The 57,250-nt window shown below is 72.9% G+C and carries 50 protein-coding genes and 1 pseudogene (1 of these 51 cut by a window edge); 16 read left to right on the top strand and 35 right to left on the bottom strand.

Going from position 1 to position 57,250, the window contains the following annotated elements; all coding sequences use genetic code 11:
- Positions 1-241: 241 nt before the first annotated feature.
- Together E1262_RS01395 and E1262_RS01390 are read right to left on the bottom strand one after the other, a co-directional pair.
- Complete coding sequence (locus tag E1262_RS01395; protein ID WP_132101274.1) at positions 242-799, bottom strand: YqgE/AlgH family protein; 558 nt, start codon at positions 797-799, stop codon at positions 242-244.
- Positions 800-854: 55 nt separating this feature from the next.
- Positions 855-2,288, bottom strand: a complete 1,434-nt coding sequence (locus tag E1262_RS01390) for an NAD-dependent malic enzyme (RefSeq protein WP_132101228.1) — start codon at positions 2,286-2,288, stop codon at positions 855-857.
- A gap of 213 nt (positions 2,289-2,501) precedes the next feature.
- Here E1262_RS01390 and E1262_RS01385 point away from each other — a divergent pair, with 213 nt between their 5' ends.
- Together E1262_RS01385 and E1262_RS01380 are read left to right on the top strand one after the other, a co-directional pair.
- Positions 2,502-2,762 carry a hypothetical protein gene (locus tag E1262_RS01385; RefSeq protein ID WP_132101227.1) on the top strand — a complete coding sequence of 87 codons (261 nt, stop codon included), beginning with the start codon at positions 2,502-2,504 and terminating at the stop codon, positions 2,760-2,762.
- Between the two features lie 53 nt (positions 2,763-2,815).
- Entirely contained in the window at positions 2,816-5,755 is a 2,940-nt protein-coding gene (locus E1262_RS01380; RefSeq protein ID WP_203453425.1) for a helix-turn-helix transcriptional regulator, read from the top strand.
- A 191-nt stretch (positions 5,756-5,946) separates the two neighbouring features.
- Here the strand turns inward: E1262_RS01380 and E1262_RS01375 are convergent, their stop codons facing one another.
- The 4 genes from E1262_RS01375 to E1262_RS01360 are packed head-to-tail and all read right to left on the bottom strand — an operon-like array spanning position 5,947 to position 10,277.
- Complete coding sequence (locus tag E1262_RS01375; RefSeq protein ID WP_132101226.1) at positions 5,947-6,876, bottom strand: carbohydrate ABC transporter permease; 930 nt, start codon at positions 6,874-6,876, stop codon at positions 5,947-5,949.
- A complete protein-coding gene (locus tag E1262_RS01370; RefSeq protein WP_203453424.1) occupies positions 6,873-7,949 on the bottom strand; it encodes a carbohydrate ABC transporter permease in 1,077 nt (358 codons plus the stop codon). The genes E1262_RS01375 and E1262_RS01370 overlap by 4 nt, the downstream gene beginning before the upstream one ends.
- Before the next feature lies 1 nt (position 7,950).
- Complete coding sequence (locus E1262_RS01365) at positions 7,951-9,219, bottom strand: sugar ABC transporter substrate-binding protein (protein WP_132101225.1); 1,269 nt, start codon at positions 9,217-9,219, stop codon at positions 7,951-7,953.
- Positions 9,216-10,277 (bottom strand): LacI family DNA-binding transcriptional regulator, encoded by a 1,062-nt coding sequence (locus E1262_RS01360; RefSeq protein WP_132101224.1) that lies wholly within the window; start codon positions 10,275-10,277, stop codon positions 9,216-9,218. Before E1262_RS01360 ends, E1262_RS01365 begins: the two co-directional genes overlap by 4 nt.
- A gap of 129 nt (positions 10,278-10,406) precedes the next feature.
- On the opposite strand from E1262_RS01360, the gene E1262_RS01355 reads away from it, so the two are divergent.
- The 4 genes from E1262_RS01355 to srmL all read left to right on the top strand — a co-directional run bounded on the left by E1262_RS01355 (position 10,407) and on the right by srmL (position 15,658).
- On the top strand, positions 10,407-12,479 hold the full coding sequence (locus E1262_RS01355; protein WP_203453423.1) for an amylo-alpha-1,6-glucosidase: 2,073 nt from the start codon (positions 10,407-10,409) through the stop codon (positions 12,477-12,479).
- Positions 12,476-13,888, top strand: a complete 1,413-nt coding sequence (locus E1262_RS01350) for a sulfatase family protein (RefSeq protein WP_132101222.1) — start codon at positions 12,476-12,478, stop codon at positions 13,886-13,888. The genes E1262_RS01355 and E1262_RS01350 overlap by 4 nt, the downstream gene beginning before the upstream one ends.
- 22 nt (positions 13,889-13,910) lie before the next feature.
- Entirely contained in the window at positions 13,911-14,363 is a 453-nt protein-coding gene (locus E1262_RS01345; RefSeq protein ID WP_162605713.1) for an SRPBCC family protein, read from the top strand.
- A gap of 164 nt (positions 14,364-14,527) precedes the next feature.
- A complete protein-coding gene (gene srmL / locus E1262_RS01340; RefSeq protein ID WP_132101220.1) occupies positions 14,528-15,658 on the top strand; it encodes a PheS-related mystery ligase SrmL in 1,131 nt (376 codons plus the stop codon).
- Positions 15,659-15,901: 243 nt separating this feature from the next.
- Here the strand turns inward: srmL and E1262_RS01335 are convergent, their stop codons facing one another.
- From E1262_RS01335 to E1262_RS30105, 9 genes and pseudogenes are all read right to left on the bottom strand, one after another.
- Entirely contained in the window at positions 15,902-18,112 is a 2,211-nt protein-coding gene (locus E1262_RS01335) for an MMPL family transporter (RefSeq protein WP_132101219.1), read from the bottom strand.
- A 217-nt stretch (positions 18,113-18,329) separates the two neighbouring features.
- Positions 18,330-18,773: pseudogene (locus tag E1262_RS31960) on the bottom strand (TetR/AcrR family transcriptional regulator); the annotation flags it as partial.
- Between the two features lie 42 nt (positions 18,774-18,815).
- The gene (locus E1262_RS01325; RefSeq protein WP_132101218.1) at positions 18,816-19,145 is read right to left on the bottom strand and encodes a YciI family protein; all 330 of its coding nucleotides are present in this window, start codon (positions 19,143-19,145) and stop codon (positions 18,816-18,818) included.
- Positions 19,146-19,428: 283 nt separating this feature from the next.
- On the bottom strand, positions 19,429-20,232 hold the full coding sequence (locus tag E1262_RS01320) for an SAM hydrolase/SAM-dependent halogenase family protein (RefSeq protein ID WP_132101217.1): 804 nt from the start codon (positions 20,230-20,232) through the stop codon (positions 19,429-19,431).
- On the bottom strand, positions 20,229-21,245 hold the full coding sequence (locus E1262_RS01315; RefSeq protein ID WP_132101216.1) for a CNNM domain-containing protein: 1,017 nt from the start codon (positions 21,243-21,245) through the stop codon (positions 20,229-20,231). Before E1262_RS01315 ends, E1262_RS01320 begins: the two co-directional genes overlap by 4 nt.
- Positions 21,242-22,591 carry a hemolysin family protein gene (locus E1262_RS01310; RefSeq protein ID WP_132101215.1) on the bottom strand — a complete coding sequence of 450 codons (1,350 nt, stop codon included), beginning with the start codon at positions 22,589-22,591 and terminating at the stop codon, positions 21,242-21,244. The genes E1262_RS01315 and E1262_RS01310 overlap by 4 nt, the downstream gene beginning before the upstream one ends.
- 239 nt (positions 22,592-22,830) lie before the next feature.
- Positions 22,831-23,547 carry a response regulator transcription factor gene (locus E1262_RS01305; RefSeq protein ID WP_132101214.1) on the bottom strand — a complete coding sequence of 239 codons (717 nt, stop codon included), beginning with the start codon at positions 23,545-23,547 and terminating at the stop codon, positions 22,831-22,833.
- A complete protein-coding gene (locus E1262_RS01300) occupies positions 23,548-24,987 on the bottom strand; it encodes a sensor histidine kinase (RefSeq protein ID WP_203453421.1) in 1,440 nt (479 codons plus the stop codon). It lies immediately after the preceding gene.
- Positions 24,988-25,022: 35 nt separating this feature from the next.
- Positions 25,023-25,169: a hypothetical protein gene (locus tag E1262_RS30105; RefSeq protein ID WP_162605689.1), complete on the bottom strand. Its 147-nt coding sequence runs from the start codon at positions 25,167-25,169 to the stop codon at positions 25,023-25,025.
- Here E1262_RS30105 and E1262_RS30100 point away from each other — a divergent pair.
- Positions 25,168-25,476: a hypothetical protein gene (locus tag E1262_RS30100; protein ID WP_162605688.1), complete on the top strand. Its 309-nt coding sequence runs from the start codon at positions 25,168-25,170 to the stop codon at positions 25,474-25,476. The two genes, E1262_RS30105 and E1262_RS30100, sit on opposite strands and share 2 nt — an antisense overlap.
- Positions 25,477-25,547: 71 nt before the next feature.
- Here E1262_RS30100 and E1262_RS01290 read toward each other — a convergent pair whose 3' ends face one another.
- From E1262_RS01290 to E1262_RS01255, 8 genes are all read right to left on the bottom strand, one after another.
- Positions 25,548-26,420 carry a transglutaminase family protein gene (locus E1262_RS01290; protein WP_132101212.1) on the bottom strand — a complete coding sequence of 291 codons (873 nt, stop codon included), beginning with the start codon at positions 26,418-26,420 and terminating at the stop codon, positions 25,548-25,550.
- A complete protein-coding gene (locus tag E1262_RS01285; RefSeq protein WP_132101211.1) occupies positions 26,417-27,355 on the bottom strand; it encodes an alpha-E domain-containing protein in 939 nt (312 codons plus the stop codon). Before E1262_RS01285 ends, E1262_RS01290 begins: the two co-directional genes overlap by 4 nt.
- Positions 27,349-29,019, bottom strand: coding sequence for a circularly permuted type 2 ATP-grasp protein (locus E1262_RS01280; protein ID WP_132101210.1), 1,671 nt, complete (start codon positions 29,017-29,019; stop codon positions 27,349-27,351). The genes E1262_RS01285 and E1262_RS01280 overlap by 7 nt, the downstream gene beginning before the upstream one ends.
- Positions 29,020-29,057: 38 nt before the next feature.
- A complete protein-coding gene (locus E1262_RS01275) occupies positions 29,058-30,311 on the bottom strand; it encodes a Kelch repeat-containing protein (RefSeq protein WP_132101209.1) in 1,254 nt (417 codons plus the stop codon).
- Positions 30,312-30,334: 23 nt separating this feature from the next.
- Positions 30,335-30,739, bottom strand: a complete 405-nt coding sequence (locus E1262_RS01270) for a DUF3052 family protein (RefSeq protein WP_132101208.1) — start codon at positions 30,737-30,739, stop codon at positions 30,335-30,337.
- Positions 30,736-31,515 carry a CPBP family intramembrane glutamic endopeptidase gene (locus E1262_RS01265; RefSeq protein WP_203453420.1) on the bottom strand — a complete coding sequence of 260 codons (780 nt, stop codon included), beginning with the start codon at positions 31,513-31,515 and terminating at the stop codon, positions 30,736-30,738. The genes E1262_RS01270 and E1262_RS01265 overlap by 4 nt, the downstream gene beginning before the upstream one ends.
- Positions 31,516-31,894: 379 nt before the next feature.
- Entirely contained in the window at positions 31,895-32,329 is a 435-nt protein-coding gene (locus tag E1262_RS01260) for a hypothetical protein (RefSeq protein ID WP_132101207.1), read from the bottom strand.
- 95 nt (positions 32,330-32,424) lie between these two features.
- Positions 32,425-33,744, bottom strand: a complete 1,320-nt coding sequence (locus E1262_RS01255; protein WP_132101206.1) for a hypothetical protein — start codon at positions 33,742-33,744, stop codon at positions 32,425-32,427.
- A gap of 64 nt (positions 33,745-33,808) precedes the next feature.
- On the opposite strand from E1262_RS01255, the gene E1262_RS01250 reads away from it, so the two are divergent.
- The 3 genes from E1262_RS01250 to E1262_RS01240 all read left to right on the top strand — a co-directional run bounded on the left by E1262_RS01250 (position 33,809) and on the right by E1262_RS01240 (position 38,462).
- The gene (locus E1262_RS01250; RefSeq protein WP_132101205.1) at positions 33,809-35,131 is read left to right on the top strand and encodes a CehA/McbA family metallohydrolase; all 1,323 of its coding nucleotides are present in this window, start codon (positions 33,809-33,811) and stop codon (positions 35,129-35,131) included.
- 50 nt (positions 35,132-35,181) lie between these two features.
- Positions 35,182-36,669: an N-acetylmuramoyl-L-alanine amidase gene (locus tag E1262_RS01245; RefSeq protein WP_238992791.1), complete on the top strand. Its 1,488-nt coding sequence runs from the start codon at positions 35,182-35,184 to the stop codon at positions 36,667-36,669.
- A gap of 212 nt (positions 36,670-36,881) precedes the next feature.
- Positions 36,882-38,462, top strand: coding sequence for an alkaline phosphatase D family protein (locus tag E1262_RS01240; RefSeq protein WP_203453419.1), 1,581 nt, complete (start codon positions 36,882-36,884; stop codon positions 38,460-38,462).
- 12 nt (positions 38,463-38,474) lie between these two features.
- On the opposite strand, the gene E1262_RS01235 is transcribed toward E1262_RS01240, so the two are convergent.
- The 4 genes from E1262_RS01235 to E1262_RS01220 are packed head-to-tail and all read right to left on the bottom strand — an operon-like array spanning position 38,475 to position 42,174.
- Positions 38,475-39,071 carry an energy-coupling factor transporter transmembrane component T family protein gene (locus E1262_RS01235; protein WP_132101269.1) on the bottom strand — a complete coding sequence of 199 codons (597 nt, stop codon included), beginning with the start codon at positions 39,069-39,071 and terminating at the stop codon, positions 38,475-38,477.
- 5 nt (positions 39,072-39,076) lie between these two features.
- A complete protein-coding gene (locus E1262_RS01230; protein ID WP_203453417.1) occupies positions 39,077-40,234 on the bottom strand; it encodes a thiolase family protein in 1,158 nt (385 codons plus the stop codon).
- A complete protein-coding gene (locus tag E1262_RS01225; protein ID WP_132101201.1) occupies positions 40,231-41,529 on the bottom strand; it encodes a class I adenylate-forming enzyme family protein in 1,299 nt (432 codons plus the stop codon). Before E1262_RS01225 ends, E1262_RS01230 begins: the two co-directional genes overlap by 4 nt.
- A gap of 12 nt (positions 41,530-41,541) precedes the next feature.
- Positions 41,542-42,174: a biotin transporter BioY gene (locus E1262_RS01220; RefSeq protein ID WP_132101200.1), complete on the bottom strand. Its 633-nt coding sequence runs from the start codon at positions 42,172-42,174 to the stop codon at positions 41,542-41,544.
- A gap of 165 nt (positions 42,175-42,339) precedes the next feature.
- Here E1262_RS01220 and E1262_RS01215 point away from each other — a divergent pair, with 165 nt between their 5' ends.
- Complete coding sequence (locus tag E1262_RS01215) at positions 42,340-42,885, top strand: methylated-DNA--[protein]-cysteine S-methyltransferase (RefSeq protein WP_132101268.1); 546 nt, start codon at positions 42,340-42,342, stop codon at positions 42,883-42,885.
- Positions 42,886-42,890: 5 nt separating this feature from the next.
- Here the strand turns inward: E1262_RS01215 and E1262_RS01210 are convergent, their stop codons facing one another.
- Entirely contained in the window at positions 42,891-43,742 is an 852-nt protein-coding gene (locus tag E1262_RS01210; RefSeq protein WP_162605712.1) for a helix-turn-helix transcriptional regulator, read from the bottom strand.
- A gap of 87 nt (positions 43,743-43,829) precedes the next feature.
- Here E1262_RS01210 and E1262_RS01205 point away from each other — a divergent pair, with 87 nt between their 5' ends.
- Both E1262_RS01205 and E1262_RS01200 read left to right on the top strand, forming a co-directional pair.
- Positions 43,830-44,852, top strand: coding sequence for an ankyrin repeat domain-containing protein (locus tag E1262_RS01205; protein ID WP_132101198.1), 1,023 nt, complete (start codon positions 43,830-43,832; stop codon positions 44,850-44,852).
- Entirely contained in the window at positions 44,849-45,064 is a 216-nt protein-coding gene (locus E1262_RS01200) for a hypothetical protein (protein WP_132101197.1), read from the top strand. The genes E1262_RS01205 and E1262_RS01200 overlap by 4 nt, the downstream gene beginning before the upstream one ends.
- Positions 45,065-45,216: 152 nt before the next feature.
- Here E1262_RS01200 and E1262_RS01195 read toward each other — a convergent pair whose 3' ends face one another.
- Complete coding sequence (locus E1262_RS01195; RefSeq protein WP_132101196.1) at positions 45,217-46,074, bottom strand: helix-turn-helix transcriptional regulator; 858 nt, start codon at positions 46,072-46,074, stop codon at positions 45,217-45,219.
- A 108-nt stretch (positions 46,075-46,182) separates the two neighbouring features.
- Here E1262_RS01195 and E1262_RS01190 point away from each other — a divergent pair, with 108 nt between their 5' ends.
- Entirely contained in the window at positions 46,183-46,620 is a 438-nt protein-coding gene (locus tag E1262_RS01190; RefSeq protein WP_203453415.1) for a PPOX class F420-dependent oxidoreductase, read from the top strand.
- A 119-nt stretch (positions 46,621-46,739) separates the two neighbouring features.
- On the opposite strand, the gene E1262_RS01185 is transcribed toward E1262_RS01190, so the two are convergent.
- The gene (locus E1262_RS01185; protein ID WP_132101195.1) at positions 46,740-47,234 is read right to left on the bottom strand and encodes a hypothetical protein; all 495 of its coding nucleotides are present in this window, start codon (positions 47,232-47,234) and stop codon (positions 46,740-46,742) included.
- A 273-nt stretch (positions 47,235-47,507) separates the two neighbouring features.
- Between E1262_RS01185 and E1262_RS30095 the strand changes: the two genes are divergently transcribed.
- Both E1262_RS30095 and E1262_RS01170 read left to right on the top strand, forming a co-directional pair.
- Positions 47,508-49,616, top strand: coding sequence for an OmpL47-type beta-barrel domain-containing protein (locus E1262_RS30095; protein WP_162605711.1), 2,109 nt, complete (start codon positions 47,508-47,510; stop codon positions 49,614-49,616).
- Between the two features lie 218 nt (positions 49,617-49,834).
- A complete protein-coding gene (locus tag E1262_RS01170; RefSeq protein WP_162605710.1) occupies positions 49,835-52,120 on the top strand; it encodes a M6 family metalloprotease domain-containing protein in 2,286 nt (761 codons plus the stop codon).
- A 421-nt stretch (positions 52,121-52,541) separates the two neighbouring features.
- Here the strand turns inward: E1262_RS01170 and E1262_RS01165 are convergent, their stop codons facing one another.
- The 5 genes from E1262_RS01165 to E1262_RS01150 all read right to left on the bottom strand — a co-directional run.
- Entirely contained in the window at positions 52,542-53,843 is a 1,302-nt protein-coding gene (locus E1262_RS01165) for a PucR family transcriptional regulator (RefSeq protein WP_132101193.1), read from the bottom strand.
- A gap of 63 nt (positions 53,844-53,906) precedes the next feature.
- Positions 53,907-54,473, bottom strand: coding sequence for a TlpA family protein disulfide reductase (locus E1262_RS30090; RefSeq protein WP_162605709.1), 567 nt, complete (start codon positions 54,471-54,473; stop codon positions 53,907-53,909).
- On the bottom strand, positions 54,470-54,919 hold the full coding sequence (locus E1262_RS30085) for a hypothetical protein (RefSeq protein ID WP_162605708.1): 450 nt from the start codon (positions 54,917-54,919) through the stop codon (positions 54,470-54,472). Before E1262_RS30085 ends, E1262_RS30090 begins: the two co-directional genes overlap by 4 nt.
- Before the next feature lie 31 nt (positions 54,920-54,950).
- Positions 54,951-57,116 carry a metallopeptidase domain-containing protein gene (locus E1262_RS01155; protein WP_132101191.1) on the bottom strand — a complete coding sequence of 722 codons (2,166 nt, stop codon included), beginning with the start codon at positions 57,114-57,116 and terminating at the stop codon, positions 54,951-54,953.
- A gap of 89 nt (positions 57,117-57,205) precedes the next feature.
- On the bottom strand, positions 57,206-57,250 hold the end of the coding sequence (locus E1262_RS01150; protein WP_132101190.1) for a M6 family metalloprotease domain-containing protein. The gene runs 2,046 nt beyond the window's last position; only the last 45 of its 2,091 coding nucleotides appear in the window; its start codon lies beyond the right edge, outside the window; its stop codon occupies positions 57,206-57,208.

Genomic DNA, 57,250 nt, shown 5'->3' with positions numbered 1-57,250 from the left:
CGCCGTGATCCGGGGCACGTCATGACGTTTTCTGGAGCATCACCACGCCTGCAATCGTGTCGAGGGTGCAGGAATCCTGGTGATGTACCCGATCCTTGATGATCATCGTTGTCCACAGGCCGACGCCCGGCCGAAACCGGCCTGCGGACGTTGAGGCGCGCGGTCGCGGTTCACCACGAAATCCCCTGCTCCACCAACCCGCACCGTGACGTTGGTCACGGTCAGGGGGCGCGGCTGCCGGTCAGTTCATCGACGGGTCGACGGGGAAGGTGGCCATGAGGGCCAGTTGGCCGCCCTGCCGCCGCAGCACCATCGGCCACATGTCCTGGGCGTCGGTGCGGAAGGCGTCGCCCGGCTCGGAGTCGACGACGTACCAGGAGCCCTCCTCGATCTCGCCTTCCAGTTGGTCCGGCGCCCAGCCGGCGTACCCGGCGAACACCCGCATCGCCGTCACCGCGGGCTCGATGATCTCGGCCGGCGTGTCCAGGTCGACGACGCCCAGCCGGCCCCGGACGCGTCTGATCCCCAGGGGCTCGTCGTTGCCGCCGACGGCGACCAGCCCCAGCGCGCTGTCCAGGCTCACCGGCCCGCCCTGGAAGACGACTCCGGGCTCCGAAACGACGGACATCCAGCGGGGCAGGACGTCGCCCACCAGCACCTCCGTCGGCCTGTTGACCATGACGCCGAGGGCGCCGTCGCCGTCGTGGGAGAGCATGAGGATGACGGCGCGGTCGAACGTCGAGCCGCGCAGGGACGGTGCCGCGACGAGCAGCTTCCCGGTCAGCGCCGCAGAGTTCATGCCCACGTGTTCCATCGTGCCTGGTCGGTCACGCCCGCGTCACCGTGCCGGCGCATCAGACCGGGATGGCCGGGAACTCGCCGGTCTCCTCGGCGACGCGTCTGATGGTCTCGACGCTGCCGCGCACCGCCTCGGCCACCGTCTCGGCGACGCCGGAGTGGAAGACGCTGGGGACGATGTACGACGGGTTGAGCTCTTCGTCCTTGACGGTGGCGGCCAGCGCCCGCGCGGCGGCGATCATCATCTCCGTCGTGACGGACCGGCTGTGGGCGTCGAGTAGCCCACGGAAGACGCCGGGGAAGGCGAGCACGTTGTTGATCTGGTTCGGGTAGTCCGACCGGCCGGTGGCGACGACGGCGGCGTACTCGCCGGCGGCCCGCGGGTCGATCTCGGGCTCCGGGTTGGCCAGCGCGAACACGATCGCACGGTCCGACATCGTCGCGACGTCGGCGGCCGTCAGCACGTTGGGCGCCGACACCCCGACGAACACGTCGGCGCCGGCGACCGCGTCGCGCAGGTCGCCGGTGACGCCGCGCGGGTTGCAGTGCTCGAGGTACCAGGTGGGCACGCCGGTGAGGTCGGCCCGGCCGGGGTGGATGACGCCGTTGATGTCGGCGGCGACGATGTCGGTGACGCCGGCCGCGACCAGCAGCTGAGCGATGGCGTGCCCGGCCGCGCCGGCGCCGGACATCGCTACTCGAATGGATCCGAGATCCTTACCGACCACCTTGAGCGCGTTGTGCAGCGCCGCGAGCACGACGATGGCGGTGCCGTGCTGGTCGTCGTGGAAGACCGGGATGTCGAGCAGCTCGCGCAGCCGGGCCTCGATCTCGAAGCAGCGCGGCGCGGAGATGTCCTCGAGGTTGATGCCGGCGAACACCGGCGCGATGTGCTGGACGGTGCGGATGATCTCGTCGACATCCTGGGTGTCGAGGCAGATCGGGAACGCGTCGATGCCGCCGAACCGCTTGAACAGCGCCGCCTTGCCCTCCATGACCGGCAGCGCCGCCGTGGGGCCGATGTTGCCCAGCCCCAGCACGGCCGACCCGTCGGTGACGACCGCGACCGTGTTGCGCTTGATGGTCAGCCGCCGGGCGTCGTCGGGGTTGTCGACGAGCGCCTGCGACACGCGCGCGACGCCGGGGGTGTAGATGAGCGAGAGGTCGTCGCGGTTGCGGATCGGGACCTTCGACTTCACCTCGATCTTGCCGCCGAGGTGGACGAGGAACGTCCGGTCGCTGACCTTGCCGATGACGACGCCGGGCACCGAGCGCAGCGCCATGACCAGCTCACCGGCGTGCGCCGACGACGTGGCGGCGCAGGTGACGTCGACCTGGATGCGGTCGGCGCCGGACGCGGTCACGTCGAGCGCGGTGACGAGCCCGCCCGCCTTCTCGACGGCGGCGGTGAGCTGGCCCACGGACGAGCCGCCCGCGGGGACCTCGAGCCGGACGGTGATCGAGTAGGAGACGCTCGGAACGCTGACCACGGTGACCCTTCGTGACGAGATGTGAGCAGGACCACCGTAGATGATTCCGCACCCTCCGGGCACTGGCGGCCGGGTCGGCCGAAGAACCCCTTACTCCCCGCCGTCGACGGGGTAAGGGGTCGCGCCGCGGTGGTGTGCGTGGACGCCCGATGCCGCCGGCCCCGCCTCAGCACGAGTCTCAACGGTACGAGAGACGTCCGAGGGAGGGACATCATGATCGACAGCGTCCGCGCCGAGATCGCCTACCGGCAGGAGCGCGTACGGCGCGACGTCGCCGCTACCCGCAGCGCCACCACGACGGAGCAGGTCGAGCAGGCCGTTCACGCGGCCGAGGACCGACCGGAGACCGCCTGGGACGCATACCGTCGCCCCAGCCGGTCCGCGGCCCGGCGACCGGTGCCGGCCCGGAAGGCCCAGCCGGCCGTGCCGGCCGCACCCCGCGTGCGGCCGCGGCCCGGCAGCGCCGTCCGCTGACCCGCGACGAAATGCTCACCGGATTGTCGGAGGGGTATGCGAGCATCGGTATCGTGCCTCGGCTCGGTACCGGAGTCCCCTTCACCGCACGCAGCACTGAGATCGCCCAGCTGCGCGCGGCGCTCGACCGCGCCCGCACGGGAACCGGCGGCGCGGTGCTCCTCTCGGGCGACGCCGGCGTGGGCAAGAGCCGGCTGCTGACGGAGTTCACCGCCGAGGCCGAGGCGGCCGGCGCCCACGTGCTGCTGGGCCGCTGCGTCAGCGTCGGCGAGGCCGGGCTGCCGTACCTGCCGTTCAAGGAGGTCGTCGAGCAGTTGCGGCGGGTGCGCCCCGACCTGGTCGACGCCCGGCCGGCGCTGTCCGGGCTGATCGGACGCGCCGCCGCCACCGCGTCGCGGTCGGGCGAGGAGAACGACCTCGGGCAGCTGCAGCTCTTCGACGCCATGTTCACGGTGCTGGCGGAGCTGAGCGACGACGCCCCGGTGGTGCTCGCCATCGAGGACCTGCACTGGAGCGACGCGTCCAGCCGCGACCTGCTGTCCTTCCTGGTCTCGCGGCTGGCCGGCCAGCGCCTGCTGGTGGTTCCCACGTACCGGTCCGACGACCTCCACCGGCAGCACCCGTTGCGGCCGCTGCTCGCGGAGCTGGTCCGGCTGCCCGCCGTCGAGCGGCTCGACCTCGCCCCGTTCGATCCCGCCGACGCGCTCGCGTTCGTCGAGGCGCTGGCCGACGGCAGCATCGACGCCGACCTGCTGGCCGACGTCGCCGCGCGTTCGGAGGGCAACGCGTTCTTCGCCGAGGAGCTGGTCGCGGCCAGCGCCACGGGCCCGGCCGGCGGCATCCCCACCGCGCTGGCCGACGTGCTGCTGGCGCGGGTCGAGACCCTCAGTCCCGCCGCGCAACGGGTCGTCGGCGCCATCTCCGTCACCGGCCGGCGGCACGTCCGGCACGCCGCGGTGCGCTCCGTCGTCGACCTCCCCGACGGCGAGCTCGACGCCGCGCTGCGCGAGGCGTTGCAGCACCACGTCCTCGTCACCGACGACCAGGGTGGCTATACGTTCCGGCACGCGCTGCTGCGCGAGGCCGTCTACGCCGACCTGCTGCCGGGCGAGCGGGTCCGGCTGCACGCCGCCTACGCGCGCCGCATCGTCGAGCTGAAGCAGGACGAGCTGGCCGGCGCGCTCGCCTTCCACAGCCTGCGCAGCAACGACCTCCCGACGGCGCTGGCCGCGTCGGTCAAGGCGGCCGAGGACGCCATGCGGGTCGGCGCGCTCGCGGCCGAGTTGCGCCACGTCGAGCAGGCGCTGGAGCTGTGGTCGGCGGTCGAGAACCCCGCCGCGCACGCCGGCATCGACGAGCTCGCGCTCACCCGCAAGGCCGCCTACGTCGCCGGTGCCGCCGGGCACCCGGAGAGGGCCCTCGCCTACGCACAGGCGGCCACCGCGCTGGCCGACCGCGACGCCGACCCCGTCGCCCGCGCCGACGTCCGCCGTCAGCTCACCGAGTCGCTGCTGGCCAACGGCCGCTGGGCCGAGGCCACGAAGGCCATCGCCGAGGCCTGGCAACTGGTCGAGAACGAGCCGCCGAGCCGCACCCGCGCCTGGGTGCTGGCGCTGCGGGCGCGCACCCACTGGTCCAAGGACGACGACCTGTCCCGCATGTATGCCGAGCAGGCCATCGAGGACGCCCGCGCCGCCGGCAGCGTCAGCGCCGAGTCCGACGCACTCATCTCGCTCGCCTTCAACGACCTCCGCACCGGGGCCATCGAGGACGCCTGCGCGCTGTTCGAGCAGGCCCGACAGAACGCCGTCCGGGTCGGCGCGGCCAACGTCGAGCTGCGGGCGTCGTTCAACCTCGTCACCACCCGGTACGAGCAGGGGCTGCTCGACGACGCCGTCGCCATCGCCGACGCCGCGGTCGCCCGCGCCGTCGAGCTCGGCGTCACCTGGAGCATGTACGGCCTCGAGCTGCGCTGGCTGCGGGCGATGGTCCACTACGGGCACGGCAGCTGGGACGAGGCGCTCGCGGCCGCCAGCCCGCCGGGCGAGCAGGTCTCCGACACCATCACGGCGCTGCTCGCGGCGTCGGCGGCCATCATCAAGGTCGGCCGGGGCCGGTTCGACGAAGCTCAGCGCGACCTCACCCGCATCCGGCCCGAGTGGCACCGCGACAGCCAGATCGCCCTGCTGGCCGGCATCGCCGGCATCGAGATGGCCGGCTGGCAGGGCCGGCACGACGAAGCGGTCCGGCTCGCCGACGAGGCCATCGCCTCGATGCGCAAGGGCGACGACGACCGCTGGCCGCTGGGCGGCATCCGGCTGGCCGTGCTGGCGCTCGGCGCACTGGCCGACGTCGCGCGCCGGGCCCGCGTCGAGCACGACGCCGACTCCGAGGCGGCCGCCGTCGCCGAAGGGCTGCGCTTCGCCGAGCTCGCCCGTCGCACCGCCGAGCTCGGCATCCCGCGCGCCGACCGTCTCGGCCCCGAGGGCCAGGCGTGGCTGGCCCGGCTGCGGGCCGAGGAGTCCCGGCTGGCCGGGTCGGCCGACGCCGAGCCGTGGCGTGCGGTCGTCGAGGCATTCGGCTACGGCGAACCGTTCCAGGTCGCGCTTGCGCGGTGGCGGCTCGCTGAGGTGCTGGTCGCGGGCGGCGACCGCGACGCCGCCGCCGTCGAGCTGGCCGCCGCCCTCGAGACCGCCGACCGGCTGGGCGCGCAGCCGCTCGCCGGCGCCGTCCGCGACCTCGCCCGGCGCGCCCATGTCGCGCTGCCCGGCACCGCGCTGCCGGTCGCCGGGCTGCTGACGCCGCGCGAGCTGTCCGTCCTCGAGCTGGTGGCCCGCGGCTACACCAACCGCAAGGTCGGCGAAGAGCTGTTCATCAGCGAGAAGACCGTCAGCGTGCACCTGTCGCGGGTCATGACGAAGCTCGGCGCGGCCAGCCGCACCGAGGCCGTGTCCGTCGCCCACCAGCGCGGACTGCTCGCCGACGCCGGCTGACGGCGCCAGCACGACGACCTGCAACGGCCGGGTGAGCGCCATCTCGACGTACTCGGCCAGCACGTCACCACGACTTCCCGAGCCTCAACACGGTTATAGGCGTGTTGAGGCTCGGGTAATCCTCGTGATGTTCCACCACGTGGACTGCAGGCCCGGCGCACCAGACGCGCCGACCCACGGACCCAGGAGTCTCACTTGAGGCCGGTGGCGGAGCCGGAGCGCATGAAGTACCGCGAGAAGAACACGTAGACGAGCGCGATCGGGATGGTCGAGAGCGTCGCCAGCGCCAGCTTCAGCGGGAACTGCTGCGACCCCTGCAGGTCACCGGCGGTGAGCCGGGCGATGCCGAGGTTCATCGTCGCCAGGTCCGGGTCCGACGTCGCGACCAGGAAGTGGGTGAACTCGTTCCACGACCCCTGGAAGGACAGGATTGTCACCGTCACCAGCGCCGGCCGGACCAGCGGCAGGATCACGCTCCAGAACGTCCGGAACACGCCGGCACCGTCGATCCGGGCCGCCTCGTCCAGCTCCGTCGGCACCGCCTCGAACGCCGTCTTCATCAGCAGGATCCCGACGGCGTCGCAGAACAGCGGCAGGATCATCCCCGCGTAGCTGTCGAACATGCCGAGCTGGTTGAGCACCAGGAACTTCGGGATCAGCAGCACGACGCCGGGCACCGCGAGCACCGCGACGACGGCGGCGAACACCACCGCGCGGCCGCGGAAGCGCAGCCGGGCCAGCGCGTAGCCGGCCAGGCTGTCGATGATCAGGCGCCCCAGCGTCACCGAGATCGTCACGACGAACGAGTTGCCCAGCCAGCGGAACACCGGCACCGAGTACGCCGGGTTGGACCCGGCGACGATCTCCCAGGCGGCCATCGACACCGGCGACGGGATCAGCGAGACGGGGTTCGCGACGGCGTCCGCGTCGGTCTTGAACGACGTCGCCACCTGCACCAGGAACGGCCCGAGATAGAGCAGCGTCCCGAGCGCCAGGAGCCCGTAGCCGATCACCCGCACCAGCACCTTGCGCGGCAGCGGTGAGTACCGGTCGGTCAGGACGACGGGGACGGCCTCGCGCGCGGGCCGGGCCGCCCGCCGTCGTTCCAGCAGCCCGCTCATGTCCGCCGCTCCCTTCCCACCCACCGCTGCACGAGCGTGAGGACGATGATGATCGCGAACAGCACGAACGCGACCGCCGCGCCGACGCCGAACTGGCCGTCGCCGAAGCTGCGCACGTAGGAGATGTAGGCGGGCGTCAGCGTCGTCTTGGCCGGCGCGCCCTGGGACAGGATGAACACCTGGTCGAACACCTGCCAGCTGCTGATCAACGCCAGCGTGACGACCAGCACGATGCTGCGGCGCATCAGCGGCAGCGTCAGGTGCCGGAACCGCTGCCACGCGCCGGCGCCGTCGATGGCCGTCGCCTCCTCCAGCTCGACCGGGATGTCCTGCAGCCCGACGAGGAAGAACAGCATGAACGTGCCCGACGACGCCCAGATGGTCAGCGTGATCAGCGCGCACATCGCCACTGACGGCCCGGAGAACCAGTCCCACAGGCTCAGCCCGCCCAGCGACGTGTCGGCCAGTGCTCCCGGCGCGGCGTCGACGCCGAACCACGAGAACACGATGTGCAGTACGCCGCGCGGGTCGGTGAACCAGGACGGCCCGTCGACGCCGACCCACGAGAGGACGACGTTCACGACGCCGGCCCCCTGGAAGAGGAAGAGGAACAGCACGCTGATAGCGACCGAGCTGGTGATGGCCGGGAAGTAGAAGATGGTCCGGAAGAACGACCGGCCGCGCAGCACGTGCGAGTTCACCGCCAGCGCGAGCGCGAACGACACGACGACCACGCCGGTGACGTTGAACAGCACGTAGTAGATCGTGTTGCGCACGCTGAGCATGAAGTCGCTGCGCAGCAGCCCGGCGTCGAGCAGCAGGCCGCGGTAGTTGTCCAGCCCGACGAACTCGGCGTCGCCGGAGAACGGGCTGGACTGCCCGTTCCAGTCCAGCAGGCTGACCCACGCAGCCATGAGGATCGGCGCGAACAGGAACACCACCAGCACGATCACGGCCGGTGCGACGAACAGCCAGCCGGCCCGTCGTTCCTGGCGCAGATGCCCGGAGATCCCGCGTCGGCGGACCGGCCGCGTGCGGTCCGCCGACGTCTCCCGGGTGACCGTCGCGGTCACGTCACTCCTGCGCGAGGGCGGCTTCGCCGTTGGTCTGCAGCGTCTGCAGCGCCTGCTCCGGCGTGACGGTGCCGGCGGCCATGCCCTCGAGCTGGGTGTTGAAGTCGGCCAGCACGGACTCGAAGCCCGGGACGGCGACCTGCGTCCGCGAGTTCTCCATGCCCTCGGCGAACGCCGCCTTCTCGGGGAACGTCTCGGCGTTCCAGTCGGAAAGGCTGGACCGAGACGGGATCGGGCCGAACGCCTCGGCGAACGTCTGCTGCTCCTCCGGGCTCATCAGGAAGTTGACCAGTTCGACGGCGGCGGTCTGGTTCTCGCTGTCCGCGGCGATGCCCCAGCAGTTGGTGAACGCCGTCGAGGCCTGCCCGCCGGGACCGGCCGGCAGCGGGACGGCGGTCCACCGGCGGTCCGGGAAGTCGTTCTGCAGGGCGCCGACGATCCACGCGCCCTCGACGGTCATGGCCGACTTGCCGCTGCCGAGCGCCTCGCCGCCCCACGCCGCGTCGATGTTGGGCGCGAACGCGAACGTGCCGGCGTCCATGTTCTGCTTCAGGTACTCCAGGGTCGCGAGGTTCTCCGGAGTGTCCGCGGTGACCTCGGTCTGCTCCTCGTTCACGAAGAACCCGCCGCCGGCAAGCATGAACGAGCCGACCGGGTTGTAGTCGCCGGTGAACGCCAGGCCCACCCGGCCGTCGGTGGTGAGCGCCTGCGCCGCGGCGGCGAGGTCGTCCCAGTTCTGCGGGTAGTCGGCCTCGGTCAGTCCGGCCGCGGCCCACGCCTCGGTGTCGATGACCAGCGCGTGCACGCCGCCGTCCTTGGGCGCGCAGTACAGTTCGTCCTCGTAGGTGAAGGCGTCGCGCAGCGGCTGGTAGATGTCGTCGGCGTCCTCGATCTGGTCGCCGTACGGGTACAGCGACCCCGCCTCGGCGAACATGCGGAAGCGGTCGGGGCTGACGTAGAAGACGTCGGGCGGGTTGCCGCCGGCGAACCCCTGCTGCAGCTGCTGCACGAGGTCCTGTGCCGGGATCACCTCGACCTCGGTGCCGGACTCTTCGGCCCACCGGGCGGCGGCGTCCTGGACGGCGACCGTCTCGGCCTCGCCGGACGAGCCGATCATGACGGTGAGCGAGCCGCCGCCGGTGGCGCCGGTGGCCTCGGAGCCGGCGTCGTCACCGTCGTCGTCGAAGCCGCTGCCGCAGGCGGCGAGCAGGGTGGCGGCCGCCACGGCCGTGGCCGCCGGCAGTGGGATACGGGCGAACTGACGCATCATCGAGCCTCCGTGGGGGCGGCCGGAGCGGATCCGGCGGGACGGGAGCTGGCCCGGACGACCAGCGTCGGGCGCAGCAGGCGGTGCTCGGGGCCGGGCGGGAGCTCCACGACACCGAGCAGGCCGAGCAACATCTGGACGACTTCGCGGCCGATCTGCTCGATCGGCTGGGACAGGCTGGTGAGGTCGACGCCGGGCAGCCGGGCGGCGGGGGTGTCGTCGAAGCCGACGACGGCGACGTCCGGGCCCGGGCGCAGGCCGCGGTCGGCGAGCGCACGCAGCGCGCCGTACGCCGACAGGTCGCTGACGCAGACCAGCGCGGTGGGCGGGTCGGCGCCGTCGAGCAGCGCACCGGCCAGTGCCCGCCCGGTGTCGACGGTCCCCTCTGCCCGGACGACCCGCGGATCCAGGCCCAGGCGCAAGCAGGCCGCGGTGTAGCCGGCGACGCGGTCGTCGCCGACGCCGGAGCCCTCCGGCCAGCCGATGAACGCGATGCGGCGGTGGCCGAGCGCGTGCAGGTGCTCGACCGCCTCGGTCATGCCCGCCGCGCCGTCGACGTCGACCCAGCGGCCGCGGTCCGGGCCGGACCAGCTGCGGCCGAACGCGACGAACGGCACGCCCTGCTCCGTCAGCCAGCCGGGCCGCGGGTCGCCGACGACGGTGTCGGTGAGGAGGAAGCCGTCGACGGCGCGCTGGGCCAGCAGCTCGGCGTAGCGGTCCAGCCCTGCGCTGCCCGCCGGGGCGGTGAACAGCAGGAGGTGGAAGCCGTGCTCGGCGGCGTACTCGGTGACGGCGTGCACGAACCGGTCGAGAACGGGGTTGATGTTCCCGGCGAGGGCCGGCTGGACGCAGTAGCCGATGAGGTTGCTCATCCGGGTGCGCAGCGACCGGGCGGACCGGTTGGGGCGGTAGCGCAGCGCCTGGATGGCCTCCTCGACCCGCTGCCGAGTCTCCGGCGCCACCCGCTCGGGCGCGTTGAGGACGTTGGACACCGTCTGCCGCGACACCCCGGCCGCGAAGGCGACGCTTTCGAGCGTGGCGCCACTCTCCGGTGTCGCCATATCCGTCCTCCTCGACGTGTTGAACGATCAAATCCGGATTGATAGCGTGTTTGATCGTTCAAAAATGGGATCTGGTTCAGAGTTAAGAACGCGTCGACTGTTCTGTCAAGTCTCGGAAGGATCACCGTGGTGACCGCTCCACCCGACTCCGGCCCGGTGCCGCAGCCGTTCCTGCACGACCTCGTCAGCTGTGTCAAGGCACCCACGGTGGTGCTGTCCGGCGCCGACGGGCAGATCCGCGCGGCCGGAGCGCAGGGCCTGCTCAGCCACGACCGGCGCGTCCTGTCCGAGCTGCGGGTCGACGTCGACGGCCACGAGCCCGAGCCGGCCGGCCACGGCCTGCGCGGCGCCGGCCACGCGCACTTCACCGGCATCGTCCGGCACCTCGGCGATCCCGGCGCCGACCCGACGGTGCGCCTGGAGCGGCAGCGGTGCGCCCGCGCCGACGGCGTCGCCGACCGGCTGGAGCTGGTGAACAACTCGCGGGGGCCGATCGCCGCCACCGTCCGCGTCCACGTCGCGGCCGACTTCGCCACCGCCGCCGAGATCAAGCACGACGGCGCCCAGCGGGACGGCCGGGCGCCGTCGTCGCCGGCGCCGGGGCGCGTCGAGTGGGACGGCGGCGACCTGCGGACAACGGTGACGGCGCCGGGCTCGGTGGTCGAGACGGATGCCGGTGGCGCCGTCCTCAGCTGGGCCGTCGAGCTGCCGCCGCGGTCGTCGTGGACGGCAGACGTCGAGGTGATCGTCGCGTTCGCCGACGGCCCGCCGGCCAACGCGTTCGGCAGCGCTGACGGCGTCGGCTGGGATGCCGTCGCCGTCGCCGGCCGGTCCGACCTCGCCCGGCTGACCGCGCGGAGCGTCGACGACCTCGCCGCGCTGGCGCTGTCCGACCCGCTCGAACCGTCCGACACGTTCCTCGCCGCCGGTAGCCCGTGGTTCTTCACCCTGTTCGGCCGCGACTCGCTGTGGGCGGCCCGGTTCACGCTGCCGCTGGGCACCTGGCTGGCCCGGGGGACGCTGCGCACGCTGGCTCGCCGGCAGGGCCGCGCACACGACCCGGCGACCGCCGAGGCGCCGGGGAAGATCCTGCACGAGGTGCGTGTCCCGTCCGCCGGTGCGTCGCTGCCCCCGGTCTACTTCGGCACAGTCGACGCCACCGCCCTGTGGGTGTGCCTGCTGCACGACGCCTGGCGCTGGGGACTGCCGGCCGCCGACGTCGCCGAGCTGCTCGACCCGCTCGAGGCGGCGCTGCGCTGGCTGACGACCGACGCCGACTCCGACGGCGACGGCTTCCTCGAGTACGTCGACACCAGCGGCCACGGGCTGGCCAACCAGGGCTGGAAGGACTCCGACGACTCCATCCAGTTCCCCGGCGGCGCCATCGCCGAGCCGCCGATCGCGCTGAGCGAGGCGCAGGCGTACGCGCACGAGGCGGCGCTGGCGGGCGCCGCACTGCTCGACGCGTTCGGCCGGCCCGGGTCCGGCCCGCTGCGCGACTGGGCCGCGGCGCTGCGCAAGCGGTTCGCGGCCACGTTCTGGGTGTCCGACGAGAAGGGCCGGTTCCCCGCCATCGCCCTCGACGGCGCCAAGCGGCCGGTCGACACCGTCACGTCCAACCTCGGCCACCTGCTCGGCACCGGCCTGCTCGGGCCGGACGAGGCCGCCGTCGTCGCCGACCGGCTCGGCCGCCCCGACCTCGACGCCGGCTACGGGCTGCGCACCATGAGCGCCGACGCGGCCGGGTTCAACCCGCTCGGCTACCACGCCGGTAGCATCTGGCCGCACGACACCGCGATCGCGGTCCGCGGCCTGGCCGCCGACGGCTTCGCCGGTGTCGCCGCGTCGCTGGCCGGCGGGGTGCTGCGGGTCGCGCCGGACTTCGCGTACCGGCTGCCGGAGCTGTTCGCCGGCACCGACGCGCGCGCCGGCGAGCCGGTGCTCGCCTACCCGGCGGCGTGCCGGCCGCAGGCGTGGTCGGCGGCGACGGTGGTCGCGCTGCTGCAGGCCGCGCTGGGGCTGACGGCGGACGTGCCGGCCGGGACCCTGCGGGTGGCGCCGGACCCGGCGTTCGCCGACTGGTTCCCGCTGCGGGTCGAGGGCCTGCGGGTGGCCGGTCACCCGCTCGCCGTGGCGGTCGATGCCTCCGCCCGGGCCGACGTCCGCACCTCCGCGCCGCTGACCGTCGAGGTGGCCCGATGACGGCGCCGAACCTGGTCTTCATCCTCAGCGACGACCACGCGGCGCACGCGATCTCGGCGTACGGCAGCCCGCTGATGCCGACGCCGAACCTCGACCGCATCGCGGGCGAGGGCATACGGTTCGACGCGACATTCTGCACGAACGCCCTGTGCGCGCCGAGCCGGGCCTCGATCCTCACCGGCACGTACAGCAACGTCAACGGCGTGCGGACGTTGAGCACGCACTTCGACGCGCGGCAGCCGTCGTTCCCGGAGCTGCTGCGCGACGCCGGCTACCAGACCTGGCTGATCGGCAAGTGGCACCTCGGCCACGGCGGCGAGCACGACCCGCGCGGCTTCGACTCGTGGGAGATCCTCGAGGATCAGGGCGAGTACTGGAACCCGGAGCTGCTGAGCGCCGACGGCCGGCGCACCGTTCCCGGCTACACGACGACAGTGCTCACCGACCTCGCGCTGGAGCGGATCGCGCGGCGGGATCCGGACCGGCCGTTCTGCCTGCTGCTGTGGCACAAGGCGCCGCATCGCAGCTGGGACCCGGACATCGCCCACCTCAAGTTGTTCGACGGCGTCGACGTTCCGGAGCCGCCCACGCTGTTCGACGACTACGCCGGGCGCGGCCGGGCGGCGCACGAGGCACGTATGCGGATCGGCCGCGACCTCAACGAGCGCGACCTCAAGGCCCCCTGGCCGGCCGGCCTGCCCGAGCCGGACCGGACCCGTTGGGCCTACCAGAGCTACATCAAGGACTACCTGCGCTGCGTCGCGTCGATCGACGACAACACCGGCCGACTGCTCGACGCCCTCGATGACCACGGCCTGGCCGCGGACACCGTCGTCGCGTACTCCTCCGACCAGGGCTTCTTCCTCGGCGACCACGGCTGGTACGACAAGCGGTTCATGTACGAGGAGTCGCTGCGGATGCCGCTCATGGTCCGATACCCGCGCGAGGTCGCGTCGGGCACGTCGACCGACGCCATGGCGCTGAACGTCGACTTCGCGCCGACCTTCCTCGACCTCGCCGGGCTGCCCACGCACCCGCGCATGCAGGGCCGCAGCCTGCGCCCGCTGCTGCGCGGCGAGCGGCCGGCCGACTGGCGCACGTCGATGTACTACCGGTACTGGGAGCACCTGGACGGCAGTCACCACGTCCCCGCACACGTCGGCGTGCGCACGGCGACGCACAAGCTGGTGCACTACTACGGCGATGGGCTCGGCGTGCCGGGCGCGTCCGAGGTCCGGACCGAGCCGGAGTGGGAGCTGTTCGATCTGGCCGCCGATCCGGCCGAGCTGACGAACCGGTACGACGACCCTGACTACGGCGACGTGCGCCGCGAGTTGCGCGACGAGCTGGAGCGGCTGCGCCGGGAGGTCGGCGACGAGCCGTGGGCAGCCCCTCGTCAGGATGTATGAAAATGGCCTAAAGTGCGCAACCATGGTCGAGTCATCCACCCCTGATGCCACCACCGCCGTCGTCTCCGTGGTGGTCGACGCCGACCCGGACGACGTCTTCCCGATGTTCACCGAGCCACGGCGGCTGGCCGGCTGGTACTGGCCACCGGCGTTCGCCGCGATCTACGAGACCGACGCGAGACCCGGCGGCCGGTTCACCTTCCGCACGACCGGTCTGTCCGCAGGTCACAACATCTCCGCGCGCGGCATCTTCGGCGAGATCCGGCGGCCCCGCCTGGTGACGTTCATCTGGTCGTGGGACGGCGACAACGCACCCGCCAGCCGGGTCGCCGTCCGGCTGACGCCGTCGGAGCAGGGCGGCACCGAGGTGGTCGTGACACACAGCCACAACCCCACCGAGGAGCAGCGCGACGACCACCTCAAGGGCTGGCACGACAGCCTCTCGCGCCTGGCCGATCGCCTCGGGATCGGATAACCTCATTCACATGCCAGGTCAGCGCTGGTTTAGCGGCCCCCGGTCGGCGAACGTCCGCCGCCCTGAGGGTGCGCACGCCTGACCCTCCGCGGACGACCGGCCGGGGGAGCATCCGTCCCGCTTCCCGCGCATCCGCACTCTGTCGTTTCGCGAAGGGCCTGGTCATGTCCACTTCTCTCGTCGCTTCCGGCAGCCGGCCGCAGCCGCTGTCGCTGCCCGCCCTGGTCGACGCGCTCTCGCTGCGCGACCTCACCGATCCGGCGCAGGGCCCGCACGCCCTGCAACTCCTCGTCACCGATGCCGCCGCGGCGCTGGGCGAGCTGTGGGACGCCGACGTCCGGCTGCTCCGCTCGCGCCCGGTCGTCGCCGTCGAGGACAACTACGACCGACTCGGGTACGAGCCCGGCGCCGTCTCGCGCGACGTCCGCTACACCCGCTACGTCAGCGACACCACGATGCTGCGCAGCCACACGTCGGCCGGGGTGCCGCCGGCGCTGCGCACGCTGTCCGCCGGCCCGGCGCCGTCGCGCGACGTGCTGCTGGTGCTGCCAGGCATCTGCCACCGCCGCGACTCCATCGACCGGCTGCACACTGGCACGCCGCACCAGCTGGACGTCTGGCTGCTGCGGCGCGGCGGCCGCCGGCTCGACCACGACGACCTCCATCTGCTGGTCACGACGCTCGTCCACGCCGTGCTGCCGGGTACGCACTGGCGCTGGACGGCGACGTCGCACCCGTACACCATCGGCGGCCGCGAGGTCGAGGCCATCCACGGCGGTCAACCGGTCGAGATCGCCGAGTGCGGGCCGGCCGCACCGGAAGTGCTGGCAGCCGCTGGGCTGTCGCCGTCGGAGTGGTCCGGGCTGGCGCTCGGGATGGGCCTGGATCGGGTGCTGATGCTGCGCAAGGGCATCCCGGACATCCGGCTGCTCCGGTCCGCCGACCCGCGGGTGGCGGCGCAGCTGCTGGACCTGGCGCCGTACCAGCCGGTGTCCGACCTGCCGCCGGCCCGCCGCGACATCTCCGTCGCCGTCGCCGCCGGCTCGGACGCCGAACTGCTCGGCGACCGCGTCCGCGAGGCGCTCGGCCCCGATGCCGACCTCGTCGAGGAGGTCGCCGTCCTGTCCACGACGCCGTACGCGGACCTGCCGGCGGCGGCGCGGGAGCGGCTGGCGATCCGGCCGGACCAGGAGAACGTGCTGCTCCGGCTCGTCCTGCGCCCGGTGGACCGGACGTTGACCAGCGAGGAGGCGAACACCCTCCGCGACCGCGTCGCCGCCGCCCTCTCGACGTGAGCTCCTCACTTTGAATGACCACGTGAAGTGGTTCGGGGGCCATCATGAGGTTTTCTGCTGCGTCAACACGCTTGCAGGCGTGTTGACGCGCCAGAAATCGTGGTGATGTAGGCGATCGTTGACGCGCCCGCGGCAAGAGAATGGGGCAGCAGGGGCACGGCGAACGGCACGAGCCCGGCGCACGGCACACCTGCCAACGAGAAGCCCGAGCCGACCCAGGCGCACGGATCGGGTCGCGGGGCCTCATTCGGCGATGGGGACAGGGGTCGCGCGCGCTCCGCCGTCGTCCTCGGCCGTCTCGCGCAGGCCGAAGCGGGCGTGGACGCGGCGCAGCCACGCGGGTGCCCACCAGGTCGCCGTCCCGCCGAGGCGCATCGCGGCGGGCAGCAGGGCGCCGCGGATCAGCGTCGCGTCGATCAGCACCGCCAGCGGCAGCCCGACGCCGAAGGCCTTCATCAGCGTGATGTCGGAGACCAGGAACGCGAGGAACACGATCGAGATGAGGACGGCCGCGGCGGTGACGATGCGGCCGACCTTCTCCAGGCCGAGCGCCACGGCCGCCGTCGGCGACGCGCCGCGGTCGTACTCCTCGCGGATCCGCGACAGCATGAACACCTGGTAGTCCATCGCCAGGCCGAAGGCCAGTGCGAACAGCATGATGGGCACGGTCGAGATGGTCGTGCCGGTGACGGTGAAGTCGAACAGGCCGGACAGGTTCCCGTCCTGGAAGATCCACACCATCGCGCCGAACGTCGCGGTCAGGCTGAGTGTGCTCAGCACCAGCGCGAGGAACGGCAGCACGACGCTGCCGGTGAGCAGGAACAGCAGCACGACCATCGCCAGGCCGACCGCACCGAGCGCCCACGGCAGCATGTCCAGCAGCGACCGGTCGGCGTCCTCGGCCACCGCGGCGGCGCCGCCGACCAGGACCTCGGCCGGCGCGTCGGCGGCACGGACGGCGCCGACCAGCTCGCGGGTCTCCTCGACGGTCCCGGGCTCCGGCACGACGGACAGGTAGACGGCCTCGCCGGCGGCGAACCGCTGGTGCGCCGGCGACGCGGGCACCACCTGGGCGCCATCGGCGTAGCTGCCGGTGACCGTGTCGACGCGGCCGACGTGCTTCAGCAGCGACAGCCGCTCGGCGTACCCGGCGACGGCGTCCGCGTCGCCGGGCCCTGGCCCCGACGGCGCCACCACCTGCAGCGCGTCCTGCTCCCCCGTCGGGAACTCGGTGCGGATCGCCGTCGCGACCTGCCTGGCCTCGGACGACTCCGGCATCACCCGCTCGTCGAGATAGCCGAGCCTCATCCCGAGGAACGGCGCGCCGAGCAGCAGCAGAGCCGCCGTCACGACGGTCGCGATGGGCAGCGGCCGGCGCATCACGAACACCGCCAGCCGGTGCCAGAACCCGTCCGTGCCCGACTGACGCTGACGACGCAACCGCGGCGTCCCGACCCGCGACCCGAGCACCGCGAACAGCGCCGGCAGCACGAGCAGCGACGCCGCCGCGGCGAGCAGCGCGGTCAGCACGCCCGCGTACCCGATGGACCGGATCGCCGGCAGCGGTACCAGGATCAGCGTGGCCAGTGCGATGCACACCGTCAGCGACGCGAACACGATGGTGCGCCCGGCCGAGCCGAGCGTGACCCGGATCGCCTCCGGCACGGTGCGGCCGCCGGCCAGCTCCTCCCGATACCGGTTGACCATGAGCAGGCTGTAGTCGATCGCCAGCCCCAGGCCGGCCAGCGTCACCACGTTGGCCGCGAACACCGACAGGTCGGTCACCTCGGCCAGTGCCCACAGCAGCCCCATGCCCAGCAGCGACGTGGTCGCCGCGACCGCCAGCGGCAGCAGCGCCGCGACGACCCCGCCGAACACCAGGACGAGCGCGACCAGCGTGACCGGGAAGACGATCAGCTCGCCGGTGACGACGTCGCGCTCGCTCTGCTCGGTCAGCTCGTGCGAGAACGCCGCATAGCCGCCCACCTCGACGGTGACCCCGTCGGCGTCGCCGCCGTACTCGTCGGCCAGCTCGCCGACCCGCTCGTTGACGGCGGTCTCGTCACCGGTGATGGTCGCGAGGACGAGCGCGCGGTCGCCGTCCTCGCTGCGCAGCTGCGGCAGGCGGCCCGACGTCCAGTAGGAGACGACGTCGCGGACCTGCTCCTCGCCGGCCAGCCCCTCGGCCAGCCTGGTGCCGGCCTCGGTCGCGGCCGCGCCGTCGACGCCGTCCACCGTCACCAGCAGCGCCAGGTTGGGCGGCGACTGGCCGAACGTCTCCTCGAGCGCGTCGGCCGCCCGCCCGGACTCCGACCCCGGGTCGTCGAAGCCGCCGGCCGACAGCTTCCCGAACAGCGACGTGCTCGTCGCGGCGCCGAGCAGCGCGAGCAGCACCGCCACGATCAGCACCGGCCGCCGCCGGCGCCTCGCGAACCCCGCCAGTCTCCTCGCCATCGTGTCCACCTCGTGTGCGTCTGGTCGATGTCCGCACACGAGACCCACGCTGCCCGCCGGGTGTGACACCGGCGCGGCGAACGCGACGCAGCTCACATCGGTCGCGGGCGGACCAGTGGCAGGAAGACGTCGTCGACGATCTCGTCGATCGCGGTGTGTCCGCGATCGTGCCGTGCAGGAGCAGCTCGCTGCGGACGAGGTCCAGCGGTGCCCGGGGCCGGCGGGGCGTGATCGCGGCCGGATCGGCCTCGCCGCGGCGGACCGCGCGCTCGATCATCACGGCCATCGGCCCCTCTCGTACCTGGTCGACGAGCTCGGAGCGGACCAGCGCGGCCAGCTCCGGGTCGCGGGCCGTCTCGGCGAGCAGGCCCCACAGCGCGTCGATGTTCCGCGTCCCCCATCCCGGCACGATCGAGCTCAGGAAGCCGACGAGGTCATCGCGCAGGCTGCCGGTGTCGGGCACGTCGTCCGGCGCCGGCACGTGCCGCACCAGCGCGGCGAACACCAGCTCGGCCCGCCCCGGCCAGCGCCGGTAGAGGACGGCCTTGCTGGTCCGGGCGCGGTCGGCGACGGCGCCGACGGTCAGCCCGGCGTACCCGGTCTCGGCGAGCTCGGCCCAGACGGCGTCGAAGATCGCCGCCTCCAGCACCTGGCCCGCCATCACCGCTACGGCGGTCCGGACGTGATCGACCTGAGCTGACGGTCACATCTCCAGGCCGCCGCGGCACAGGACCGGGCGCACCTCGACCCGGCCGGCCGCGGCCTCCGGCGCACGTGCCGCGTGCTCGATGGCGCAGTCGAGGGTCTCGCACTCGACCAGGTAGAACGCCGCCGGCTGGGCGCCGGCGTCCGGCGGCGGCCCGTCGACCACCCTGCCGGCGTGCACCCGCTTGGTCTGGGTGGGGTCGGCCAGCGTCTCGGCCGCGATCAGCTCGCCGCCACCGGCGAGGTCGCGGGCCAGCGCCGCGTGCGCCTCGTGGGCGGGCCGGCCGGCGGCCGGCGGGTCACGATAGATGAGGATCAGGTACTTCATCGGATCACCCCTGGTTCCCGTGCGAGAGCTCTCATCGGTGACGTCGGAGCCGCCGCGGCGGATTCGACACCACCGCCCCCGCCCCGCTGAAGTTGATCTTGGAGTGATGGTGGTATCTATCGGACATGTCGCCCCGCAATAGCCCACTTACTCCAAGATCAACTTGCGTGCGGTGGGCGGAGCGGCTTGCGGCCCGGCCGCCGCGCTGGGCGTGCTCGCGTCGGGCTGATCCACGCCCGCACCTGACGGGCCGACGTCTGGGGCCGCCGCCGGCGGTGGAACGCTACGCGCCGATCGTCACGCGGTCGCCTGGCCGCAGCCGCAGCGCCTCCGCCGCGTTGCCGCGGTTGACCGCGAGCGCGAGCCGGCCGGCGGAGTCGATCAGCAGCACCGGGTCGCCCTCCGGCACCGCCGCGAACGACGCCGCCAGCGGCAGGTACGACGACCGCTCGCCGACGGTGACCCGCAATCGCGCGTGCCCGTCCAGGGCGGCGCCCGCCAGCTCGGTCGCGCCCGCAGCCAGCGCGACGTTGCCGAACCGGTCGACGACGTGCACCTCGGCCTCGACTGTCTCCGGGCCGACGCGCAGCCACGGGTCCGGCAGCCGGACAAGCGTGTCGACGTCCACTCGCGGCCCCAGCGCCGACACGTCGACGCCTGCGGCCAGGTGTGCCGCGGCGGGCGCGAACACGTCGCGCCCGTCGAACGTGGTCGCGCCGGTCACCAGCCGGTACTCCGGCGCCGTCAGCTCCACCGCCCGTTCGATGCCGCCGGCCGCGTCCGCCGCCCACGGCAGCAGCCCGTTGTCCGGCCCGACCAGCACGTGCTCGCCGGCGACGACGGCGACCGCGCGGCGCCGGGTGCCCACCTCGGGGTCGACGACGGCCAGCACGATCGACGGCGGCAGGTACGGCAGGGTGTCGGCCAGGACGACGGCGCCGTGCCGCACGTCCTGCGCCGGGACCTCGTGCGTCACGTCGATCACCCGTGCCGCCGGCGCGATGCGGGCGATCACCCCGTGACAGGCGGCGACGTAGCCGTCGGCCAGCCCGTAGTCGGTCAGGAACGCGACCCAGTCCGCCGTCATCGGTTCACCAGCACGGCCGTCACGACGTCGTCCATGGCCACCAGTCCCACCTCGGCGCCGCCGGCGTCGACGACGACGCCCAGTTGCGCCCGCGCGTCGCGCAGCACGTCGGCGGCCTGGGCGAGGTCGGCGCCGTCAGGGATGAGCGGGACGGGCAGCGCGGCCTCGCCCGCGGTCCACGCCCGGCGCGCCGCGCGGGCGCTCAGCGCGCCGCGCACATGCACGGCGCCGACCGCCGTCCCGGCACCGTCGCGGACCACCAACCGGGTCCGCTCGCTGCGCCGGCCGACGTCGATGACGTCCTGCGGGCCGGCGGCGGCCGGGACCGACACGATCTGCTCGGCCGGCACCATGATCGTCCGCACCTGCTGCTCCGGCGCGACCAGCGCCCGGGTGAGCAGGCCGTAGTCGTCGGCACCGATCAGCCCGAGCCGGTTGGACTCGCGGACCAGCTGGTGCAGCTGCTCGCGGTTGCGGATCGTGACGAGCTCGTTCCGCGGCGTCACCCGGACCAGCCGCAGCAGCACGTTGGTGACGCCGTTGAGCAGCACCAGCAGCCAGCGGACACCGAACGCGTAGGCGCGGAAGGGCGGCGCCAGGATCATCGACGAGCGCTCCGGATGCGCGATGGCCCACGACTTCGGCGCCATCTCGCCGACTACGACATGCAGGAACGTCACGCCGGTCAGCGCGATGACCAGCGCGACGACGTCGGCGGTGCCGTCGGGCAGGCCGATCGTGTGCAGCGGCCGCTCGAGAATGTGGTGGAAGGCCGGCTCGGACACCATGCCCAGGCCGACCACCACCATGGTGATGCCGAGCTGAGCGCCGGCCAGCATGAGCGACAGCTCGCGGATGCCCGCCAGCGCCGCCCTGGCGCCGCGCCTGCCGGCCGCGACTGCCTGCTCGATACGGTGCCGCCGGGCGCCGACCAGCGCGAACTCGGCGGCAACGAAGAACCCGCTGGCGATCAGCAGGCCGGCGGTGACGAGGATCGCGGTGACGGGGCTCACGGCGCGGCCTCCGGGTTCCCGTCGGTGCGCACGAGACCGAGCCGGCGCAGCCGCACCAGCTCGGGCACGTGCCGCGCGACCGTCACGACCTCGATCTCGACGCGGTCGCGGCCGTCCTCCGCGGTGCCGACGACCAGGCGGTCGGTGGGCTCGGCGAACCGGCCCAGCTCGGCGACGATCAGGCCGGCGACGGTGTCGTAGTCGTCGGACTCGTGCAGCGGCAGACCGGTCTGCGCGGCGGCCTCGTCGACCCGCAGCCCGGCGTCGAGCTGCCACCAGTCGCCGTCACGGGTCACCGGCACCGCCTGCTGGTCGGTCTCGTCGGTGATGTCGCCGAACAGCTCCTCGGAGACGTCCTCGAGCGTGACGATGCCGGCCAGCCCTCCGTACTCGTCGACGACGCAGGCGAACTCGTCGCCGGCGTCCTGCATGCGCTCGACCAGCGCCGGCAGCGGCAGGCTGTCCGGTACCAGCAGCGGCGGACGGGCGATGTCGCGTACCAGCGTGGCGTCGACGTCATCGGGCGCGACGTACATCAGCTCCCGCACGCCGACGACGCCGACGACCTCGTCGGTCCGCTCACCGCGGACCGGGTAGTTGGAGTGGCCGTAGGTGGCGACCAGCTCGATGACGGCGGCCGCGGTGGCGTCGGCCCGCACGCCGCGCACGTCCGGCCGCGGCACCATGGCCTCGCCGGCGGTGTGCTCGGAGAAGTACAGTGCCCGGCCGAGGATGCCGGACAGCTGCGACGACAGCGAGCCGCCCGCCTCGGACTCGCCGATGACGTGGCCCAGCTCCTCCAGCGTGGCGCCGTGGTGCAATTCCTCGACCGGCTCGATGCCGGCCTTGCGCAGCAGCCAGGCGGCGGAGTTGTCGAACAGCCGCACCACCGGGCCGCTGACGGCCAGGTAGACGTGGGTCGACGACGCCAGCGCCTTGGCCAGCCGCTCCGGCGTGGCCAGCGCGAGGTTCTTCGGGAACAGCTCGCCGAGCACCATCTGGATGATGGTCGCGACGGCGAACCCGACGGCCACCGAGACCCCCGGGACGGCGCTGTCCGGCAGCCCCGCGGCCTCCAGCAACGGCCGGACGACCTGCGCGAACGCCGGCTCGGCGATGAGACCGACGATGAGGCCGGTGACGGTGATGCCGACCTGCGCGGCCGACAGCATGAAGGACAGGCGCTCCATGACCCGGATGGCGGAGGCGGCTCGTTTGTCGCCGGCGTCGGCCTGGCGGGCGAGCTCGACCCGGTCGGCCGAGACGTAGGCGAACTCCTGCGCGACGAAGTAGGCGGTCCCGAATGTCAGGACGAAGACCGCGAGAATCGCTACCGCGGCGGTCATCGGCCGGCACCCGGCCCGGCGTCACGGTGGCGTGAGGAACGTATGTGACTTGACGCGTCCGTCGGCACGGCGGACACAGCTCCCTTCGAGAGAGGGCGCGCGATGCGCGGACCCCCGATGCGATGTGACGGCCTCAGCTTACCGGCGGGTCCGAGCCCGCGCGCGGTGGCGACGCGCCTCGGCGGGAGGCTGACGTCAGCCACTACCGGTCGCCCCATGATCATCGGCGATCGACCACGTCATGGTGTGGTCGATCGCCGATGATCACGGGGAGGCGGGGTGTCCTCGTCGGCGTCGGGGCTGATCAGGCGGTAGCCGATGCCGCGCACCGTCATGAACCGTTCGCTGCCGAGCTTGCGCCGCAGGTAGCGCACGTACACGTCGACGACGTTGGAGCCGGGGTCGAAGTCGTAGCCCCAGACCCGGCTCAGCAGCTGTTCCCGGCTGAGCACCTGGCCCGGGTGCCGCAGGAACGTCTCGGCCAGCGAGAACTCGCGCGCCGACAGCTCCACCGTCCGGCCGTCCACCGTCGCCCGCCGGGTGCGTAGGTCCAGTGACAGCCCGCCGTGGTGCAGGACCATCGCCTCGGGCGCGCGGTCCTCGCGCAGCCGCAGCCGGATCCGGGCCAGCAGCTCCTCGAACCGGAACGGCTTGGCCATGTAGTCGTCGGCGCCGCCCTCGAGGCCGGCGACGGTGTCGGTGATGGAGTCGCGGGCGGTGAGGATGATCACCGGCAGCTCGTTGCGGGCCTCGCGCAGCTGCCGCAGCACCGAGAACCCGTCGATGATGGGCAGCCCGATGTCGAGGATGACGAGGTCGAAACCGCCGGTCATCGCGTAGTCGAAGGCGCCGCGGCCGTCGCCGACGACGGTGGGCGTCATGCCGGCGGCGCGCAGCCCCTTCTCGATGAACGCCGCGATACGCGGTTCGTCCTCGGCGATCAGGATCCTGCTCATCTACGCTTCCTCCTCCACGAGGTCGTCGGCCGCCACGGCGCCGGCGAGCGGCAGCGCGATGGTGAAGATCGCGCCCTCGCCGGGCCGGCTGTCGACGGTGACGGTGCCGCGATGCGCCTCGGCGATCGCGCTGACGATGGCCAGTCCGAGGCCGGAGCCGTCGATGCCGCGGCCGACGTCGGCGCGGGCGAACCGGTCGAAGATGCGATCCAGGTCGTCGGCGGCGATGCCGGCGCCGGTGTCGCGCACCCAGAGCCGCACCTCGTCGCCGGTCAGCTGGCTCCCGACGGCGATGACGTCGCCCGGCGCGGTGAACTTCACCGCGTTCGAGATCAGCTGCAGCAGTGCCTGGGTGATCCGCTGCGGGTCCAGCGCCACTCTCGCCGACACCCGCGCGTCGACCCGCCACTGCCGGTCGGCCAGGGCACGGGCCTTGTCGAGGACCTCGTCGACCAGCCGGTCCAGCTCGACCGGGCGTGGGTGGACGAAGTCGGGCCGCTTGGCCTTGGCCAGCATGACGAGGTCGTCGACCATGCGGCGCATGCGGTCCAGCTCGTCGAGGACCAGCACGCGCACCTCCTCGACGTCGGCGGGGTCGGCGGAGTCCATCAGCTCGAGGTGGCCGCGGATGATGGTGATCGGGGTGCGCAGCTCGTGCCCGGCGTCGTCGAGGGCGTCGCGCTGGCCGGCGAAGGCGAGCTCCAGCCGGTCGAGCATGTCGTTGAACGTGCGGGCGAGCGCGGAGATGTCGTCGGTCCCGGTGACGGGGATGCGGCCGGACAGGTCGGTGTCGCTGATGCGCTGGGCGGTGTCGCGCAGCAGCCGGATCGGACGGAGCAGCCGGCCGGCGACCAGCCAGCCGACGGCACCGACCATGGCCAGCGACGCGAGCCCGACGACGGCGAACGTCTGGTAGGCGTCGACGACCTCGGCCTGCTCCATCTCGCGGGCGTACGCGATGACGTAGAGCCCCAGGGCGGGGTCGTCGTCGTCCGTGACCGGGACCGTCACGTAGCGCAGCGTGCCGAGTTCCTCGGTCTCGGCCGACCGCGGCCGCACCTGGGTGGTGCCGCCCTGTTCGGCGACCATCGCCACGAACTCCCGGTCGTCCTCCAGCCGGACGTTGACGCCGGAGGCGGCTTCCCAGGCGATGCGGCCGTCGACGAGCGCGAGCAGACCCTCGTCGCGGTCGGGGACGTTGCGCGTCATGACGACCTCGAGGAAGCGGTCGACGGTGGTGAACTCGCCGCCGGTCCGCGGGTCGACGCCGCTGGCGGCGAACTCGCGCAGTTCCTCGACCTCTTGGGCGAGGTTCTCGTCGATGCGGGCGTCGACGCGCTCACGCTGGACGAGGTAGGACGTCACGCCGGCCACCAGCATGCCCACCGCCGCGACTCCCAGCACCGCGGCCAGGACGCGGGTGCGTACGGCGATCCGCACGCGCACCCCGCCGGCCGCGTCATCACGCGCCTGGCTCAGTCGTCATCATCCCCGTCGTCACCGGCCGCGTCGTCGCCGTCGTCGCCGTCGTCGTCGCCGGGATCGGGCCGCACCGGCGGCGGCGGGTCGACGGGTTGCCCGCCACCGCCGCCACCGTCGCCCGAGGTCGGCGGGTCAGGCATGGGCGTCGGAGTCAGGGTCGGGCTGGGCGTCGGCGTGGGTGTCGGCGTCGGCGTAGCCGTAGCTGTCGCCGGCGGCGTCGACGGCGTCCGCGTCGGCTCGCTGCCGCCGGAGCTGGAACTGGAGCTCGACGGGCCGACGTCGACCGGCTCGCCGAAGTCGTCACCCGTCGACGGCGCCGCCAGCAGCGCGCCCACGCCGAAGATCCCGGCGGCCACGACCGCCAGGGCCGTGATCGTCAAGGTGGCCGCCGACTTCATGGAGAGCATCGTCGGCTCACCGCACGAGGCGACGATGAGGCACGGATGAGAGAGCTCTCATGCGGCCCCGCCCCCGTTGCCGGACACGTTCCATCCATGGAGTGTCCCACCGCGATCCCGTCAGCGCAGCCGGGTCACCTCGACCGTCACACCGAGCGACTGGCTGTCGCCGCCGTGGTAGATACCGCGCAGCGGGGTGACGTCGTCGTAGTCCCGGCCGCGGGCGACCACGACGTGCCCAGGTCCGGGAACGGCGTCGTTGGTCGGGTCGTAGGCCCGCCACCCGCCCGCCCACCACTCCACCCAGGCGTGGCTCTCGCCCGTCACCGTCTCGCCGACCGCCGCGCCCGGCCGCGGATGCAGGTACCCGGACACGTACCGCGCCGGCACCCCGGCCGAACGCAGCAGCGCGATCGTGACGTGCGCGAAGTCCTGGCAGACGCCGCGGCCCTCGCCGAGCGCCTCGACGGCGTTGGTGTGCACGCTCGTGGACCCGGTGACGTAGGCCAGCCGGGAGTGCGTCCAGCCGGCCGCGAGCCGCGCGCCGTCGTCGGGCGTGGCCGCCGCCCGCACTCGCGCCGCGACCGCCAGCAGCTCGTCGTCGGGGGCGGTGCGCCGGGTCTGCCGGAGGTATTCGCCCAGCTCGTCGGCGGTGTCCGGCTCGGCCAGCGCCGACCACGGCACGGCCGGCTCGTCGGCCGGGGGCGACGGCTCGGGCGCGGTCTCGACGACGCAGCTCGCCGTCACCGTCAGCTCGGAGTGCGCGGCGTGCACGTCGAACGCCGTCACGACGGAGCCGAAGTAGTCGACGTAGCGGTACAGCGACGCCGCCGGGCTGACCTCGACCGTCGCGTCGAGGACCCGCTGGCGGGGATCGCTGCGCGGCGTCACCCGCGCCTCGTTGTACGAGGAGACCACCGGCGCGGCGTACCGGTAGCCGGTGTGGTGCCGCACCGACAGCAGCCAGCCGCCGCCCGCCGCGCCGGCCGTCACAGCGCCTCCTCGGCCCACCGCACCAGCAGCGACTTGCCGAAGTAGCGGCTGGTGACCTCGTCGGACGTGCGCGACGTGAGCCGCAGCAGCGACTCGATGAGGCTGGGCAGGTCGTCGAGCAGCTCCGCCGACGAGCGGAACTCCAGCGCCAGCCGCATCCGGCCGAGCGCGCGCCGGGCGCCGTCGGCCACACCGAGGCGGTCGTCCAGGCCTGGGTCCAGCTCGCGCAGCAGCGACTCGGCGGCGGCCAGCGAGAACGCGACCGACCGCGGCGACAGCTGGTCCCGCAGCAGGAACTCCGCGACGTTGGCCGGCGAGACCGCGCCCTGGTAGACGCGGACGAACGTGTCGTGGCCGCCGACGCTGCGCAGCAGCCCGGCCAGCACCGACGGCCGGCCCTCGGCCAGCGCCGGTGTCGACAGCATGCGCGCGGCCATGTCGACGCGCTCCAGCGCGACCCCCAGCGACAGGAACCGCCAGCCGTCGTCGCGGACCATGGTCGTGGAGATCAGCCCGGTGGTCATCGCGGTGCGTTCGCGGACGTACTGGCAGAACACCTGCGGCCCGAGCACCGCCGCGGCCATCCTGCGCTCGGCCAGGCCGTGCCAGGTGACGTTGAGGGCCTCCCACAGCTCGCTGGAGAGGATCTCACGGGCGCCGCGGGCGTTCTCGCGCGCCGCGGTCAACGCCGCGGTGATGGACGCCGGCGACGCCGCGTCGAAGGCAAGCAGGTCGACCACCGACGACGGCGTCACCGCGCCGTCGCGTGGGTCGACGCCCATGGCCGCGAGCAGGGTGCGCAGCTGCCGCTCCTGGTCGGTGCCCGGCTCGTCCTGGATGCGGGTCAGGTGGACGTCGAGAACGCGCGCCTTCGCGTCGGCCCGCTCGAGGTACCGGCCGATCCAGTACAGCGACTCCGCGATCCGGCTCAGCACGGGCCTCGCCTCTCCTGCTGCTGTTGCTGCTGCTGTTGCTGTTGCTCGCGCGGCGGTTCGGACGGCCCGAGGTCGGGCGGGACGGCGAGCGGGCGCCGTCCGTCGACGTGGTCGCCGAGACCCGGCGCGCCGGCGCCGGCGGGCAGGTCGGCCTCGGGCTCGGTGAGGTCGGACCCGGCGAGGACGGCGCTGCTCTCGCTGACGGCGTCAGCTGCCGGCTCGGCGGGCCGTGCCGGCGAGGCCAGCACCCAGGTGTCCTTCGACCCGCCGCCCTGGCTGGAGTTGACGATCAGGCTGCCCTCCGGGAGCGCGACCCGGGTGAGGCCGCCGGGCAGCACCCACACCTCGCGGCCGTCGTTGACGGCGAACGGGCGCAGGTCGACGTGGCGGGGCGCGAGCTGATCGCCGATCAGCGTCGGCACCGTCGACAGCCGCACCGGCCGCTGCGCCACGTAGCCGCGCGGGTTCGCCTCGACCGCCGTCCGCAGCGTCGCCAGCTCGTCGTCCGTCGCCTGTGGCCCGATGACGATGCCCTTCCCGCCGGACCCGTCGACCGGCTTGAGCACGAGGTCGCCGAGGTTCGACAGCACCTGCGCGATGTTCTCCGGCGTGTCCAGCCGCCACGTCTCGACGTTGCGCAGCACCGGCTCCTCGCTGAGGTAGTACCGGATGAGGTCGGGCACGTAGGTGTAGATGAGCTTGTCGTCGGCGACGCCGTTGCCGACCGCGTTGGCCAGCGTGACGTTGCCCGCCCGGGCGGCGTTGAGCAGGCCGGGGCTGCCGACCATGGAGTCGGCCCGGAACTGGACGGGGTCGAGGAAGTCGTCGTCGACCCGCCGGTAGATGACGTCGACCCGCTGGTGCCCGCGGGTGGTGCGGATGCGCACCTCGTTGCCGACGACGGAGAGGTCGCGGCCCTCCACCAGCTGCACGCCCATCTGCCGGGCCAGCAGCGTGTGCTCGGAGTACGCGGCGTTGTAGACGCCCGGCGTGAGCACGACGACGGTCGGGTCCTCGACGCCGGGCGGCGCGGCCGCACGCAGCGCCGCCAGCAGCCGGGCCGGGTAGCCGGCGACCGGCCGGACCAGGTGCCCGGCGAACAGGTCAGGCAGCACCCGGGCCAGCGCACGGCGGTTCTCGACGACGTACGAGACACCGGACGGCGTGCGCAGGTTGTCCTCGAGGACGCGGAACTCGCCGGCCTCGTCGCGCACGAGGTCGACGCCGGAGACGTGCACCCGCACCCCGTTGGGCGGGCGGATCCCGAACGCCTGGCGGCGGAAGTGCTGCGACGACACCACCATCTGCCGCGGCACGACGCCGTCGCGGAACACCAGCCCGGACCCGTAGACGTCGTCGAGGAACGCCTCCAGCGCGCGGACCCGCTGCGCGACCCCCCGCTCGACGACGTCCCACTCGGCGGCGGTGATGATCCGCGGGACGATGTCCAGCGGGAACGGCCGCTCGACGCCCTCGTGGTCGAACGTGATGCCCTGGTCGCGGAAGACGGTGCCGAGGAAGGCGGCCAGGCTGGACAGCACCTCGGGGCCGGCCGCGGTCAGCGCCTCGTGCAGGCCGCCGTACGTGGGCCGTGGCGCGCCGTCGGGCGTGTAGACCTCGTCCCATGCCGCCCCGAATCGGTATCCGGCCAGCATGTCGGTCATAGCTCGCGAGCGTAGAACCGGCGTGTTACGCGGACAAGTCACCCGGGTGGCGGCAGCCTCCACACCCAGCCCTCAGCCAGCAGTTCGCCCTCGTTCGTCGCCTCCGGCTCGTCGGGCCGGCCCGGCCAGCGGGAACCACCCCAGAGGAAGACGACGCCGCCGTCCGCGGTGCCGGCGAACGCCGCCGACTGGCCCTGGATGTGGTCCTCGACCGGGAGAGCCGGAACCCGGCTCCAGCTCAGCGTCGGGACGTCGAGCACCCAGGCGCCCGAGACGACGGTGCGCTCGCCGCTCACGTCGCCGGGGATCATGAACCCGTCCAGCGGATCGCGCTCGGCGCGCTCGGGCAGCTCGGACCAGGTGCCGGTCGCGGGGTCGAGAAGGCCGGCGTAGCCGATCTCGCGGCCCCAGTTGTTCGTCTCGCCGCCGTCGGCCGATCCCTCGACGGCGCTGACGACCTGGTCGCCGACCCGGCGGAAGCCATACCCGCTGATGAGGTCGCCGTCTGGCAGCTGCGTCCAGGTACCGGTCGCGAGGTCGAGCCGCGCGGCGTTCACGACGGGCGGGTCGACGCCCGGGTTCGGGACCAGCGCGCTGGCCAGCAACACGGCGCCGTCGTCGGTGCCGATCAGCCGGCGGTCGTACGACGGGCCGAGCGGGTCGGCCGGCAGCTCCGTCCAGCTGTCCGCGGCGGGGTCGTAGACCAGGTCGGCCGGCAGCGGGTCGAGCGGCGTCGGCACCTCCGTGCCGGCGGCCTCGTGCGAGCCGCGGTAGGCGACGACCTGTCCGCCGGCGACGGTCAGCGCCAGCCAGGCCTCGTCGCCGGGTAGTGTCAGCTCGGTCCAGGCGTCCGCCGCCGCGTCGTAGGCCAGGAACGACGTCGTGCCGGTGCCGTCCGTCCCCCACTGCGTGGACAGCAGGTACACGGTGTCACCGACCACGACCGAGGTGTCCGGACCCGCGCCCACCGGCGCCGGTGCGTCGGCGATCGGCGTCCACGCGTCGGCCCCGGGGTCGTACGCGGCGCCGTCGCGCAGCGGCTCCGGCGGTGCGACGCAGCTCGCGTTCGGCGGGCACGGCGGACCGTCGCTACCGCCGATGACCAGGATCTTCTCGCCGACGGTGACCGTCAGCGGTGCCTCGCGCGGGCTCAGCGGCGACTCCGCGACGCGCGTCCACCCGCCGTCGTCCGTCGACTCCGACTGCGGTTCCGCCGGCGTCTCACCACATCCCGCCGCGAGCAAGGCCGTCAGCCCCGTCGCGGCCACACCCAGTGCCCGTGTCCCCCTCATGGACCTTGGACGTCGTCACGGCGTCAGCGGTTCTCCTTGCGGATCACCAGCTTCAGGCCGGACCACACCTCGTCGATCGCGCACACCTTCACGTCGACCAGGCCGCGCGGCAGCGCCACCTCGCGCACGACGTCCTCCGTCATATCCGTCGGGACCTTGCTGGCCCGTTTCGGCCAGGCCACCCAGACGGCGCCGTCGCGTTCGATGCGGGCCTCGTGGGCGGGCAGCTCCCGCTCCAGTGCGGCCCGGTCGCGCGTGAACGCGACGACGACGTCGTACGGGTCGACGCCTGGGCGGTGGTCGAGCCGGACGCCGTCGGGCAGGCCGGCGAGCGCGAAGCCGTCAGGTGCGCCGTCGACCAGCACCCGGTGCTCCGGCTTGATGCCGAGCTTGCGCACCAGCGGCGTGCCGGAGTACCCCGTCGTCACGGCAGCCCCAGCTCGTCGGCGAAGAGGTCGTAGCCGACGAACGAGACGATGTCGAGCATCGAGTGCGCGACGACCAGCGGCATCACCCGGCCGGTGCGATGGTAGACGTACGCGAACACGACGCCCATCAGCATGTTGCCGATGGCCATGCCGTAGCCCTGGTACAGGTGGTACGCGCCGCGCAGCACCGCGCTCGTCACGATGATCGCCGGCAGTTCCCAGCCCAGCTGCTTCAGCCGCGTCATCAGGAACCCGACGACGATGACCTCCTCGACGACCGCGTTCTGCAGCGCCGACAGGATCAGCACCGGCACCGTCCACCAGTACGCGTTGAGCGTGCTCGGCAGGATCGACACGTTCATGTCCAGCGCGTGCCCGAGGAAGTAGATGCCCAGCCCCGGCAGCCCGATGACCAGCGACAGCCCGACGCCGAACAGCAGGTCGCGGCCCGGCCGGCCGAGGTCGAACCCGATCCGCTGCAGCGCCGAGCGTCCCGGCCCCGACAGCAGGTACAGGGCCAGCGCGACCGGCACCAGCGCGAACCCGATGGACAGCACCTGGTAGGCGAGGTCGAGGTACTCGCGGGTGCTGCGGGGCGCGTTGAGCGTGGCGGTCTGCTCGCTGAGCCGTTCGGGCCGGGTGAGCTTGGCGATCAAGCTGACGATCGCGTAGACGGCGGACTGTCCCAGTGACAGCCCGAGGACGATCCAGAGCTCGGCGGTCAGCCGCCGCCGCGACGTCTCGGTCCCGGCCGCGGGCAGGTCCTGGGTCACCACCGTTCGAGCGTAGCGGCGTTCCCTGAGCGTGGGCTTGACACACGCCCCGGACAGCAGGTTGACCAGCGTCGTCTTGCCGGAGCCGTTCGGCCGACCAGCCCGACCAGCTCCCCGCCCGGACGTCGAGCGTCACCCCGTCCAGCGCCCGCATACCCCCGAAGTACTTGGCGACGTCGCGGCACTCGACCAGCATCTCCCCCACCTCCGCGTTGATCTTGGAGTTGTTCGGCAATTCCGGTCCGATTTGTCCGTTAGATGGCCGAACTACTCCAAGATCGACTTCGGGTGGATCGGGCCACTTCCCGAGGGCACGCCGACCGGCCCCGGCGCGGGCTCATGCGCGCCGGGGCCGGGGGTCCGCATGGGCCGAGGGACGGGGTCAGCGGCGGGCCCGCTTCAGGCCGGCCCACTGCAGGACGGCGAAGAGGGCGACCAGCCCGGCCTGCAGCAGGATCCACACCGTCCCGGCGGTGGTCGGGTCGAACCAGCCGGCCGCGGCGACGATCACGCTGTCGATCGCCCAGACGGCGTTGAGGACGAGGATCGCGCCCACCCAGAGGACCGGCGCCTCCCGCCGCGTCGACACGGTGAAGACCAGCGCGCCGACCACGACGAGGAACGCGCCCGCCGGGTAGAGCAGCGCCGTCGGCAGGCCCAGGTGGTCGCCCACCCACCCGGCCGCGAGCACGTACACCAGACCGTTCAGGGCGGTCGCGATGCCGTCCAGCTCCAGGGTCCAGCGCAGCAGCGGCGTCTCCCGGATCCGGGCGACGGCGGGGGTGCGGGCGGCGGTTCCGGCAGTTCCAGTGGCCACGGTGACCAGCTCCTTCGTGATGTCGTTCGGACACCACGACCGTCGCCCGGAATCCACTGCCGACCACAGACCGGGCACTGCCAAGTACTGCCAGTTCAGCCGCTCCGGGTGCGCAGATCGTGCGCGACGATCCGGGCGGCGGCGTTCTGCCAGTTGTAGAGCGTCCGCTCGGGAACGTACCGGCGAAGCCAGTCGAACGCGCGCCGCGAGGTGTCGTCGAGGCCGCTGAGATCGGGCTGCCGCCGGTACGGGCGGATCCCGGCGACGTACGGGAAGTAGAGCGCGTTGAAGTGCCGCCACTCCTCGCTGGTCCCGAACTCCGCGTCGCGGGGACGCAGCCGTTCGATGCTCTCCAGCAGCAGCGCCTTCAGCTCGGTCGCGCGGTCCAGGGCGTGACCGTCGCGGCCGGTCCCGGCCAGCCGGGCGTCGACGGCGGGCAGTGCGAGCAGCGGGCTGGACACCAGCTTGCCGAGGTCGCCGTAGTTGCGCAGCGCGTCGCGGACCAGCCGGGCGAACGCGTCGTCGTCGAGGTCGTCGAGGTGGTGACGTTCGTCGCGGCGGGGCAGCGCGTCGGACGCGTCGCGCAGCTCGGCCCGCGACTCGCGCAGCTCCGGCGCGCCGGCGAACGCCAGCCGGTCCACGGCCGCCTGGACCGCGCTGGCCAGCGTCACGACGGCGATCGCGGCGCCGACGACGCCGAAGGCGAGCGCCCGCAGCGCGTCGCTGGAGCCCGACGCCAGCGCGACCAGCCCGACCTGCCCGCCGAACACCACCGCCGCGAGCAGCGCCCCGACGGCGGACCGGCGCAGATCCGCGCCCAGTGCCTCGCCCGCCTCCAGCGCGTTCGTCATCGCGACGACGACGCCGAGAACGACGAGGTCGATCCCGACGGCCGTCAGCACGACGCCGTCCGGGACCCAGCCCAGCGGCACCAGCACGACCACCGCACCGAGCCCGAACAGCAGCGTCGCCAGCACGACGACGCCCTGCCGCAGCTCGAACGGTGCGGTCCGCGCCCGCAGCACGAGCCACAACGCCGCGGCCAGCGGGAGCAGCACCAGCACCGCCGTCAGCGGCTCCCACCCGCCGCCCACGACCGCGGCCGCCGCCAGCTCGGCGACACCCAGCGGGAGCACCGCCCACCGCCACACCCGCTCGGCCGGTGCCCGCCACGGCGCGCCGTCCGGCAGCAGGGCCAGCAGCACGCCGGTCCAGATCAGCGCCGGGAGTCCCGCGAACACGTACCCGAGCGCGTCGACGACGGATCCGTCGAACGGCGCCAGCGCCAGCGCCAGCGCGTACGACACCAGACCCAGCCCGGCGCGGCGCATCGCGGGGTCGGCGGGGTCGCGGCCGGCCAGGTAGAGCCCCAGCCACCAGGCGACGGAGAACGCCGTGACCGCCAACACCAGCACGAGAGGAGGCTAGCCGCTCGCATAGGGTGAAGGCCGACCGCGAGGGAGGGTGTGTGATCGGAGCATGAGCGACGCGGACCACCAGCACCTGCACGGCGACGAGCACGCCAATGGGCTGAGCCGGCGCGACGTCCTCTCCGGCGCCGCCGGCGGGCTGATCCTGGCCGCCGCCGCCGGCACGACCGGTACCGCCGACGCCGCCGCGGGCGTCACCCGCACCGCGTCCGGTGCGCCCGGCGCCGAGCGCGCCTCCCGGATCACCCTCGGCCGCACGCTCGTCCACGCCGACCTGCACAACCACACGCTGCTCTCCGACGGCTCCGGCGACCCCGCGCTGGCCTACGAGTCCATGCGCTCCGCCGGCCTCGACGTCGCCGCGCTCACCGACCACGCGACGCTGTCCGACGGCGTGCTGAGCATCCTCGACCCGCTGCTGCCCGACGGCGTCAACCAGATCACCGGGCTGAGTCGTGGCGGCTGGCGCCGCACCCGGGAGCTGGCCGACGCCGCGGACGAGCCGGGCGTGTTCACCGCGATCCGTGGCTTCGAGTGGACGAACCCGCTGCTCGGCCACGTCAACGTGTGGTTCACCGACGCCTACACCGACGTGCTCGACGCGACGCTGATGGGCGGTTTCTACCGCTGGCTGACGCGCGAAGACGCCTTCTTCGGGCTTGGCGACGGCGGCGCCGACGGGCTGGCCGGGTTCAACCACCCGGGCCGCGAGCCGGGCCGGTTCAACGACTTCCGGTACGAGCCGAAGGCGCACGACCAGCTGGTCAGCATGGAGATGTTCAACCGATACGACGACTACCTCTTCGAGGGCTGGACCAAGGGCGTCAGCTCACCACTGGTGACCTGCCTGAACGCCGGCTGGCGGCCCGGGCTGTCCGGCGTCACCGACGAGCACGGCACCGACTGGGGCTTCCCGGAGGGCAAGGGCCGCACCGGGATGTGGGTCACCGAGAACACCCGCGAGGCCGTCTACCAGGCGATGACAGAGCGGCGGTTCTTCGCCACCCGGGTCTCGGGTCTGCGGCTGGATGCGACGGCGGACGGTGCGCCGATGGGCGGCTCCATCCGGCGTGCCCGCGGCGACATCCGGTTCGCCATCGACCTCGACCGCGGCGCCGAATGGGACGGCGTGCGGCTGGACATCCAGGTGCTGCGACCCGGCGAGGGTGTCCCGGAGGTCGCCGACGTGATCGAGGCCGCGGCCGGCAGGGTCACGCGGTTCACCGTCCCCCTCGACAGCGACGACGGCGACTGGGTCGTCCTGCGCGTCTCAGACCCGTCCCAGCCGAACGGGACGCCGGGCCCGGACGGCCATCCCTGCAACGACTTCGGGATCGCCTACTCCAGCCCCTGGTGGTTCGACCCCGCCTGAGCCGGACTACCGGCCGCGCCCACGAACCGGTACATTTCGCCCTCGTGTCGATGCATCCCCGAAATGTAGAAGCCCGCCGCCGCACCGTCCCGGCCGCACTCGCCGTCGTGACGCTGGCCGCGGTCGGTCTCACCGCACTGCCGGCCAGCGGCAGCGGCACGGACGACCCGGTGCCCACCGAGGCCGCCGAGACCACCGTCCAGACGATCGCGCTCGACGACCTCCTCACCGGCACCGACGCGACGGCGCGGGCCGGTGAATCCACCGTCGGCGCCGGCCCGATCGAGACCGAACGGTTCGACGTCGCCGCCGTCACCTGGCCGGCCGCCGAGGGCCCGTCCGACATCCACATCCAGATCCGGGCCCGCGGCGCCGACACGTGGACGCCCTGGTACGAGGTGCACGACGACGGCCATGCGCCCGATCCGGGCACGGCCGAGGCGGCGGAGGCGCGACGCGGCACCGACCCGGTGGTCCTGCCCGGCTCCGAGGCGATCGAGGTCCGGATCGAGACGCCGGACGGCGAGCTGCCCGCGGGTCTCGAGGTCACCCTGATCGACCCCGGCACGGCCGCTGCGGACGCGGCACCGGCGCCGGCCGAGGCGGCACCTGCCAGCGCGCCGTCGTCTGCCGCCGCCAGCGCGGACGCTCCCATGCCGGTCATCTACAGCCGGGCCGCCTGGGGCGCGGACGAGTCGCTGCGTGAGCAGACCGACCCGCTCTACGGCGACGTCCAGGGCGGCTTCGTCCACCACACCGCCGGCACCAACACGTACACCGAGGCCGACGTGCCGGCCATCCTGCGGGGCATCTACGAGTACCACGTCGTCGGCCGCGGCTGGCGCGACATCGGCTACAACTTCTTCGTCGACCGGTTCGGACGCATCTGGGAGGGCCGCTGGGGCGGCATCGACCGGGCCGTCGTCGGCGCGCACGTCGCGGGGTACAACAGCTACTCGGTCGGCGTCGCCGCGCTCGGCGAGTTCACCGCGGCCCAGCCCGGGCAGGCGGTCCTCGACGCCTACGCGCGGCTGTTCGCCTGGAAGTTCGGCCTCCACGACGTCGACCCGAACGGCACCTTCGCCTACCCGAACCAGCAGACCCTGCCCACGATCGCGGGGCACCGCGACGGTGGCGCCACGGAGTGCCCGGGCGAGCTGCTGTACGCCCAGCTGGGCGCCATCCGCGCCGGCACGGACACCGTCCTGAACCCACCGCCCGTCCCGGACCACGACTTCAACGGCGACGGCAACACCGACGTGATCGCCCGCGAGAACACCGGCAAGCTCTTCCTCCTGCCCGGACGAGGCAACGGAACCTTCGCATCCCGCACGCAGATCGGCACCGCCACCGATTGGAACCGCTACACCGCACTCGTCGGAGTCGGCGACTTCAACGGCAACAACCATCCCGACGTGATCGCCCGCGAGAACACCGGCAAGCTCTTCCTCCTGCCCGGACGAGGCAACGGAACCTTCGCATCCCGCGTCCAGCTCGGCACCGCCACCACCTGGAACCGCTACACCGCCATGGTCTGACGTGGTGACCGACGGAGAGCGACGACCATTCGAGGGAGGTCGCTCCCCCTCGGTCCCTACGGCCGCAGGCCGCGGATCTCTGGGCCGAGTCGGAGCGCCCACCGGCGTCACCTATGACTTCACCACACCGACGCCGGCCGTTCATTTCGGCCTCGACCGGTAGTCGGGACAACTGTGATGCGATCGGCACCCACACCCTCCGGAGGTCGCCCGTGCCCGCATCGCCGTCCACCCTCGACCGCCGCCGGTTCCTCGCCGTGACCGGCGGTGGCGTGCTGACGTTCACCGCCGCGCTGGCCGGGTTCTCAGCCGCGCCGGTCCGCGCCAACCCGCTGTTCCGCGACAACCCCTTCACGCTCGGCGTCGCCTCGGGCGACCCGCTGCCCGACGGCGTCGTGCTGTGGACACGGCTGGCGCCTGAGCCGCTGGCGGCCGACGGCAGCGGCGGCATGGGTGGGCGGGCGGTTCCGGTCGAGTGGCAGATCGCCCGCGACCCTCAGTTCCGGCAGGTCGAGCGGGCCGGCGCCGTCCGTGCGACGCCGGAGCTGGCACACTCGGTGCACGCGGAGGTCGGCGGGCTGGAGCCGGGCCGCGATTACTGGTACCGGTTCCGCGCCGGCCGCGAACTGAGCCCCGTCGGCCACACCCGCACCGCCCCGGCCGCCGATGCCCGCCCTGACCAGGTGCGCTTCGCCTACGCCAGCTGCCAGAACTACGCCGACGGCTACTTCACCGCGCACCGCCACCTCGCCGAGGAGGACGTCGATCTCGTCGTGCACCTCGGCGACTACATCTACGAGGGCCCCAACGTCGGCACCATCGGCCGCGCCCACCTGCCCGCCGTCGAGTGCCGCTCGCTGACCGACTACCGCATCCGCTACAGCCAGTACAAGAGCGACCCGGACCTGCAGGCCGCGCACGCCGCCGCGCCATGGATCGTGGTGCTCGACGACCACGAGATCGACAACAACTGGGCCGACGACGTCGACGGCGGCGGCGTGGGCGGCGCGGAGTTCCAGGCCCGGCGCATCGCCGCGCTGAAGGCGTACTACGAGAACATGCCGCTGCGCCGCGCGTCGATGCCGGTCGGGCCGGACATGCAGCTCTACCGGCGGCTGCGGTACGGCACGCTGGCCGACTTCAACGTCGTCGACACCCGCCAGTACCGCGACGACCAGGCCTGTGGCGACGGCCGGCAGATCGACTGCGCCGACCGGCTGGACCCGGCCCGCACCATGCTCGGCGACGCACAGGAGGCATGGCTGCTGGACGGGCTCGCGGACTCGCCGGCGACGTGGAAGGTGATGGCCAACCAGATCTTCATGATGCAGGCCGACCACGAGGCCGGACCGGTGCAGGCGTTCGGCATGGACACCTGGGACGGCTACGCCGCGGCCCGGAGCCGGCTGCTCGACGGCGTCCGCGAGCGCGGCGTCGACAACTTCGTCGTGGTCACCGGCGACGCGCACCGCAGCGTCGCCGCCGACCTCAAGGCGAACTTCGACGACCCCGGGTCGGCCACCGTCGGCACCGAGTTCCTCGCCACGTCGCTCAGCGCCGGCGGCGACGGCGCCGACCAGGACGCGCTCGGCGCCGTGTGGCTGGCTGAGAACCCGCACATGAAGTTCCACAATGTCCAGCGCGGCTACGCCACTTGCACCCTGACGCCCGACACCTGGCGCACCGACTACCGGGTGGTCCCGTACGTGCGCCGGCCGGACGCGCCGGTCACCACCCGCGCCAGTCTCCACGTAGAGGCCGGCGTCCCCGGCATCGCCCAGGTCGCCTCGTAGATTCCGGGCCGGTCAGTCGTCGAGGCCGCGGGCCTGCAGGGCCTCGCCCATCGCGTCGGCGTGCCGCAGCACGCCGACGACGAGGGGGACGGCGAACGCGCGGACGCTGCGCTCGCGGCCGCGGGCGCAGCGGGCCTCCCGGATCCGGCCGGCGATCCCGGCGACGACGGGCACGCTGCGCAGCGCCAGCGACATCAGCAGCGACACCCGCCCCGGATCCACCCCGGCCCGGCGCAACGGCCGCAAGGCCCGTTCCAGCGCAGCCATCAGGTCCGTCGTCCGGGTCGTCAGCGTCACCAGCGCGGCCAGCGCGACGGCGAGCACCAGCCGCGCCGTCAGCGCGACCGCCGTCGGCAGGTCGGCGATCAGCACCTGCACCACCAGCAGCACGACGACCAGCCAGCGCAGCGGCCGCAGCTGCCCCCACGCGGCCCGGACGCCCACCCGGGCCAGCGCATACAGCGCCACCACGACCGCCGTCGCCACGCCGACCGCGACCAGCGACCGCGCGAACACCAGGGCGGTGCACGCAGCCGCCAGCACCGCCAGCTTCAGCCCGGCCGGCGTCCGGTGCACCACCGAGCGGCCAGGCACGTAGGCGCCGGTCAGCAGGGTCACCGGACCACCTCGAACAACGCCGCCACGCCCATGCCGCCGCCGATCGCCGCGGTCGCGAGCCCGAGCGTCCCGGCCGGCGCGCCGCCGCGGACCAGCCGGGCGAACAGCCGCACGACGACGACGGCACCCGACGCGCCCCACGGGTGACCCAGCGCCAGCGCTCCCCCGTCGGCGCAGACGACGCCCGCGTCGCGGCCGAGCGGGTCCAGTCCGAGCGCGTCGGTGACCGCCAGCACCTGCCCGGCGAACGCCTCGACGATCTCGACGGCGCCGACGTCGCCGAGCGCGACCCGCGCGGCCGCCAGCACCCGGTGCACGGCCGGCACCGGACCCCAGCCGGGCAACCGCGGGTCGCACCCGACGACGGCGCCGGCGACCAGCCGCAGCCCCGGCCGGCCGGCTCGGAGCTCCTCGCCGACCATGGCCACGACGGCAGCGCCGTCGCTGTTGGCGCACGAGTTGCCCGCGGTCACCGTCCCGCGAGGGACGAAGGCGGCCGGCATCCGGGCCAGCACCGCGGGGTTCAGCCGCCGCGGCCGGTCGTCGTGTTCGAGCCCATCGACCGGCACCAACTCCGCGTCGAACCGGCCGGCCTCGCGGGCCAGCAGCGCCTTCGCGTGGCTCGCGGCGGCATAGGCGTCCTGCCGGCCACGGATGACGCCGCGGCGGCGGGCGAGCTCCTCGGCGGCGACACCCATGTCCGGGTCGCCGTACTCCGGCGGCGTGAACGGAGCCCGGTCGTACGCCCCGGTGCTGCCGCCGGCCGGCGCCACGCGGTGCGAGCGCTGCGGCGCCGTCGACGCGCTCTCGACGCCGCCGGCCAGCACCAGCCGCGCGTCGCCCGCCCGGATCGCCTGCCCGGCTTGCAGGATCGCGGCCAGCCCGCTGCCGCACTGCCGGTCGACGGTGACGCCCGGCACGGCGGAGTCGAACCCGGCGGCCAGGGCCGCGACCCGGGCCACGTTGCCGCCAGGTCCCAGGCAGTTGCCGAGCACGACGTCGTCGACGGCGCGCATCGCGGTGAGCGGCCACACGTCGTCGACGACCGCCGACAGCACCGGCGCGGCCAGCTTCTCGACGGTGACCTCGCGCAGCGCCTTCCCAGCGGTCGCGATGGGCGTCCGGCGGGCCGCGACGACGACCGGCGCGCTCACGTCAGTGGCCGGATGGGCAGGTCGCCGGCAGCCACGCCCGCGCCGACCAGCGCACGGGCCGGCTTGCCGGTGGACGTCCTGGGCAGCTCGTCGATGGCGAGCCACCGGCGCGGCCGCTGCGCCGGTGCGAGCCGTTCGCGCACCACCCGCTCCAGCACGGCCCGGCGCACGCCGGCACCCTGCACGACGGCGGCGACCACCTGGCCGAGCTCGGCGTGCGGCAGCCCCACGACCACGACGCCGTCCACGCCCGGCACCTCGGCCAGGACCGCCTCGACGTCCGCGGGCACAACGGTCGCGCCGCCGGTGAGTACGGCGCCGTCGGCGCGGCCGCGCAGCACGAGCCGGCCGCTCGGCCCGATGTCCTCCGCCAGGTCGCCCACCGTCGCCCAGCCGCCGGCGTCGCGGCGCAGCGGTCCGCCGCCCGCGCCGAGGTATCCGTGCGCCAGCCACGGCGAGCGCACCCATACCTCGCCCGGGCCGGCGGCCGCCGGCCGCAGCGAGACCTCCACACCGGCGAACGGCCGCAGCCCCTCCCCGTCCGGGTCGACGGCGACGAAGGACAGCTCGGTGGCGCCGTAGTACGCGACGACGCCGACCCCGGCGTTCGCCGCCCGGTCACGCAGCGCCGTCCCCAGTGCGGCGCCGCCGACGACCGCCGTCCGCAGCCGCCGCGGCCGCGCGTCGAGGACCGCGGCCAGCCGGTGCGGCACCAGATGCGCGACGTCGGCCGCCGGCAGCGCGGCCCGCAGCCCCGGCACCGACCAGTCGCCGGTCAGCAGCACCGTCGCACCGGCCGCCAGCGCATGCGCCGTCGCGAACGCGGTCAGCGACCACGACAGCGACCCCGGCACCAGCACGGCGTCGTCCGCGGTGATCCCGGTGAGCCGGCCGGTCGCCTCGAACGACCCCGTCCACGACGACCGCGACCGCACGACCACTCGCGGCCGGCCGGTGCTGCCGGACGTGAATCCGGCCCAGGCCAGGTCGTGCGCCACCGCGTCGTCGACCGTCGCCGGCAGCGGACCGAGCAGCGCCCTCTGGTGCTCGGGCCGCCACGACGGGTCGGCGGTCAGCGGGACCGCGCCCGCGGCGTCGGCGGCCAGGATCCCGGTGAGCTGCGCGACCGGGTCGCCGTCAGGCAGCGTGACCAGCGCGCCCGGCTTGACGTCCGGGCGCGCCCGTTCGGCGTCCCGGGCCAGCTGCGCGTAGGTGCGCGCCGTGTCGCCGTACCGGACGGCGACGCGGTGCGGCTGGGCGGCTGCGTGTGCCAAGACCTCGCGGAAGACCGGCATCGACGCAGCGTCTCAGGCCCGGCCGGCGCCGGTGTCATCGCCCCCGGTGCGGCGTCCCACCCTGCCCTCGACCCGCTCGCGGCGGGCCGCCGGCGCGGCGTCCGGGTAGGCCCGCTGCGCGCCGGACGCGACCAGCGCCGCGAACACCGCCTTGGCCGTGTCGCCCGGGATGAACGCCAGCGACAGCTGGAACGTCTCCGTCAGCGGCACCCCCGTGACCGCCGACTGGACCGGGATGCCCATGGCCAGCGTTGTCGCCGAGCCGATCAGGCAGGCGGCCAGCACCCAGTGCACACCCGGCCGGCGTCCGGACCGTTCGACGATCAGCCCGACCACGAACGCCGACACCACGAAGCCGATGAGATAGCCGACCGACGGCCCGGCGAACACGCCGAGCCCGCCCCGTCCGCCGGCCAGCAGCGGCAGCCCGGCGGCGACCAGTGCGAGCAGCAGGAGCTGCGACAGCGCGCCCCGTTTCGCGCCGAGGATCGCGCCGGCCAGCAGCGGCCCCATCGACTGCAGGGTGACCGGAACGGCGTTGCCGAAGAGGTGGAACGACCCCGGCAACCCGAGGACGGCGGTCAACGCGGCGAACGCGGCGATCCGCGCGAGATCCGCGGCGGGCAACCGCGATCTTCCTGCCATCGAGCTCTCCTGTCTGGGCGTGCGCCCGCCGCGGGGGCCCGCGGCGGTGTGCCTCCACTCTGACCGACGGACCTGCGCCGGACATAGTCGGCAATTCGCACCAGCATCGCGGCACCGGATTGGTGGTCCTCCACAAGTGCGACCTTGTCGGAGGTGGACGGCAGAATGGACGGCGTGAGCGATGACGTGGCGGTCGGCGGGCTCGACACACCGGTCGGGCGCATCAGCGTGGCCGTCACCCGCGACGGGCTCGCCGCGGTCGGCTGGGGTCGCCGCCCGGCCTCCGGCCGGCTGCCGGTGGTCGACGACGCCGAGCGGCTGGCGCTGGTGCTCGGCCAGCTGACCGAGTACTTCGCCGGGCGGCGGCAGGACTTCGACGTCCCGATCGACTGGCGCTACGTCCCCGGCTCAGCGTCGGCCGTCGTGCTGCGCACCCTGCACGAGACCGTCGGCTACGGGTCGTCGGTCACCTACGGCCAACTGGCCGACCGCAGCGGCACCGGCATCCCGGCCCGGGCCATCGGCGGCATCATGGGCGCCAACCCGATCCCCATCGTCGTCCCGTGTCATCGGGTGCTGGCCAGCGACGGGCTGGGCGGCTACAGCGGCGGGTCCGGCGGCAACGGACTCGAGGTCAAGCGCTGGCTGCTTACGCTGGAGGGCGTCCTGCCGCCCACGTTCGACTGGAGCCCCGCCGGCCTCACGGCATGAGCCCGTCAGCGTCGCGCCGCCGGCGTGCGCAGCCGGGCCAGCCGCTCGGCGCTGTCCGGGTCGGCCGGCGTGTGGATACCCAGCCACAGCCGCGGCGCGGTCGCCGGGTGCAGCAGCGTGTTCTCCACCGTCACGGTGCCGACCCGCGGGTGCTCGTGCACCTGCAGCGACTGGGCCGGGCCGTCGAGAAGGTCGTGCTCGGGCCACCAGGCACGGAACTCCGGGCTGGACCGCTCCAGCAGAGCGACCACCTCGGACATCCGCGGGTCCCCGACGGCCACGGCGTAGCTGGCCCGGAACGCCGCCAGGCAGGTGCGCGCCACCCGCTCCCAGTCGCGCTGCCGGTCCCGCCAGCTGCGCAACGTGAACGTCTGCACGATGACGTTGCGGCGCTCCGGCGGCACGTCGGCGTAGTCCAGCTCGATCCAGGCGGTGAGCGCGTCGTTGTAGGCGACGACGTCCCAACGCGCGTCCATGAGGTAGGCCGGTTCGGCCAACGCCGCCACGAAAGTGGTCAGCGCATGCCGCGCGCCATCATCGAGCTCCGGGACGTCGAGCGCGTCGGCCGGGCGGGCCAGCCGGAGCAGGTAGGCCCGCTCCGGGCCGGTCAGCCGCAGCGCCCGAGCCAGGCCGGCCAGCGTCTGCGCCGTGGTGGTGATGTCGCGGCCCTGCTCCAGCCACGTGTACCAGGTGACGCCGATGCCGGCGAGCTGCGCGACCTCCTCGCGGCGCAGCCCCGGCGTCCGCCGTCGCGGCCCGTCGGGCAGCCCGACGTCGGCCGGGCGCAGCCGGCCGCGCCGGGAAGTCAGGAACGCGCCGAGCTCGGCCCGCCGCGTCGCGCTGGCATCGTCCGCCACGGTCCTCCCGCCATCCTGGTAGTGCCGGTACCGGTGTCGGCGCTCACCTCTGTCGCCCCATCCGGCCGGCACCTATTGTCGTCGAGCATGACGACGCTGGCCGCGGCCGCCCACCGCAACGACCTCATCGCAGCGGCCGACGAGCTGCGCGACGGCACCCCGCCCGACCTCCGCGACGCCGACGGGCTGACCCCGTTGATGATCGCCGCCGGGATCGGCAGCCCGCAGCTGGTGGAACTGCTGCTGGTCGCCGGCGCCGACGTGCACGCGCTGGAGCCGAGGATGGGCGCCAGCGCGCTGCACAAGGCGGCGCAGGGCGGCAGCGTGGACGTGACGCGGCTGCTGCTGGACCACGGCGCGTTCATCGATCTGCAGTCGCCGACCCTCGGGCACACCCCACTGTTCGACGCCGTCTGGTACAAGAGCCACGAGGTGGCGGCCTACCTGCTCGATCGCGGCGCCAAGACCACGCTGCTCAGCCACTACGGCCTGACGGCGCTCGACGTCGCCCGGCGCGACGGGTTGAAGGAGACGGCGGCGCTGATCGAGGCCCGCGACCGCGCGGACGCCGCCGCCGTCGAGGCGCAGCCGCTGATGGCCGCGGTCAAGGACGGCGACCTGGCCGAGGTCAGCCGGCTGCTGGCCGCGGGTGCCGCGCCGGACGAGCGGGCGCCGATGTGCGGCACGTTCTTCGACGGCTACACCCCGCTCGGCGTCGCCGCCATGTTCGGGCACGCCCAGATCGTCCGCGAGCTGCTGGCCGCCGGGGCCGATCCCCGCCGGGTCGACGGGCTGATGAAGGCAACGCCTGGTCACAAGAGCGGGTACATGGGCCACCCGGACGCCCTCCGCGTGCTGCTGGATGACGCGGCCGCCCGCCGCGACGGCGGTCGCGGCCTCGAGGTCGACGCCCAGGGCCCGTACAACGGCTTCACCGCCCTGCACGACGCGGTCTGGCACGGCCACGTCGAGGCGGCCCGCGTGCTGGTCGAGGCCGGCGCCCGCCGCGACCTGCGCTCGCACGCCGGGCTGACGCCGTTGGAGCACGCCCGCGCCTACGGCTTCGCCGACCTGGCCGAGTTGCTCACCCCAGGCGAGGGGACCGAATGACCGACCCGCTCGCCGACGACCCGTTCGACTACCAGGTGACGAAGGCCGGGCCGATCCGCGTCAGCCGCGGCGGCCGGGTCGTCGTCACCGTCGCCGGACGCGCGGCCGACCGGCTGGCCGCGGCTCTGGAGCGGGCCGCCGACGAGCGCGAGCGGCAGCTGCTGCTCGCCAAGGCGACCGGCAACTACAGGCGCGGAAACGAGCGCCGCTGACGTCCGCCGGCTCCGGCCAGCTCCCGCCGCCAGAAGTTGATCTTGGAGAAATTGTTGAGTTCTCGGGCGATATGTCCGATAGATGGCCCACTTTCTCCAAGATCAACTCAGCTGCGGAGGCGGACGGTGGGGCGGCAGGCCGCGGCCGCGGGTCAGCCGGCGACGGCGTGCAGCGAGCCCGGCCGCAGGCCGGTCAGCCGGTCCAGGGCGCCAGACGTCGGCTCGTCGCCGGGCAGGTAGACGATGATCCGCTGGTGCTCGCCGTCGGAGAGGTCGAGGGTCTCGAACGCCAGCCGCAGCTCACCGGCGTCCGGGTGCACGATCCGCTCGACGCCGGTGCGCACCGCGGTCGACACCGGGGCCGTCCAGCGGGTGGCGAACGGGGCGCCCGCCAGCACTGTCAGCTCGTCGGCCAGCGCGGCCAGGTGGGCGTCGTCGGGGCCGGAGTCGAGCTTGAGGTTGGCCACCAGCGCGTCGGCCACGACGTGCCAGTCGGGATAGGTCGCCCGCGCCCGCGGGTCGGTGAAGTGGTAGCGGACCAGGTTCGGCGTGTCGCCGCTCAGCACGCCGAGCGGCTCGGCCAGGAACTCGTAGCCCGTCGTCCACGCCAGCACGTCGCCGATGCGGTTGACCAGCACCGCCGGGACCGGCTCCAGCCGGTTCAGCAACGCCCGCACCGTCGGCCGGACCTGCGACGCCGGCGGCGACTCGATCGACGGGCAGAAGAAGTCGCCGCTGGTGGTCTTGGCGAGGTTGCGCAGCAGCACCCGCTCGGCCGCCGACAGCTGCAGCGCTTCGGCCAGTGCCCCGAGCACCTGGGCGGACGGGTGGCGGTCGCGGCCCTGCTCGAGCCGGGTGAGGTAGTCGACGCTGACGCCGGCGAGAATCGCCAGCTCGGCCCGGCGTAGTCCCGGCGCACGGCGGCGCGGGCCGGCGGGCAGCCCCACCTGGGCCGGGGTGATGGCATCGCGCCGCGAGCGCAGGAACGCGCCGAGCTCGTTGTCGCTCACGCCGCCCAGGCTACCGCCGGACCCGCCGCGGCCGGCAACAATGGCCCCGTCAGGGCTAGCCTTGCCGCGGCCTCCCCACGACGCCCCGGCACGCCGAGCATTGTCACCATGTCGAACATCTTCACCGAGGCCGAGATCGCCTACCTGGAGAGCCAGCCGCTGGGCCGGCTGGCCACCGTCGGCCCGGACGGACGGCCGCACGTCACGCCCGTCGGGGTCTTCTACGACCCGGAAGCCGACGCGGTCGTCGTCGCCGGGCACGCGGGCACCAGCTTCGGCACCAGCCGGAAGTTCCGCGACGCTCAGGCACACCCGGAGGTTGCCTACGTCGTCGACGACCTCGCCGGCGTCGACCCATGGCAGCCGCGCGGCATCGAGATCCGCGGGACGGCCGAGACCTTCGCCCAGGGGGGCGAGGAGCTCGGTGCCCGGATCACCGGCGTCATGCCGTTCGCGCCTGCGTGGATCCGGATTCGCGCCCGCCGCGTCCTCGCCTGGGGCATCGACGGCGACTCCTTCGAGCTGTCCCCGCGCGACGTCGCATGACCGACGACCGACGGACCGGCGAGCTGGGGGTCGTGCAACGGAACGCCGGCGAGACGGCGCCGCGGGTCCGCGTGCTGGTCGCGGAGGCCCGCGGCGCCTAGTGCCGCCTGGCTACGGGGTCAGAGCCGGCGGCACTGGTCCTCCTTGTTGCCCTGGACGACGTTGCCGGTGCCGGTCGGCGCCGGGACGTTCTCCTTGCACTGCAGGTTGCCGTTGATGCGGTTGTACGAGATCCGCTGCGTGCCGCGGTTGGTGAAGGACTGGACGTCGCCGGTCACCCGGTTCGACGTGATGGTGGCGGTCTTGCCCTGCTTCACCTGGACGCTGCCGCCGACGGTCGACGACGTCAGCGACACGTGCTTGTGGTTCTCGGCCTGGACGTTGCCGACCACCCGCACGCTGCTGGCGTAGAGCGTCGCGTTGTACTCGACCTTGATCGTCCCCTTGACGTACGTGCCCTTCAGTGTGCAGGTCGCGTTGCTGGGGACGCGGAGGTTGTCGACGGTGACGGCGCCGATGGTGCCACGGCAGGTGCGCTCCTCGGCCTGGGCGGGAGCCGCGCCGAGCAGCATGGCACACAGGGCTGCCGAGATCGCGAGTGCGGTGCGCTTCATGGGTCTTGTCCCTTCGCAGTGGCCGGCCGGTGCTGCCGGCTCTCTGCGTCCGAGCGTTCCGGAGCCGATCGGCCGGCCGGGTGAGGCAGGGGTGAGACTGCTCTCATCGTCGGGCGACTAGGACAGATGTCGGCCCGGCCGGGCCGGGTTTCAGACACATGCCCGGTGACCATTCATCCCGGTTTCCATATGTTCGGGCGTCATCACGCCCAGTCACGCCCGCAGGCATGGCTGCGTCCTTCCTTCGTTTCCCGCAGCGACAAGGAGAACCCCATGGCACGACGCTTCAGAGCGGGCGTCGCACTCGGCACCCTCGCGGTGACTGGCTACGCCCTGCTGGCCCCGCCCGCACAGGCCGGGCCCGCCGACCGGCCCGAGATCGAGGTCGACATCTCGGCCGGGCTGTCCGGCCACGTCAATCTCGCCGGCCCTGGCCTGATCCCGGTGACGGTGCACGGCTCCCCGGCCGTGGACGTCACCGACATCGACCTGCGCACTGTCGCCGTCGGCGACGTCGCACCGGCCCGCTCTGAGTCCGGCGCCGTCATCAGCCACGTCAACGACGTCGACGGCGACGGCGCCGACGACCTGGTCGTTCACGTCGACAAGCAGCAGCTGGCCGCCGAGGGCGAGCTGACGCCGTCGACCGGCGCCCTGCAGCTGACGGCGAGCACCGGCGATGGCGCGGGCGTGGGCGGCACCGCGCCCGTCCAGCCCGAGGTCAGCCTGGAGATCAAGTTCGCCGAGGGCTACCAGGTCCGCGGCGGCAGCGAGGCCACCCTGCGCAGCACGACGGGCGAGAGCCTGGACGACGTCCGCGCCGTCCTCGACCGGCATGATGTGAGCGCTCTCATTCCGTTCGTCGAGCCCGCCCAGACGGCCGGCCTGGCCACCGCCACCAGCGGGGCCCAGGCCCGGTCGGCCGAGCCGCTGCCCGACCTCGCGTCCTGGTACACGGCGCTGCTGCCGGCCGGCACCGACGTCGACGCCGTCCTGGCGGAGCTGACCGCGTTGCCGGAGGTCGTCTACGCCTACCCGTCGCCGGAGCCGGCCCCGCCGCCGGCCGAGCCCACGCCGGACCTCAGCCCGCAGCAGGGGTACCTGCGCCCGTCGGATACCCACAACGGCATCGACGCCGAGCTGGTCCGCAGCGACCCGCGGGTCCGCGGCGCCGGCATCCGGGTGATCGACCTCGAGTACAACTGGAACCCCTTCCACGAGGACCTGCAGCTGGACTGGTCCAGCGACATCGGCCAGGGCCGGTTCGTGCGCATCGACACCTTCGGCGACGACCACGGGACCGCGGTGTTCGGCGAGATCGTGGCGAAGGACAACGGCTACGGCGTGGTCGGCGGCGTGCCTGATGTCGAGATGTACGGCATCTCGCCGGTCGAGAACCTCGGCACCCGGACGTCGTGGCGGCCCGGCCCGGCGCTGGCGTTCGTCGCCGCGTTGAAGGACGAGAACGGGCAGCCGTTCGTCCGGCCCGGCGACGCGCTGATCCTGGAGCAGCAGACCGCCAGCCCGCTCGGTGGCAGCCGGTACGCGCCACTGGAGTGGATCCCGTCGGTCTTCGAGGCCAACAAGGTGCTGACGGCGATGGGCGCCAACGTCGTGCTCACCGGCGGCAACGGCAACACGAACACCGACGACCCGATGTACACCCTCAACGGGGTCAAGTGGTTCGACCCGGCCGTCCAGCACTCCGGCTCGATCTTCGTCGGCGCCGGCGGCAGCGGCCTGCGCGCGGCCAACCCGGCGCGGTCGCGGCTGAGCTTCTCGAACTACGGCCAGCGATTCGACCTGCAGGGCTGGGGCCAGGACATCTACACCACCGGCTACTGCAACGTGCTCTGCGCCGAACTGGGCAACGACCACAACCGGGCGTACTCGCGCTCGTTCAGTGGCACCTCCGGCGCCGGCCCGATCGTCACCAACGCGGTCGTCGCCGTCCAGTCCTACGTCATGTCCGTCGGCCTCGGCCCGTGGACGACCGCGCAGATCAACGACCTGCTGCGGGCGACCGGCACGCCGCAGACCACGAACACGCACGAGAACATCGGCCCGCGGCCGGACCTGCGGGCGGCGCTGCGCTCCATCGAGGTCGACGCGCCGACGACGGAGCTGGCGCTCAACCAGCGGCCGGCCCGCGACGGCTCCTACGTCAACCCGACGGTGACGCTGACCGCCCAGGACGGGTGGGGCTCCGGCGTCGATCGGATCATGTACCGGCTCGACGGCGGCCCCTGGCGCACCTACACCGAGCCGTTCCGCGTCATCGGCCTCGGCGACCACACCCTCGAGTACCGCTCGAACGACCACAACGACAACACCGAGGGAACCCAGTCGACCACGATCGTCAACCGCGGCCGCGGCGAATGAGTCTGGACTGATCGACAGATGTCCAAGTAATGCGGTAGATGTCCATGCACCTGTCCGGTGACCGTGGGTCGTTCCACGGCCTACGGTCACCGGACCGGACCGCATGCTCGCGGCCCGGCGTCGACTCTTGGGAGGGCTCAGTGACGGCGAGTACAGAACGGCGACCCGCGAGGCGCGGGAGGACCTGGCGGGCGAGAGCGATCGTCGGCGTTGCCGCGGTGGCGCTCTCGGCATCGGCGGGGGTCGTGTCGGCCAACGCCGAGGACGGTGTGGCCGATGACGCCGGCACCAGCCCGATCGTCCCGGTCGACCAGCAGGTCTGGGAAGAACAGGCCGAGATGACCTGGGACGACTACAAGCCGGTCCGGCCGGAGGCGTGGAACCAGGACACCACCAGCCAGGGGTCGGAGAGCCAGTACCGCACCGCGGTGATCCTGCTGGAGTTCACGGACGAGAAGTTCCTCATCACGCAGGAGCCGGAGTCGCACCCGTTCGGGAACCCACTGCCCCCGTGGGAGCCGGTCTCGCCCGAAGAAGTGAACGAGTGGTACTACGACTACTACGCGGTGCCGAACGAGTTCAACAAGGGTCAGACCCTGCACGGGTACTGGATGGAGACCAGTCACGGACGCATCGGCGTGACCGTCGAGGTCTTCGGTCCGTACACACTGCCCGGCAAGCTGCACGAGTACGGCGCCTCCGTCTTCGCACCGGTCACCGGGCCCAACTCGATCTGCCCTGCCGGTGACACCTGTAACAAGGACCTCCGCACCGACGGCGGCGCGCTCTGGCGGGCGGACATCGGCTGCGAGTCGGGGCTCTGCGGCTTCGACAACGGCTTCTATGTCAGCGCCGGCCACGACGAGACGTCGACCTGGCAGGAGTTCGGCGAGATGATGTTCCGCACCCCGGCGGACGTCCCGGCCGAGTTCGGCCCGCCCGGCGCGACCGAAGGCCCGGTGCTCAACGCCGACGGCAATCCGATCCCGAACGCCGTCCCGACCCGCTACGTGCCCTGGACCTCGTGGCAGTCGGCGGCCAACCACTGGCCGAACGCCAGCCGGGACGGGACGTCGACCCAGGCGGAGAACTCTGGCCTCAGTGTCTTCGCGCACGAGTTCAGTCACCTGCGCGGGCTTCCGGACAACTACAACAACCCGTTCCAGCCCAGTTCCGGCCGAAACTACACCGGCTACTGGGAGATGATGAGCCGCGGTTCGTTCAACGGGCCGGGTGGCACGCACAACCGCTGGCAGGTCCCGAACGCCGGCGGTTCGGCACTCGGTCCGCATCACACGCTGCACTTCAAGACCACCGGCAACGCCCGGCTGGGGGTCGTGAAGGAAGGCGAGTTCGTCAACACCACCCGGGCCGCGCTGGCCGAGCAGGGCGTCGCCGTCGTGCCACTCAAGGCGCGCTCCTCGGTGCCCGACGGTGACATGGTCGGCCTCAACGTCGAGCTCGGCGGCCCGTTCGTCCAGGGCACCTGCCAGTCGCGCGTCGACGACCCGTTCTTCTGCACACCGGTCGCCACTAACTGGTCCAAGTTCACCATGGAGGTGGTCGACCGGGCCGGCAACGACTCGTTCGTCGCCGGCCACGGTGTCCTGCTCGCCCAGGGCCGCAACTCCGGCAACCCCCAGGTGTGGCTCGTCGACGCGAACCCGCAGGACATCGGCCGGATCGACTTCTACCGACCGGGCAACGCGACCGAGCCTGGCGGCGAGCCGGTCCCCGTCGTCAAGGGCGACCCGCGCCAGCTCGACGACGCGACGTTCCACGCCGGCACCGCGTCGGGCAGCGACTACGAATACGTCGACGCGCCGAACAAGCTGCACTTCTACGTCCTGGACACCTACCGGGACGCCGAGGGCGAGCTGTTCTACGACGTCGCCGTCCGGCACACCGAGGCGGCCGGCCCGCACGAGCGCGACGTGGCTCTGGGCGAGGCCGCCACGTACGCCGTCGGCGACTCGACGGCGCTGGTCAACGTGCCGCTGACCAACACCGGCGCGGCCGGCGAGGGCATCTACGGCTCGGACGTGTACCGGATCTCCTCGACCGTCGAGGGCGAGGGCTGGGACGTGACCCTGCCGTACGAGATCAAGGCGGCGCAGGCGGGCGACACCGTGCCGGTCTGGGCGTACGCCAGCGCCGGCGAGGACGCGTCGGAGACGGCGACGGTGACCATCACGGCCACCAGCGAGACCGACCCCGGCGCCACGTTCACCGTCGAGGTCGAGCTGAAGTCCGGCACGCTCGACGTCGCCTTCGACAACGCCCAGGACCTGCTGGCCGACTACCGGTCCGGCGGCTTCCTGACCCAGGGCGAGTACCAGCGGCTGCGCGCGCAGCTGGGCATCGCCGAGGCCGCCAACGGCCGCGCCGCCGAGCGCGCCGTCGACCGGTTCATGACGATGTCCGAGGATGTCGCCGGCACCGGTGCTCGCAACCTCGTCAGCGCCGCCCTGGTGTCGTTGGCCGCGGAGCTGCCGACGGACTAACAGTCCACCTCCCCCAACCGGCCACCGGGGTGCCGCCGATCCGCAGCGGCGGCGGCCCCGGTGGCCGGTTCCTTGTGGAAATGAGGGGACGGGGCGAGTCTGGGTACACCTCGAGGTGCCGTGGCGTGCACCTGCCGCCTGTGGATAGCCATGATCATCAAGGATCGCCTACATCACCAGGATCCCTGGAGCCTCACCACGATTGCAGGCGTGGTGAGGCTCCAGAAAACGTGGTGACGTGCCCCAGATCGCGGCAAAATCTCACCACGTGGACGCTGTGGAGGACCGGCGACGCCTCGCCCCACACCACGAAATCGTGTGTCGCACCACGCCTGCAATCGTGTCGACGCTCAGGTGATCGTGGTGACGGGGCCCCAACGACACCAACCCCCACTGTCGCGTTGATCAAGGAACGCGGCGCTCAGCGCGTGGCGACCGCCGGGAAGGGAGTGACGTTGTCGGTGCCGGTGGCGCCCGCAGGCGCCGCCAGGTCGACGCCGGCGGACTGACGCGGGGCGTACTGGCCGGTCATCCGCGCGACCTTGAGCGACAGATGCAGCGCCAGCCGCTCGGCGCCGCTCTTGAGGTTGGTGTGCGCGAGCTGCTCCAGCCGCTGCAGCCGGTAGTACAGCGACGTCCGGTGCAGGTTGAGCCGCTCGGCGGTGAGCTGGGCGTTGCCGGCGACGTCGAGGTAGGTCTCGAGGGTCTCCAGCAGCGGCAGCGCGTCGGGGTCGTCGAGCAGGTTGCCCAGGCCGGGGTGGACCGTGGGCACCTCCTCGCCCAGTGACGCCAGCTTGACGACGATCTGGTGGATGCCCAGCCGCGACCAGTGCACGATGTCGCCCAGGCCGGGGAGCAACCTGGCGGCGTCGGCGGACATGCGGGCCTCGCGGAACGACGCGTACGCGTCCTCGAGCGCGTCGCGGCGGCTGCCGACACCGACGACCAGAGCCGTCTCCGAGCCACCGCCGGCCAGGGCGGACCGGGTCAGCTCGACCAGCGCCTCGACCCGCTCGTCGACGTAGATGTCGTGGTCGCCGGCGCACGAGAGCAGCAGCACGGCGTGGTCGCGGTTGATGAGGTCGAGCGCCTGGCCGCGGCGGACCACGCGGCGGAAGTCGGCGACGGCCTGGGCGAGGGCGTCCTCGATGTCGACGGCGGACGAGCGGCGCGGCACCCCCTGCAGGACCACGGCGACGACGCCGTCGCGGGCCGGCATGTAGCCGGCGTCGACGAGGCTGCGGGCGGCCTGGGCGCTCATCGGCGAGCTGCTCAGCAGGATGTGCATGGTGTCGGCCAGCCGGGCAGACGAGAACAGGCTGGCCACGCTCTCGCGGTGCAGCCACTCACCCAGTTCCGCGGCGCCCTGCATGCACGCGGCGAGGTCGGCGTCGCTCATGCTGCCGTCGGCGTCGACGAACCACAGGTGCCCGAGCAGCTTGCCGCGGTAGAGGACGGGGATGCAGACCCGCGGCAGCATGTGCAACTCGGGGTTGGCCGGCAGCCGCAGCGGCCGGCGCAGGTTCGGTAGCGCGAACCGCTTCAGCCAGCCGCGCACCTCCGCCGACGCGTGCCGGCGCAGGATCGAGTCCTCCCGCACCTCGTCGATCGGCCGGTCGTGGGAGCTGAACGCGATGAGCCGCATGAACCGGTCTTCGAGCACGGCGGGCCGGCCCACCCGCTGCGCCAGGCTCTCCAGGATCTGCTGCATCGAGAGTTCCATGGTCACCTCCGCCGCAGTAACATATCACATGTTACTTGGATGAACGGGACGAAGCCGGCACCGTCATCGGGCAGCTGCGACGACGAACTCCGTCAGCTGGGCGCCGAGGTCCTGGACCCCGCCGGGCCAGCCACGGACGAGCTGCCCGCCCCGGGCGATCAACGCCACCAGCGGCGGCTCGTCGACGCCGTAGCGCCGGAACACCTCGCCGCTGGCGTCCAGGCCCACCGGGTAGCTGATGTCGTGCTCGCGCACGTACTCGGCGGCGTCGTCCTCGCTGGAGGCGCTGCCGACGCCGACGAACAGGATCGCGTCGCGGTACTCCTCGCTCAGCTCGGTGATCTCGGCCTGCTGTTGCGCGCACAGCTCGCAGAACGACTCGAAGAACACCAGCACGACCGGCCGCTGCTCCCAGTGTTCGGCGACGTCCAGGGTGCTGCCGTCGAGCAGGCCGAGCTCGAACGGTGGCGCCGGCGGCGCGTCCGGAGGCGCGTCGACGAACGTGACGTCGCTGGGGACGTCGCCGGGCAGGTCGAACGACACCGTTGCCGGGTCGTCCGAGCCCGAGCATCCGGCGACGAGCCCCATCGTCACCGCCGCGGCCACCACACCAGTGAGAACCCGCCTCACGAGATCAACACCTCTCCGATCAGTCCGGCGTCCTCGCTCGGCTCGATGGGCACCGCGAAGCCGTCGCCCACCACGAACCTCTGGCCGTCGACCGAGGTCAGCCCCTCGACCTCGACCTCCATGACGCACATCGTCGGCTGCCGCATGCCCTCGCGGAAGCTGACGTCCATCATCTTCTCCGCGGTACCGTTCGGCAGCTCGCCGCGCGCCACCTCGACGCCGTCGCCGTCCTCGATGGTGAAGGCGGCCTCGGCGTGGATGGAGCGGAACGCGCCCGCCCCGTTGCACGGCTCGCCGAGCCGGCGCAGGTTGCCGTCCGGGATGAGCACCCGCACGACGCCGGACTCCTCCGAACCGCCGGAGGACGAGTCGTCGGACGACCCGCCGCATCCGGCCAGCAGGACCGGGATCACGGCGGCGACGGCAAGCGCCGTGCGGCCACGCACTGCTTGCAAGGGATATGTCCCCTTCCCGGGATCAACGGCGCGGGTTGGTGTCCTTGACCGCGACCGTACAGGTGACGGACTGGGTGGCCGCCGGGTCGCTCTCCGACGTCGCGGTGAGCGTGACGGTGGTGTCCCGCGCCGCGGTGGGCTCGCGCGTGACGTACACCGGGATCTCGACGGTCTCCCCGGCACGGGCCGTGGTGAGCGCGTTGTCCAGCTCGGCGGTCCAGCCCTGGCCGCTGGCGTCGGCCGAGAGCCGGTAGACGTCGTTCTTCACCTTGTCGCTGACGTCGCTGACGTGGCCGGCCGCATTCGTGGCGTCCTCGCCGGTGTTGGTCAGCGGGAACGTGCACTGCGCGGCCTGGCTGATGCGCAGGCCGGTGACCTCGGCCTCGCCCAGCTCGACGCCGCGCTCCTGGTCGCCGGACCCGTCGAGCGACCGGACGGCCAGGGTGTACGACAGCGCGCCGTCCTCGTCGCGCTCCAGGTCGATGACGTAGAAGTGCAGCCGGTTGTGCTCGTCGACGTACTCGTACTCCGAGCCGGAGTTGGTTCCGGCGTGGAACGCGGCGTCGTTGAGCTGCCGGTGGTCGGCGATCGTGGCCATGACCGGCGTGCCGTCCGGCTTGTAGAAGTCGACCAGCCCGATGTCCTGCGGGTTGGCGTCGATGACCCAGTTGAAGCAGCCGTAGCCGCAGGTGTCGCGGGCGGGGCGCTCGTTGGTCTTGTTCTTGGCGATGATGACGCCGGTGTCGGGGTTGAACGAGTCGAACCCCATCCGGTCCACGACCTCCAGCGTGTAGTTGTCCCACCCGGTCTGCAGGTTCTCCACCTCCGGACGGGGATCGACGTCGACCGGGTCGGTGTGGCAGAACGGATCGGCGTTGGCGTCGCAGAACGAGGTGCGGTCCGGGACGGCGCCCGGGCCGTCGAGCCGGATCTTGATGCCCGACGTGCCCTCAGGGCCGGGGTCGACGGCGCGCGCCGTCACCTCGTCGACGACGACTCCGGTGTCGGCCAGCGCCTCACGGCTGACGTCGAGCACGTTCTCGGCCGGCAGGATGCCCGCGTGGATCTTGTTCCGGACCATCAGGCCCGAGGGCGACCAGCCACCCATGTTCGGCGGCACGACCCAGCGCATGTGGTGACCACCGGGGCCGTTGAACGAGCCGCGGTCCATCATGTCCCAGGGTGCAGAGCCGACCCGGTGGAACGGCTGCGGCGGGTTCTGCCGGTTGGTGAACGGGTTGTTGTTGTTGTCGCCGATGCTGAAGAAGAAGTGCCCCATCTCATGCGTGATGGTGCCCGAGCTCTCCGCCTGCCGGATCGACGAGAGGCCCCACTGCTGGGCCGCGGCCCGCCACGACGTCCACTCGACGTACCGCGTCGGCGCCCAGTTCGGCATCTCGTTGTCGGGGTCGACCGAGGCCGGCGGACCCCACTCCTCAGGGATGTCCTCCTTCGTGTTGAACATCATCTCGCCGTACTCCTGCCAGATGCTGGTCTCGTCGTAACCGGCGTAGACCCGCAGGATGACGTCGTAGCCGCACCGGCTGTCCGGGCACGGGATGCCCTTCGCGGCCAGGTCGGCCTTCCACACCGTGTCCACGTCACGGTCGAGGTTTCCGTTGCAGGTGAAGCCCTTGGGACAGGCGGAGGCCTGGCCCCACTCGTTCAGGCCGTACTCGAACAGGTTCCGCGGCACCTGGTACGCGCCGAAGACGTCCATCTCCTCGACGCCGAGCTTCCCGCGGCTCTGCTCCATCCAGTACTCCTGGATCGTGCGGCCGTGGTTGTACTCGTTCGGGACCATGTAGAAGTCGTGGTAGAACTGCGGCACCTCGTCCCGGCTGATCGGGTCGATCTGCGGGTTGCCGAACAGGTCGGTCTGCTTCTCCTGCGTCATGACGAACGGCTGGTCCGGGAAGTCCACCGCCACCAGCGCGATGCGCAGCCCGCGCTCACTCGGCTCGGCCGTCGGGTCGTTCCAGTCGGTCCCCGGGATGTCGGTCCAGTCGTCCCAGGTCATGTCGTACTGGTTCTTCCAGTTCTGCGGGTCGATCGGCTGGACCTCGAAGTCAGGCGGCGCCGCCTGACCGGCGCCCGCCATGCCGACGACGAGCGTCGTGACCGCGGCCGCGGCGAGTCCCAGCCGCCACCGCCTCGCGACGCTCGTCCGCTTGAGCCTCATGCGCATGCGCTCTCCTCACATATTCTGGATAAAATACGACATTGCACATTTCTCGTCACGCCCCCGGGCAGCCGGGAATGTGACCGGCGCGCGAGTCAGGGGCGCACCGTGGTCGCCGCAACGTCGACCACGCAGGTGGC

The sequence above is a fragment of the Jiangella aurantiaca genome, assembly GCF_004349105.1.
Classification (GTDB): domain Bacteria; phylum Actinomycetota; class Actinomycetes; order Jiangellales; family Jiangellaceae; genus Jiangella; species Jiangella aurantiaca.
This window is presented reverse-complemented; position numbering and strand designations above follow the sequence as displayed.

What these genes read in the sequence shown, in the direction of transcription:
- E1262_RS01395 (WP_132101274.1), bottom strand. Translation starts at nt 799, where the DNA reads ATGAACTCTGCGGCGCTGACCGGGAAGCTGCTCGTCGCGGCACCGTCC.
- E1262_RS01385 (WP_132101227.1), top strand. Translation starts at nt 2,502, where the DNA reads ATGATCGACAGCGTCCGCGCCGAGATCGCCTACCGGCAGGAGCGCGTA.
- E1262_RS01375 (WP_132101226.1), bottom strand. Translation starts at nt 6,876, where the DNA reads ATGAGCGGGCTGCTGGAACGACGGCGGGCGGCCCGGCCCGCGCGCGAG.
- E1262_RS01365 (WP_132101225.1), bottom strand. Translation starts at nt 9,219, where the DNA reads ATGATGCGTCAGTTCGCCCGTATCCCACTGCCGGCGGCCACGGCCGTG.
- E1262_RS01360 (WP_132101224.1), bottom strand. Translation starts at nt 10,277, where the DNA reads ATGGCGACACCGGAGAGTGGCGCCACGCTCGAAAGCGTCGCCTTCGCG.
- E1262_RS01350 (WP_132101222.1), top strand. Translation starts at nt 12,476, where the DNA reads ATGACGGCGCCGAACCTGGTCTTCATCCTCAGCGACGACCACGCGGCG.
- E1262_RS01345 (WP_162605713.1), top strand. Translation starts at nt 13,911, where the DNA reads ATGGTCGAGTCATCCACCCCTGATGCCACCACCGCCGTCGTCTCCGTG.
- srmL (WP_132101220.1), top strand. Translation starts at nt 14,528, where the DNA reads ATGTCCACTTCTCTCGTCGCTTCCGGCAGCCGGCCGCAGCCGCTGTCG.
- E1262_RS01335 (WP_132101219.1), bottom strand. Translation starts at nt 18,112, where the DNA reads ATGGCGAGGAGACTGGCGGGGTTCGCGAGGCGCCGGCGGCGGCCGGTG.
- E1262_RS01325 (WP_132101218.1), bottom strand. Translation starts at nt 19,145, where the DNA reads ATGAAGTACCTGATCCTCATCTATCGTGACCCGCCGGCCGCCGGCCGG.
- E1262_RS01320 (WP_132101217.1), bottom strand. Translation starts at nt 20,232, where the DNA reads ATGACGGCGGACTGGGTCGCGTTCCTGACCGACTACGGGCTGGCCGAC.
- E1262_RS01310 (WP_132101215.1), bottom strand. Translation starts at nt 22,591, where the DNA reads ATGACCGCCGCGGTAGCGATTCTCGCGGTCTTCGTCCTGACATTCGGG.
- E1262_RS01305 (WP_132101214.1), bottom strand. Translation starts at nt 23,547, where the DNA reads ATGAGCAGGATCCTGATCGCCGAGGACGAACCGCGTATCGCGGCGTTC.
- E1262_RS30100 (WP_162605688.1), top strand. Translation starts at nt 25,168, where the DNA reads ATGGGCGTCGGAGTCAGGGTCGGGCTGGGCGTCGGCGTGGGTGTCGGC.
- E1262_RS30105 (WP_162605689.1), bottom strand. Translation starts at nt 25,169, where the DNA reads ATGCCTGACCCGCCGACCTCGGGCGACGGTGGCGGCGGTGGCGGGCAA.
- E1262_RS01280 (WP_132101210.1), bottom strand. Translation starts at nt 29,019, where the DNA reads ATGACCGACATGCTGGCCGGATACCGATTCGGGGCGGCATGGGACGAG.
- E1262_RS01275 (WP_132101209.1), bottom strand. Translation starts at nt 30,311, where the DNA reads ATGAGGGGGACACGGGCACTGGGTGTGGCCGCGACGGGGCTGACGGCC.
- E1262_RS01250 (WP_132101205.1), top strand. Translation starts at nt 33,809, where the DNA reads ATGAGCGACGCGGACCACCAGCACCTGCACGGCGACGAGCACGCCAAT.
- E1262_RS01245 (WP_238992791.1), top strand. Translation starts at nt 35,182, where the DNA reads ATGCATCCCCGAAATGTAGAAGCCCGCCGCCGCACCGTCCCGGCCGCA.
- E1262_RS01225 (WP_132101201.1), bottom strand. Translation starts at nt 41,529, where the DNA reads ATGCCGGTCTTCCGCGAGGTCTTGGCACACGCAGCCGCCCAGCCGCAC.
- E1262_RS01220 (WP_132101200.1), bottom strand. Translation starts at nt 42,174, where the DNA reads ATGGCAGGAAGATCGCGGTTGCCCGCCGCGGATCTCGCGCGGATCGCC.
- E1262_RS01215 (WP_132101268.1), top strand. Translation starts at nt 42,340, where the DNA reads ATGGACGGCGTGAGCGATGACGTGGCGGTCGGCGGGCTCGACACACCG.
- E1262_RS01205 (WP_132101198.1), top strand. Translation starts at nt 43,830, where the DNA reads ATGACGACGCTGGCCGCGGCCGCCCACCGCAACGACCTCATCGCAGCG.
- E1262_RS01200 (WP_132101197.1), top strand. Translation starts at nt 44,849, where the DNA reads ATGACCGACCCGCTCGCCGACGACCCGTTCGACTACCAGGTGACGAAG.
- E1262_RS01190 (WP_203453415.1), top strand. Translation starts at nt 46,183, where the DNA reads ATGTCGAACATCTTCACCGAGGCCGAGATCGCCTACCTGGAGAGCCAG.
- E1262_RS01185 (WP_132101195.1), bottom strand. Translation starts at nt 47,234, where the DNA reads ATGAAGCGCACCGCACTCGCGATCTCGGCAGCCCTGTGTGCCATGCTG.
- E1262_RS30095 (WP_162605711.1), top strand. Translation starts at nt 47,508, where the DNA reads ATGGCACGACGCTTCAGAGCGGGCGTCGCACTCGGCACCCTCGCGGTG.
- E1262_RS01165 (WP_132101193.1), bottom strand. Translation starts at nt 53,843, where the DNA reads ATGGAACTCTCGATGCAGCAGATCCTGGAGAGCCTGGCGCAGCGGGTG.
- E1262_RS01155 (WP_132101191.1), bottom strand. Translation starts at nt 57,116, where the DNA reads ATGCGCATGAGGCTCAAGCGGACGAGCGTCGCGAGGCGGTGGCGGCTG.